This window comes from Neptunomonas sp. ABH4_499 (assembly GCF_056160565.1).
Genome location: NZ_JBSWXK010000010.1, coordinates 54,658 through 112,328, shown reverse-complemented (window position 1 = coordinate 112,328; position 57,671 = coordinate 54,658). Strand labels below are relative to the sequence as shown.

Below are 57,671 nucleotides of genomic sequence, written 5' to 3'. Positions count from 1 at the left end.
GTACACGTAATCGATCAACCCGATGCGTTGCTCACCCGGTTGATAGTCCAAGGTGACTTGCACCGGTTGCCCCGGTTTTATCCATTTGGCCTGACGCTCAAACACTTCGCCTTCGAGCCAAACCTGATCCAAACTGGCAATCGATAACAGCGTCATGCCGGGCTTGATGTAAAAGCCATCCTGAATCGATAAGTTATCCACAACGCCATCAAAGGGCGCGTAGAAACGAACAGTCTGCACCGATTTTCGGTTCTTCTTCACCGATGCGATAACCGAGCTTGGCACATTCAACGCGGTTAAACGCTGCTCGGCGGCGCGCACTAAACGCAGCTCCCCACGCGAGAGCGCAAACAGCAGCTCCTCTTGCGCGTTCACCAACGCAGGGGCATAGAGATCGTAGAGCGGCTCCCCTTTTTTAACCGGATCACCGTTACTTTTGACGTAGCTTTTCTCGATCCACCCCTCGACCCGAGGGTGAATATGTTCGATGCGGGTCTGATCGTATTGCAGATACCCCACGCTTCGAATCTCAGGTTTAAGTGCGCCCATCACCACATCGGCACGCTTCACACCCAAGTTATTGACCACCTCTGGCGCAATTGAAATTAGCCCCGGGCTATCGCCTGCAGCTTGATCCTTAGCATACACGGGGATCAGATCCATCCCCATCGGGCTTTTGCCCGGCGCATCGCGTCGGTAATTCGGGTCCATCGGGGCCACCCAGTAAAGAGGCGCATCGTCATCGCCCCCCGATGCCATCGAACCTGAGTTTTGGCCCATGAAGCCCAGCTGATAAGCACCCACCACGCCTAAGGCGCCCATACAGACACCGGCCACTAACGTGATTACGGTTTTCATAAAGTGCCCTCCTCGTTGGCGGTGTAGGTCGTCATCAGGTAGTTCAAAGCCGCATGCAACCGCGCTTGTTCAAACTCTAAGGAGAGCAAAGTCAATTGGGCGTTCAGCTCACGAATGCGGATCTGAACCACCTCGGCAAAGCGGCCATTATCGACACGGTATGCATTCGTCGCGGCGTCCGCTGTTTTTCGGATACCGGGCAGCAGTTGTTGGGTATACAGAGTGCGGCGCTCCGCGATGACCTCAACTTCAGCGACTAAGTTGTGGAACTGTGCGGTTAAATCCCGCAACAGCAACTGCCGCTCGGCCAATAACGACTGAACATCGCTGTGGGAGGCCTTAAGCTCGGCCGTTTGTTTCTGGGTGGAGAACAAAGGTAGATCCACACTCACGCCTACACTGAGCAGATCCGCCCGGTCCCGCCCCATCGCATCCGTCCCACGAAGGCCGTAGCCAGTGTTGATCGACCATTCTGGCTTAAACGCTTCTTTGGCGATCTTGGTATCGGTTTTGGCGACCTCGATCGCTTGGGTTTTCGCAACCAGCAACGGGTGCTCAGTGAAGGTGCTATCTAAGGATTGAAACTGATCAAACGCCTCATTGAGTGGAATGCTCGGCTCGCCCGCGACCGAATCATAGGCTCTAGGTGCCTCGCCAACAGGGGTGATCAACCCGCTTAATTTCGACAGTGCCAAGGCGTGCATGCGTTTGAGTTCGGTTAAACGATCATCCAACTCGATCAGCTCGACTTTGGCTTGGATCAGATCCTGTTGCTGCGTACCGCCCAAGGCGTAGCTGTAGTTACTGATCGCAATGTCATTGAGCTGCTCAAAGTAACGGCGATTTTGCTCGATCAAAGCGATGCTCTTTTGCGCTTTCAACGCTGAAAGCCAAACGCTTTCGACCTCTAACTGGGTTTTCGCGTTACGTTCGGCGCGTAAAGCCGGCTGCAACTGGGCGCTTTGTTCCCACTTTTGCTTCGACAACGCCAAGGTGTCGCCCCGAGGAAATCGCTGACTTAGCCCCACATTCAGCTGAGTCATCCCCTCTTGGTGGACATCAAAGGTATCGATGGGCAGGCTCAATAAGCCCACCGTCAGTTTGGCATTGGGCAGGGCATCGGCCCCTTGGGCCATCTCCCAACCGGCTTGCTCTTTGGCGCGGTTTGCCTCCAACCATGGATCGAAGGTTTTGGCCTGCTCTATGGCCGATTCAAGGGTCAGGCTGGACGCATAGGCGGTATTGGGCAGTAAAGCAGGTGCCATCATAACCCCTACACACACCACGCAACGTGCGGTAAACGCCGCTTGGAATAAGCGCTTCATAGTGCTCTCGTATCAATGTAAACAATAAACAGTGAGCACGTTTTGCAAAAACGTATTAAGGCAAGGACGCGCTCGCGAGTGATTTACACCAGAGAACGTCTAGGAGGGATAAAAAGCGCGCTCGCGCGAAGTGACGGCGAGGCGTCTGGGTCTTCAAACAGCGCGGGGGCTTTTAGCGCCACGAACAGATGATCAAAATCGAGCATATACCCAAGATGATTACAGTGCGTGGCCGAACAGTCCATATCGACTGTATTGGATGAGTCATCGACACCTGCATCCATCGCCTCGTGGCACGAGGGGGTCGATGCGTTGTCCATCATCGCAACATGATCCGACAGGGGGTTCATCTGTGCACTGTGCACCGACATGGAGACACCCGAACCCACCACACTCAGCACCATCAGACACACGAAAACCAGCACGTTGAATCGTGCAAGCCCAGTGCGTTTTAGGTAATGGAGTATCGAGAGCATAGTGACCTGTCATTTGTGAATCGTTGCAATGTAGCACTGTGGAAAGGTGGGCTCAAGTTTGGAGGTCAATGCGTTAACGCGTTTGTCATCTTTCCGTCATATTCTGGTTCTTTTTATTGATGAATCAGACGTACCCATGTCATCCATTAACGAGCATCCAGCCACGCCCTTATCCCAACTGTTTTTTATCTTCCTGAAACTGGGTTTCACCGCCTTTGGTGGGCCAGTGGCGCATTTGGCCTTTTTCCGCGAAGCCTTTGTTGAAAAACGTCAGTGGCTCACCGATGCGCAGTACGCCGAGTTGGTCGCGTTGTGTCAGTTTTTACCGGGCCCTGCCAGCAGTCAGGTGGGTTTAGCGATTGGTTTGATGCAAGGCGGCGTTCGCGGTGCCTTGCTTGCGTGGGCGGGGTTTACCTTGCCCTCGGCACTGTTTTTAATAGCGGCCGCCGTGCTCTTTAGTGCCAGCGACAGCGGTGCGTTTGCCGGTGTGCTGCATGGTTTGAAGCTGGCGGCCGTTGCGGTAGTGATACATGCACTCATCGGTATGGGACGAAGCCTTTGCCCAACACTCAAAACGCGTGCTTTAGCATTGGCGAGTGCCTTGGTACTTTTGATCACTCCGTCTGCTTACAGCCTTGGTATGCAGTTTGTGGTGATTTGGGCAGGCGCCCTGTTTGGGTTTTATGCGCTCAAAGGTGGGGTTAATACCGGTCAGCCGTTACCTGCTATGCTCTCACGCACGGTCGCTTTTATCGCGATTGGATTACTGCTATTAGGGTTAATCGGCCTGCCCATCGCAGCCCGTGTGTGGCCCAACGAGACACTAACGGTCATAGACAGCTTCTTTCGGGTTGGCAGTTTGGTGTTTGGGGGCGGACATGTGGTGTTGCCCATGCTTGAGACGGAGACAGTTGCCAAAGGGATGATCAGCGCCGATGCGTTTTTAGCCGGGTACGGATTGGTGCAAGCGGTACCTGGGCCCATCTTCACTTTTTCGGCGTTTTTAGGTGCCATATTACCGGGGTTTGCCTCGCCTTGGGTCGGTGCTTTGGTGTGCCTAATCGCGATGTTTCTCCCCTCTTTTTTGATGGTGTTTGCCCTGTTACCGTTTTGGGCCAACATTAGTCATCTAAGTGGCATACGTCGCATGTTGGCGGGGGTTAACGCCGTTGTGGTGGGGCTGTTGGCTTCGGTCTTAATCAACCCCATTGCGACCAACAGCCTCCATAGTATTGTTGATGTGATGCTAACCGCTATCATCACCATAGCGCTGTTCAAGCGCTGGCTGCCGGTATGGGCCTTGGTGGTGTTAGGCGCAGGGGCTGGCGCGCTGCTGTTTTAAGTCGCCGTCAGTGACCTTGGGTGTTGGAGAACAAATTGATCACCAGCACGCCTAATAGGATGAACGCCATGCCCAGAATGGCCGCAAGATCCAGCTTTTGACCAAACAGCCACCAACCGATGATCGCCGTTAACACGATGCCAAGCCCGGCCCAAATCGCATAAGCGATGCCGACCGACATCACTTTTAGATGTCAGCGATAAAAAATAGAAGGCCAACGCATAACCTGCGACCACCAAAATGCTGGGGCCAATTTTGGTAAAGCCTTCGCTGGCTTTTAACGCCGAGGTCGCGATCACTTCAGAGACAATGGCCGCAAGCAAAATAAGCCAGGTTTTCATAATGCAGGTCATCCTTATGCTGTGTTGCGCCTTAAGCGCTGGCGTCACCATACCACAGCCCAAATGGATATCGTCTTACAACGCTGTGTTTTAGAATAGCGCTCTTGTTACACGCATCGCTCACCAGTAAAGGACACAAAGATGACAAAGTGGACCAAACACCTTGTTGGTATATTGCCGCTCATCGCCATTATGTGGGGGGTGTTTTTTGTGAATCAGATTCTCCCTGGCATCGATCTTAATCACCTTGGGATCATCCCTAGACGTATTTCAGGCTTAATCGGGGTGATCTGCTCGCCTTTTTTGCACGCCAACTGGATGCACCTTGTCTCCAACACCATGCCGTTATTGACCTTGCCGGTGCTGCTTTCCATCTCGGAAGGCCGACGCAAAATGTGGAAGATCGTCTGGCTCGGGATTCTGATCTCTGGCCTGTTCACCTGGGTGGTCGGCACCAGCAATACCTTAGTAGTTGGCGCATCAGGACTGGTGTTTGTGTTGATCGGTTATCTTTTGGCTGACTGTTTATTCCACCCCTGCGCGCGCAGCGTTCCTATTGGGGTCATCACCCTGATCTTTTTTGGTGGGAGTGTCTTTTCCTTGTATCACTTTCAAGCCAACATCTCGCTGGCGGGACACGCAGGTGGATTACTAGCGGGGATCTTATTAGCAAAGCGTTACGGTAAATGACGCTGCGCCTTCGATGCCGCAAGGCCCGCCTGCAGTACTAAGCAAAGTAAGATGAGTCCCATCCCCACCCAACCGGGTAAGTTGATCACCTCACCCAGCAGCCATACCGCTAAACTGGCGGCAATAACGGGCTCCAACAATGTCATTAAGGTGGCTTGGCTGGCGGCGACCGATCTCAGTCCGTAGCCAAAGGCGAGATACCCGATAAACATGGGTAAAAAAGCGATGTAGAGGACCGAAAACGCATTGATCGATGTGGCAAAAAGGTTTTCCCCCGTAAACCAGAGAGACGGCAGTAAGATCACCGAAGCGCCTGCAAACAAGCTGGCCATGGCCGCGCGTGAGTCAATTTTGGCATCAATCATGGTTTTTGCCACAAAGGAATACACCCCGTAACTGAGGCCCGCTAATAACCCAAGCCCGACTCCCAAAAGATGAACAGCTTCCTCACTATGAACGGAGCTGGCCCCTTTGTTCATCGCCAACAAGGTAATGCCCACCACACCGATCAGTAAACTGATGACCCAAAGGCGAGATGGCACCCTTTTGCTGATCAGACACTCCAACAATACGGTAAAAAACGGCGCACTGGCCAACGAGACCACATTACCAACTGCAACACCCGAGTAACGCATGGCCGAATAAAACGCCAGTGGGTAGATCACAACACCCAAGACCCCCAAACACCACGCCAATGGTAAAGCACGAATCTTACCGATGTCCCGTTTGAGTAAGCGCAAGGACACCAGAGTTTGCAATAGCCCACCCACACCCATCGAGAAGGCACCTACTGCTAACGGGCTGACGTCTGGAGCAAAGCTTGATGCAATGCCCGTGGTGCCCCATAAAAAGCACGCCAGCAGAATGGCCAATTGCCCGTGAAGCGATGGTGTGTGTGTGGTCATAACGAACGCTCATCCTAAAAGATCAGCGTTAGTGTACGTGTGTTTGGATATAAAATTATGCAGAAAAGACGCTTTTATAGGTTAAGGGGACGTTTTTTCTTACTCTGTCTTCTAACCCACATCACACCACCCAGCAAAGCAGTACTCGCTACACCGAGAATGAACACAGCCATTACGGCATCTCGTCCGTTTTTGCCCAGTCCATCTAAAAAGCGCCATTTATGCAGATAACGAAACACCCACGTAAACCAACGATCCTCTTTGTGGGCGACAACCGAGATGACCGCATCGCGCACATCCACAAAGACGGTTCGGGTTCCATCTTCTAAAGCCATAACCGGCAAGCGCTTATCAATGAACCCATAATCTGGATGCTGATTAAACCGTGTGACCCACTGAGTTGTGATCTGCGCATCCACATTCAGTTTGGCCGCATTGGCCAACGACAGCGCAAAGTGACGGTCAAGGCCGGGGAGCACACGGCCATCCACCGCACTAACCCATTGATCGGGTGCACGCCCCATCATGATTTGCCAGACAGGCTCGCTCCCAAGCGTATGTATGACCGCGTTCGTAATGGCTGGGAATTGCGCTTGTAGTGCGGTAAAACCGATTTGAATATCAGCTCGTTGAACAGGCTGATCAACCCGAATACCGCGCTGTTCCGGCGTTTGTTTCTCCCACGTCTTGATCAATCCGCTTGAGGAAAACATCAGTAATGCCACACTGATAAACACCCCCGTGTACACGTGGGTTTTCGCAAGTTTGGCTTTCTTACGCTTTCGGATGGGCAGCACGCCGTACAGGTACAAACCACTTACCCCCATCACGCCACACAACCCACTTAACCCTAATAACAGGGGCGTTCGAAACGGGCTGTCAGGCTGTAAAAACGACCAGGTGTGCAGCGCCCTAAACCACCCCATTAGGTTACGGCGGGTCTGATTCTCAAGCGCCACCAGCCGATCGTGGCGGATGTCTACATAAGCCGTTAAGCCATCCTCCCGGTCAAAACGCACCTCAAAAACAGGCAGTATTCGATGAATCGGCTGATACTGATCTGAAAACTGAGTGATTAGCGTTACTGAGTTCACTTGGGCCTTGGGTTCACCGGCATACACCCTAGCTGATTGCACCGCATATTCGCGCGCCCCATCGGGGACTCTATGCCCTTGCACATCCCAAAACGACGAAGCTTCGGATGGCGAGTGCCATACTTGTAGAGTCGCTTGGCCATCAAGTTGCACAGGACGAATACCAGAGACGATGCTCGGTAGCGCGTCAGATTGCAGCGTGGCATCCAGAGCCCCCACCTGCTGCCAAGGTTCTTGCGGCAGCGCCCGTTGAGCAATGGGCGCGGCCGTCAGTCGCATCAAGGGGTGCAATAAACCGCTTAGCGAGAACATCAACAGCGGGATAAGGATGAACAACCCAACCCGCCGATGCCATTTAATCAATAAGCGTTTCATTGTTACCACTCGTATTTCATACCCAGGCGCACCGTGCGCTCAGCCCCCGGATAATACTTTTCGCGGCCGTAGCTGTAGTCAGTTTGATACGCGTATTGACGATCAAACAGATTCTCGACACGGCCAAACACAGTGAGCGATGGCGAGACGGCGTACTCCCCTTTAAGGTGCGCCAAGGTATAGCCTTTGCCTTTGTGTGTGTTGGCATCGTCCATCCAGTAATCACCAAAATGATCAAACGCCAGCTGGGTGGTTAAACCGTCCATCGCGCTCGGTGTCCACGTGATGGTAGCGGTCGCTTTGGTGTGCGGCGCTAGGCGCATCTCGTTGCCCGAGTAGTCGACATCGTTGTTAACGTAGCGATCAAACTCGTTGCGGGTATAGCTGTAGGCCAGCGCGGTTGTCCACTCGGGCGAGAGGCGATAAAAGAGTTCAAGCTCAACGCCTTGGTGGCTCGTTTCACCCGCATTGGTGCGATACGAGTCGTTGTTATCATCCTTAGCCGTCACGATCGCATCCTCAATGGACATATCGTACAAGGCTAGGGATAAGCGAAGATCATTCGCATGGTAGCGATAACCGACCTCGTACGTGGTGGAGGTCTCCTCCTCCAAACCGCCCACCAGTGACTTGCTGTCGCCGCTTTTTAGGTTATACAACGCGGAGCCGGTCGGCAGTGTGCTTGCTTGTGCCATGCGGGCATAAAGGGTGTGCTGATCATTGATCTGATAGACCGCACCCAACTTGCCGCTGGTGTTGTCAAAATCATCGCTACGATCCGCCAGCTGGCGATTGCCATAGCCATCGTCATCGGTTTCGGCTAAATGATTATCCAATGCAAATTGGCTGCGCTCGTATCGAAGGCCTGCTTCCAATGAAAGCTGATCCGTCACCACAAAAGTATGCTGCACATACGGAGACACGCTTTTGTAGGTGATCTCTAAATCGCGGTATTGGAAGCCCTTCACGTAATCGGTTGTGACACCTCGATAGTTAGTGATCGACACATCCAAAGGCTGGTAGCTTTCGCTGTCGTAGGTCGAGTGCTCATAATCGAGCCCAAACAGGGTCAAGCTGCCGTTGTCGTGCGTCCAGTTCAGCTTACTGAGCACACCATAGGTATCCACCGTAGTGTCACTTTGTGGTGTGTAAGACTGCCACGTCGCGATGTAATCATTGGTGTTGTGACGAAGATACGGGATCACGCTGAGCGACAGGTCGTCATTCACATAGTAGGTCCACTCCGCACTTAAACGGGCAAAATCACTTTCCCGAACCGGATCAACCGCCAGTACCGCGTCACTTAAACCTGAGCTCTCTGGACGAGTGCGGTATTGCTCCTTGGATAGTGAGCCTGCCATCTCATCGTTAGAGCGTGAAAGCTGCAACTGGGTTTTCAGCTCTTGGTTCTCGCTGATCTCCCACAGATGTTTGATCAACAGCTCTTTACGGTCACGTGCGGTGTGATCGCGCCAGCCGGAATCCTGAAGGGCCGACAGCGCCACCAAGTAGGCTTGGTTATCCCCCAAAGCATCGCTGTGTTGCAGGCGAATCTGCGCGTAGTCCTCTTCACCGGCCATCAGCGAGAACTGCCCTTCTGGGCTAAAGCTTGGATCTGGACTTAACACGTTGACCGTACCTGCCACCGCACCGGCACCGTACAAGGTGGTGCCTGCACCTTTGAGTACTTCGATGCGATCTGCGGATGTGTTGTAACTCGACCAACGAAGCCCGTTGTGGTTAAAAAATGCGTTGGATTGCAACGGAATGCTGTCTTGCAAGAAGGAGTAATACGCGCTGGTGGTGAGGGGCAGTCGAATCCCCGTATTGTGGGAGGAACTCCCCGACAGCTGGTTAATGGTAACACCCGCCATCCCGCGGGTGCTGTCCTGAATGTGCTGTCCTTGATCCAGCTCCAATTGATCTTGATGCGTGGATGAGATCGATACCGAGAGGTCATCTGCCGATTCTTCCAATCGGCTGGCGGTAACCACCAAGGTATCCATCTCTTGGTCTGCTGCGTGGGCAAGTTGCACGGCAAGGGTAAGCGCCGCAGGGGTAAACAGTCGGTAGAGCGTCCGATTCATCATGGCCTTATTATTCTCGTGGCGATTATTTAAACGCCGCGATTGTAGAGACCTAACCCGCCTATCAGCAGTGACATATTGTCGCAGGACTTTCGAAGAACGCCCTTAGTCGTATGCGATCTACAGCCTTATCTCCAATAATACCGAATCCTTTAAATACCCTTTCCGCTCTAATTTGGCTGATACCAACATGTAGACGTCCTTCTAACGGTGCCAACCTCAGTTTAATATTTCTAGCAAAGTTAAGCCTATCACCTCCTAAAGCTTGGGCCCAAGATTTAGGAGATTTAATATCGAGTATTTGAGATATATTGTGTGCAGCTACTTCTTTAGAGGTAGCGCCTAGTACAGCCCATGCTTCATTCTTGAAGTAAGGTGGGATATACACGGCGCTTAAGATGCTTAAACGCCGTGCCTAGGGCTGCGGCAAACTCAATGCGGTTGAGAGCCGCCATCTAACCCCGCTAAATACGCATCAATCTGTTGAAGGTACTTAGGGTCATCGACTTTCTTGTGCAAGAAGTATGGATACAAAGACAGCTCAAAAAACCAACGAAGGGGTTTGAGGTTATCATCCAGCGGCCTTATTTTATCTGCAGAATAATATTCATTATCCAACAATGCACACGTGATATTAAACTCTATTTGGTGACTCATGGAAGGAGACGGTGGATAAAAACCAAGATAGAACTTTTTCATCTTCCCCGTTGAAATAGACGTTAGCCAAATATTCGCGCAGCCGATCTCTTTGGGAGAAATAAGAAGCTCTCCATCATCTTGTCGGATCACCATTTCTTTTGGACCAGCATCACCCATCTTAAACAAGTAAACTTGCCCACGCCGGACCGTGTAGATGACTCTCCTTGATCGATCAACCACAAAAGGATGTGCTTTTGGATAAAAGAGAAAGAATAATATGCAATGGACAGGAAACAAGCTAACAAAAAATAGATTCCATATACTATCTGATAAATGTCTTGGTCGTACTTCATCTAGCATATAGCTACGAAATCCATTATAGTCACCATAAACTTTTTCATAGACTTTTTTATCGCGAATCCAATTCTTTTTCACAACTGATTCAAAATCAAAAATAAAAACATATTCTCTATAAGTTTTATCAAAGAAGTCTATTTTCGATTTTTCTTCACCATTTTTTGTACTTGTATAATCCGCAAACATTATCCCTGAAAAGAAAACAACCGCTACAATTATTGCTATTACCTTATTGGATCTTGAAAGGTACTCTGGTATTTTCATAAAAAACCTTTAAAAGAATTCGCTATTGGCCTCAAATTGGCCATTTGGTTCTCTAGATATTACAACACTTAACCTTTTATTCTTATGCCCTTTACCATATGTATCAAAATAATTTTTCTTTATTTTTACAACACCTTCAGAAATAAACTCCATCTGATATCGTTCGATGTTATGTTTCTTAATCAACTCACTGAATTGCGGCCCCATCAGGTGCACATCTAAAGTTGCTGTAATCTAGGTATCACCTCCTAAAGCTTAGGCCCAAGATTTAGGAGATTTAATATCGAGTATTTGAGATATGTTGTGTGCAGCTACTTCTTTAGAGGTAGCGCCTAGTACAGCCCATGCCTCATTCTTGAAGTAAGGCGGGATATACACGGCGCTTAAGATGCTTAAACGCCGTGCCTAGGGCGGCGACAAACTCAATGCGGTTGAGAGCCGCCATCTAACCCCGCTAAATACGCATCAATCTGCTGAAGGTACTTAGGGTCATCGACTTTCTTGTGCAAGAAGTATGGGTACAAGGACAGCTCAAAAAACCAACGAAGGGGTTTTAAATTATCATCCAGCGGCCTTATTTTATCTGCAGAATAATATTCATTATCCAACAATGCACACGTGATATTAAACTCTATTTGGTGACTCATGGAAGCAGACGGTGGATAAAAACCAAGATAGAACTTTTTCGTCTTACCCGTTGAAATAGACGTTAGCCAAATATTCGCGCAGCCGATCTCTTTGGGAGAAATAAGAAGCTCTCCATCATCTTGACGGATCACCATTTCTTTTGGACCAGAATCCCCCATCTTAAACAAGTAAACTTGCCCACGCCGGACCGTGTAGATGATTCTCCTTGATCGATCAACCACAAAAGGATGTGATTTTGGGTAAAAAAGGAAAAATAGGATGCAATGGACAGTAAAGAGATCAAAGAAAAAGAACTTTACGAGTTTATCTCCTAAACGGCTAGGACGATAATTAACTTTTAAGTGTTTATTAAAATTCTTATAACTTCCATATATGTCATGCTTAATTTTGGTATTTTCACTCCATATTTTTTTTGCTATCTTATCAAAATCAAAAATAAACAAATAGTCTTCATAGACCTCATTAAAAAAATCAACGCTATACTTTTTTTTCCCATTTTTAGTACTAGTGTAATCTCCATAAAGAACACCGCACGAAAAAACCATAGCTACTATAATAGCAATCACTTTATTTGATCTAGAAAGATACTCAGGTATTTTCATAAAAAGTCCTTTAGAAAAAATTACTATAAGCTTCGAACTTACCATTAGGTTCTCTAGAAATTACGACACTAAATTTTTTCTTTTTATGCCCTTTACTATATATATCAAAATAATTTTTCTTTATTTTTACTACACCCTCAGAAACAAACTCCATCTGATATCGTTCGATGTTATGTTTCTTAATCAACTCACTGAATTGCGGCCCCATCAAGTGTACATCTAAAGTTGCTGTTATTTTATCGATTTCTGATTCCTGAAAAATCATAGCGCAGTAGATGTATGCATCTCCTAATTCATCCACAAACACTTTAGGGCTAGAAATAAGGTCATAAAACCACCCTTGTTCTTTCTTTAAAAAATCATCGTAGTTTTCTGATTTCTTATCCACATAGTTAGTTCTATCTTTTACTCTATTTTCAACATAATCTCTATAAGTTTTATTCTGTTCAATTAAGGTATCTCTAGTTATACCCCAGTAATTATCACTAATCCCCCAATAACCAGCTTCAATCCACTTCTCAAAGTCATCAAAAGCAAATGTTTTTATAAAGGCACCACCAACAACAACAAGAAAACCGATAAACAAAAACAAAGGAACTGAAGACAACAGTAAAATTGAGCCAAGCAGGTTTAACCCATCCCCTACCTTTGCAATATTATCACGACTATTAAATGAATCATAAAGCTGCATACCAGCCATAAAAACACCAACAAGTCCGACACCTTTAAAAAACTGCTGGGCACGTATTTGGCTAATACCTATATGTAGACGCCCTTCTAGTGGACTTAAACGTAATTTTAAGTTTCTAGCAAACTCGTGGGCCTCTGGTCCAATAGCCACAGACCAATTTGCTAAAGCCTTTTTTGTAAATAGCTGTGCGATGTGATTTGCAGCTACTTCTGTTGCTAAAGCTGATCGTGCTCCTACAGCACGAGCACCACTGTAAACATCACTTGTTACATCGGCAAACATCTGTATAAGCTGTACACGCGGATCATTTACAAACCGTCCCGCATCTGTGTATGCACGATTTGGGTCATTCTTATGCTCTATAATGGAAAAAAGTGACACTAGTCCTAAAAACATACCAAAGCCGTTCTGGGCTATCTGGTAGTTTTGGTTGTACCGGAAGTGATTCATCCCCTCTTCATCTAGCTCAAACTGTACAATGGATTTGTACATGGTTTCGACTTGCCAAGACTTATTACCTTCATGCCTTGTAGTTGAGGACGTTTTCGGAGAATTATCTTCAAAACCAAACGTATCACCTGCGACAAAATTCAATTTATGTTGGTTTGTACCACCATGTTTCAATGTGTCTTCAAAATATGCTCTAAGATCAGTAATATGATCGATTTTTACTCTTTGAGGTACTATTATATTTCGGGCTAAATCTCCTGTTCTTACAACAGGTCCTCCAACATTAATAAATTTATAGTTCGTTTTTTTCCAACTTTTTTTATTTTTTTCATACACAAATTGCTGCGCAATTTCTTTTGGAAAAGAATTGATGGTCATGACGACAGCAACTTTAAAGTTTTTACCGATAGGCGTGTTTATATTGATTCCGCTAACCGAAGTATGAATCACACTAGACGCATGTTCTAGAACAACAACCAAGTTTTTTAAATGTTCTAATTTCTCACGTACTTTTTTAAAATCCTGATCATCAAGCCCCTCTAAAGACTTCTTGATCTCTTCATGCTCATCATAAAACTCTTCTTCCCCTTTATCATTTTTCCTTTTAAATATGTAGTATCCAAACAATTCGTTATGAACAATTTTTGTAAAAAGCGCGCCACTATGAGTCGTCGATAAAAGTCTATACGCTTTTGATACTGATTGAGCCAAGTACCGAACATAGTATGAGTTCTTTTCATCAAGACTCTTACCATCAATCTCTTGATTAATTCTATTTAATAAAGAAGAGAGGGAACTATCATCCTCAATTACCGTTAATTTCAACAGCGTTTTTATTAAATTGTTATCGATTCTTTTTTGCTCTTCTAAAGCCAATTCATATTTTGAAAACTCTTCTTCAAATTTAGGATGAAGTGGATCGTCCGCAAAGTAATCAAAAACTCGCCCTTCCCTTCGCGTTTGAGGTACATCCTTTGTTTCAAGAGTCCAATATTTACCACGATTATTAAAACCTTCTTTTCTTTTTCTAGTTAGGTATTTATATTTAACATCTTTATTCTGAAGGTTTCTAATCAACGTACCTATGGTTATCGCATATTCATTTTCTTCATAATATTGTGCAGCGATCGCTTGATATGCTTCAATGGTTCTTGCCACGTCTAAGTGGTACCCCATAGGATCATTAACAGCAGCAACAATTCCCATTTTTTCAGCGCTGTAGGTCGTCAAATACTTATCGGATTCAACACCTGTTGAGGTATACCTAAGTATATTTTCTAAAGCGTAAGGATCAGTGTCTACTTGGTTTAGGGGTTGATCAGCAAAGCAGTTCGTTCGCTGGCTAATTTCCTCAAGTGGGAAACAGTTTTGGCCAGACCTTTCAGATAGATTCATTTCTCGCATGAACAATCTACGAGCATCCATGTCTCGACTTATGACTTCAAAAAGATCCCCTGGCCAACGATCTTCACTATAGGCAACCCAACACGATTTTCGGTCTTTGTTAACAAAAGCAAAGGGATACCGACGACCTTCTAGATCAAGCGTCCATTCGCTTTTTGCACCATTCTTCCATGTATACTTTGTGAAACTGTAGATCGACTGTCCTTTATTAGGGTTCTTACCATCACTCGTAGAACCGTTCTCATCATCGACATTTGTTTCGTACCAAAACACCTGCCACGTGTCTTGATCATCTAAAACGTAAAGATACCCTCTTCGAATCCTGACCAATTCGTAGCCTTCATGTGAATTAACATCGGTAGGAATAGTGGGTATGGGATCACCTTCAGCAAAACCCATTAAGGTTTGTGCCGTAAACACGTACCTCATGGGGAAGATAGGAATCATATTTTTGTCTACGGACGAGTACTTAGCTTCGACTTTACGACCAAAAATAGTACCGCCTTGCCCTTTCGTATTTGGAGACTTGGCGGGGGTATTGACCACAGGCTTTAAGTTTCTAGCCCGTTGAATCGCTTCGCTTTCAAAAATGCTTTTATTTACGTCTTCAATACTGCTGACTGTCGACTTATCCTTATCCATGACTTCCCTTCCGAGCTTCCTGCCCAAGACAAAAACGCTATTGTAGTGGTCTGAACCTTCTCAAACCACCCACCCCCACCAAAATAGGAATTTTGCTTAGTCCTTCGTGAACAATGGCAACGATTAATTGCGCCCACCGTACGGTGTGCCGCTCTCGACATGCTGCTATGGTGGAGGGTAAACGCACGATCTTGACGGATTTGGGTCTACACCCTTACGAGGTCTTGAACGACACACAACGATAAGGCTTGAGCACGCGTGCAAAACCTGCGCGGCATCGAGCTAAAAAAATGACAAGGGCTGATGATCATGCAGCTGAACATCAATAATCAAAACTACGAGATAGCATGGCGTGTAAATACTTTTGGCTTTTTCCACGAATGTAAGAGAGACACGATCATGAGTTGGGTATATCTGTTGTTGGCAGGCATAACCGAAATCGGCTGGCCTGTGGGCTTAAAAATGGCGCAAACCGGCGCATCAAAATGGCAAGGTATTCTGTTTGCACTGGTGTGCATGGCGGTCAGCGGTACGTTTTTATGCGTTACGCTGGGGCCATGTTGATCCTATTGGGCGTTGTCGTCCTTAAATTGGCGCACGCTTAGATGCAAAAGTGCCCAGCTTGATTCATGAGCTGGGCTTATAAACCCATTCAGTTTTTATCCATAGTGGCGATAGCTTCGCTTCTGACCCGCTAAGGTTTAGCTAAGCACTCGCCACACAGGCGTTAAGGCTGTAAATTGTCCCAGTAAAGACGCGATGCGAAGTAAGCTGATTTTGACTTACTTTATGGAAGTGCTATTAAGGTCATGTGATGCGATTCAAATCTATAGTATTCCTATTATGTTTTTCAGTTATCAGCATTCTTTTAGCCAGTTGGCTCGTCCATAACCCGAGTATTTACCCAACACTACCGAAGGAATTCTGGGAATGGATGCTCAATTTGTACGACGCACAATCCCAAGAAGACATTGCTGATCTCGAGTTTTTAGTGCCTGCTGTAACTATCTTTCTTGTGCTTTCTATGGGTTACGCTTTGATTGCTAAACGTAAAACAAGAAAATCATAACAAAGTGATCTGTGTACCGGTACACAGCAATCCAAAAGGCAACTGTACCGGTCGCTCTGCCTGCCCTTGATATCTGTCACCCCTCACAAAACGCGCGGCTGTATCTGGTGAGCGGCTCTAAAGCTTCTTACTATGGTGCTTTCATTAATACCGGACTAGGAGCACACCATGCGCGTTGCCTTTCGACAAGTGGATGTCTTTACCGATACACCATTTAAGGGAAACCCCGTTGCGGTGATTATGGATGCACAAGGGCTCTCAACAGAGCAAATGCAGGCCATCGCCAACTGGACGAATCTTTCGGAAACCACTTTTGTACTGCCACCGACTCATCCAGAGGCCGACTACCGTGTGCGCATTTTCACCCCACTCAATGAGCTGCCCTTTGCCGGTCACCCAACATTAGGGACGGCCTGTGCTTTATTGGAAGCGGGGTTAATCAAGCCGACTCAGGGCCAACTGATTCAAGAGAGCGACATCGGCTTAGTCCCGCTGACGGTGATCGAGCAACCGAACACGCCTTACACCCTATCCTTCACCTTACCCAACACGCAGTTCACGCCGCTCAACGAGCACGAGATCAACGACCTTGAAGGGATGCTGGGCTGCGCTGTGGATCGGGACCTTACGCCGATCTTGGTGGATGTCGGTCCAAGATGGATCGTTGCAAAAGCCAAAAATGCCCAAACCGTGCTCGATTGCACGCCGGACTTTGCCACCATGGGGTGCTACCACAAAAGCCAAGATGAAACCGGCGTGTGCCTGTACGGGTATTGGGGGGATGAGTCGGAGCAACGCATCGAAGTCCGCTCCTTTGCGCCGTCGTGCGGAGTGGATGAAGACCCCGTCTGCGGTAGCGGGAATGGCAGTGTTGCCGCCTTTATTCGCCACTACAGCGATCAGCCTTCACTCCTGATCCAATCCACACAAGGCTCGGCCGTCGGACGCAATGGCAAGATCCGCATCGAGATAAGCCCAGAGGCGATCCTGATTGGCGGCCAAGCACTGACCTGTGTTGAAGGCGAGATCACCCTGCCGCGTTAAGCTCAGCCACCAAGGTGTTCATAAGCGCCTCGGCGGGCATGGCTCGTGCCAGTGGCGCACCTTCACCCGCCCAGTGCGCGGCGTAGTCGTGATCCCCCGCTTGTGCAGCCAGAGCGTTCAGCTGCTTTGCGGCATCGTAAGCGCATGGGTAGTCGGCCACAGGCACGCCAGAGGTCTCACCCAAGGTAACCAGACGGTTGACTAAACCACGTGCCGGGCGGCCCGAGATAGCCGTGGTAATCGCTGTAGAGCCTGCGCGGGCGTTTTGTAGGCGTGATCGGTACGCCTCGTTGGCCGAGGACTCGGGGCACAGCACAAACGCGGTGCCTAACTGCGCGGCAACGGCACCTGCGCTCAGCGCTTCGCGGATCGTCGCTCCATCCATGATGCCGCCCGCGGCAATGATCGGTAGGGAAGTTTCGGCCACCAGTTGGCGAATCAGCTCAAAGGTTGGGTGTGCGGGGTCGTTATCCGCTGGATTAAACACCCCGCGATGACCGCCCGCTTCAATGCCTTGAGCAACAATGCCGTCGATACCTGCGCGCTCTATCACATGAGCTTCGGTCAGTGAGGTCGCGGTCGCAAGCGTGATGATGCCTTTGGCTTTAAAGGCCTCGATAACGGAGGCATCGGGCAAGCCAAAATGGAAACTGACCACGGCAGGGGCTTGTTTTAGCAGCATCTCCTGCATTTGAGTGTCATGGATAAAGCTTGGATAGATCTCGTTTAATCGACTCGGCGCCTCGGCACCAAAACGAGCAAATTCCGGTGCCAGTACCGACAACCAAGCACGCTCGCGAAAATCATCCCGAACGGCAGGTTGATGGCAAAAGAGGTTCACATTAAAGGGGTTCGAGGTAAGTGCGCGGGTGGCCTCGATCGCTTGTTCCGCCGCCGACACCGAGCTTGCCCCAAGCCCTAACGAACCTAAACCACCCGCGTTCGAGACGGCTGCGGCTAATGCTGGGGTCGATACACCGGCCATCGGTGCCTGAATAATGGGGTGGGTGATGCGAAGCTGATCAAGAAAAGCGGAGGTGGCCACGGTAGATCTCCTTTAATGATGGATTTCAAATCCCTGTTTAAACACGTACGACAATAACACAGCGAGACGAGTTCCAGGGGTATCTGTTATGCCGTGGGGCTCGGTTTATCCTCCTTTGCGATCACCCCAGGCCAACATCAATGGCTGGAAATTTTAGTCGGCTTTGGGATCGCAGGTACGGGCTTTGGCGTGATCTTAGCGGTGGTGGGGCGTGCGGCGTCTGATAAAAACCGCTCGCTCACCCTAGGGATTGTAACCGCGGCAGGTTCGGCCGGTCAGATTGTTGGCCCACCGATTGTGGCCTTCCTACTGGCCGCGGTCAGCTGGCAAACCACTTTTATCTTTCTGGCGGGTGCAGTCTCGATCGCGTTAATCGGCCTCTTTAACATCGGCGGCACCTTGTTGGCTGGGTGGCTTGGCAATCAGTACTCACGTAAGTACTTGCTTGCCATCATCTACATGCTGCGCACCATTGTCGCGGCACTGTTTATCCTAAACCCAATTACGCCGGAATCGGTCATTCTGTTCTCGATCTCGATGGGCGCGCTGTGGCTTGCTACTGTGCCGCTGACCTCCGGCCTTGTGGCCGAAATCTATGGCCTTCGCTACATGGGCACTTTGTACGGCATCGTGTTCTTCTCGCACCAACTGGGCGGCTTCTTGGGGGTGTGGCTAGGCGGTGTCATGTACGACATCTACAACAACTACACCTTGGTGTGGTGGATTGGCGTAGGGTTTGGGGCGCTCTCGGCGTTTATTCATCTGCCGGTGAAAGAGATGCCATGGCAAAAACGCGCCGAACTCCAAGCGGCGTAATGGTTGTGCAGTGAGGTGCGCCTTGTTATAAGGGTAATACCTCACTGAATATTATGGACAGCCAACATGGACGAGTTAACACCCGAATTGGTCACCGCGCAGGAGAAGCAGATCGTCGCGCTCTCCCGCTCATTTACCCTTGATACACGTGATCAAATCCCTGCCCTTTGGCAAACCTGGTTTGAATCCGATTGGCATCTTAACGAGATTAACGATCAAGCCAGCTACGGTATCTCCTACGCCATGCAAGCCGATGGCACCTTTCACTACGGTGTCGGGTTAAGCGTTTCCACCACCCCTGAAGAGATGCCTGAAGACGCCTGCATCATAACCCTATCCGCTGGAAACTATCTGGTCATTCGCCAACAAGGCCCTGTCAGCGATATTCCACTGGTATTCGATACGCTGTTTGGAGAATGGCTACCAAACTCCGATTACATCATGCGAGATAGCCCCGTTTTCGAGCGTTATCCATTTACCGATTCAACGCCCGATAATATGGCGTATGAGATTTGGGTGCCGGTTGGGTGAATTTAAGTCCAAACATCCCTTTCAAATGAAATAACCAGATGTAACCCATATCAAAAATTAGCCATGACCAAATATGACGTAAATACTGATGAAGATCTGTTCCAACCAGGCTCCGATGGTAATGTCCTTTTAAACTTCCTGAACATCACTGATAAGGAAGAGATGGAAGAAACAGAGACAGGGTTGTTATACAAGCTTTATGAGAAAGTGTTTACTTCGGATGAACTCCCCTCTGGAGCGTTCACGTTCGCAGATATTGCTGAATGGCATAGATTGTGGCTTGGAAACGTCTATTCTTGGGCGGGCAAAATACGAAGCGTTTCAATGAGCAAAGCAGGCTTCCCATTTATGGCCCCTTTACAGATACAAAGGCATATCGACACGTTCGAAACATCGTATTTAGTGCCGTTCAATAAAATGACTGAAACGGAAACCGATAAAGAAGAGTTCATCAGCTTATTGGCTGAGAGCCATGTGGAATTTATCCTGATACACCCATTTAGGGAGGGAAACGGGCGGATAAGTCGCTTACTTTTAGATTACATGAGCCAAGAGGCTGGCTACGGATTGTTGGACTATAGCCTTTGGGATACACACAAAGACTATTATTTTCGTTCGATTCAGGCGGGCCTAAACGGCGATTACGAGCATATGAGGAGACTCGTACGAGATATCATTAAATAGCTAAGGTCACGGAAGCATGTTTCGAACTGTTAGACTTTAGCTGTTTTTCGATCGAATCAACTGACTTGTCCGTTTCAATAGCTGAAGAGCTAGCAACAGAGCGATAAATTTTAGCCTTTGTCACTTTTTTTTTCTGGGTCTTCATCATTGAAATCCTACTCTACAAACGAGGTTTATAAGGTTCATCTTAGTCCGCCTCAACGGCTTTTTCAATGGATGCGTAACGTTGGAGCATCAACGAGATTTTAACCAAATTAGATCAATGTTACTGGATACCGAAACAACATTAATACCTGATACTGATATCCAGTCATACGCAACTAAAATAGGATGGGTGCTCAATGCCAGATAGAGTACTCAGACTGGGCACCTTAGCGTTTTAAGGTGCCCTTTTAGGTTCTAAAGTCTAATCTCGGCGGCTTTTCCAGCGCTTATGGTTTGCACTCAGTGGATACCAAAGCTGTCCCCACACCGAACGTGGCAAACGCACTGTTGTGCCAAACTCGGCGGGCCAGTGTTCTTTTGGCATATGATAAGTACCAAATAAGCGGTCAAACAGCACCGTGTGCGCACCATAGTTGGTATCGATGGCGGGCTTTTCAGAGCTGTGATGCCAGTGGTGAAACTGAGGTGTCACCAGCACGTATTTGATCGGCCCAAACGGAATCGACAAGTTACAGTGGATTAGCACTGCTTGAAGCGCAGCAAACGCCACATAGATGTTAAGCGCCGCTTCGTCTGCTCCAAGGAGATAAAGCGGGATCATCACCATGGCCCGTTCTGAGAACACCTGAACAAAGTGCCCGCGTGAGCCTGCCAGCCAGTCCATGTCCTCGACCGAGTGATGCACGGCGTGAATCGGCCACAGCGTGTGCACCTCGTGATACATGCGATGCTCCCAGTACAGCACAAAATCCGCACATAGGATGATCAAGACCACCTGCAACCAGATCGGCATCGAGCGCACGGCCTCTTGAACCGTCGGGCTGATCGCCCAATCAAAGTGGCTGGCGTGATAGTTGGCAAAGATCAAAATCGCCGAGATTGCTAAGTGATTGAAACAGAAATAGAACAGATCCACCTGCCACTCTGGGCGCAAAATGATCTGATCTTTGTATTTGGGGAACAGCTTTTCCAGCGTCATAAAGATGATAGCAGAGCCTAAAAACGCAAGGATCAGCCAATCCACCCCCAACGACAGCTCGCGAGGCTCTACATCCCCCACGGGGATTTGATACCCGCCAAGTGCAAAAGCAACCAAGGTTAAACCGATCCCCACCAAGCCACAGCGCTTGTAGAAGGAGCGGTTCAGCACAAAGGTAAGAAAGCCAAACAACAGTGAGGCGTACATGCCGTACTTCAAGACACTTTGCAGCTGCACGCCATCGTACGCTTGACGAAGCTCGGTGGTGGTCAGGTAAGAGGGGTACAGATACGCCAGTACCGCCATAACGCTCATGACCCCAAGGGAAACCGACAGGTAGGCGCTGATTCGGCCTTCGCCCAACCGAAACTCTTTGGTGGGGTCTTTGACCACTTCGCGTGGTTTGTAAATATGCTCACTCATGGAAAATCCGTTAGTCCTTTAAACACTCATGATCGTAGGGTCTATTCTACTCAGCTTAGGCGCTACAGGCGAAACTTACCTTATAACGCCGCTACTTTTTCAAACCCCAATCGCATTGGCACAGCCGCTCGATAAACCAATCAAACGCGCGCCCTTGCTGGCCTTTGTGCCAAGCGATGTACAGCTCATGGTTTACCCGCGGCACTGAGCACGCTTTTTGGATGAGCGCCCCTTGCTCCAAGTAAGGCTGTGCCAGATGCGTTGGTAAAAAACCCACCCCTAAGCCTTGAAGCTGCGCGTTGATCTTGGACTCCATGTTATTCACACGGATCACCTGCTTACTGTGAAACAAGCCACTGTTGCGCGAGGGTAAGATTTGCGAGGTATCCGAGACCACGACCGATGGGTAGCGGCTTAGCAGCTCGCCGTCGATCTCCCCGCTAATGTTGGCTAAGGGATGACTCGGCGCAACGGCAAACACAAAGGTCAGCATGCCGATTCGGTGGGTGTTAAAAAGTCCTTTGGGCAACTCGCTGGTGACACCGATGGCGATGTCTGCTCGGCGGCTGTGCAACGCATCCCAACCGCCACCGAGCGCCTCCACGCCCAAGGAGACATCGACTGTGTGATCCAATGTGTGAAACGCTCGGATTAATTCAAAAATCGGCTGTTCAGAGATCACCGTATCGCGCGCGATGCGAATCTCGCTCTCCCACCCGGATTCAAGCTGCTTTACCGAATCCATCAAGCGATGAGCCGATAGGAGAATCTCCCGACCGTGCTCCAACACCAAGCGACCCGCTGGCGTTAAGACCGCCCGTTGTTTAGAGCGATCGAACAGCGCAACGCCCATCTCCTCCTCGAGTTTTTTGATCGTATAGGTCAACGCCGAAGGCACTTTGAACAAAGACTCCGCCGCGGCCGCAAAGCTGCCTTTTTTATCGATCGCATCGAGCGCGCGAAGCGCCTCCATATTGATGGATGAGTGCATGTTCATACCTGTTCAAATATTTTGAACTAATGTATCAAATTGTTCCGATTTTTTCTCGTTTTTTGGGGCAGTACACTGCTCTCATTCCCTGAAGGACACGCCTTCAGACACAGAACAACGAGGACACATCATGACCAAGCTACTTCGCACTTTGATCCAATCCAACGCCGGTTTCGCAACGCTGGCACTGCGCATCCCGGTGGGCATTATCTTTATGGCGCACGGCTCACAAAAGCTGTTCGGCTGGTTTGGCGGCTATGGATTAGAAGGCACAGGACAATGGATGGCCTCCATCGGTATTGAGCCTGGCTACCTAATGGCGCTGTTGGCCGGTAGCGGTGAGTTCTTTGGTGGTTTATTCCTGTTGCTGGGGCTTCTGACCCGCGGCGCGGCGTTGGTTACTGCATTCACTATGCTGGTTGCAATCTTAACCGTACACATCGGTAACGGCTTATTTATGGCCAACAACGGTTACGAATTCGGCTTAGCCCTACTGGCCGCGAGCGTTTCTCTGCTGATCAGCGGCTCGGGTAAAGCGGCTTTGGATAATGCTCTGGTGAAAAAGCTTTCATAATTGACATTTATAATTAGGCAGAGGGTTCCTGGCTCTGCCTACGAGATCTTTTATTTCCGCCAGAAATGATAGGCCATATCGATAAAACTTCTGAGCTTCGGCGTCATGAGTTCCATCAAGAGCAATACACTGGTCGTGCTGGCTGGCACCATGGATTGTCCCCAAAACACCACCCCGTAAAACAACACACCAATGCCCACCCCTGCAATCAGCGAGCTTTTCAGGGCAGACTTGCAAAGCAGCTCGCGCCATTCACCTCGGACCGTTAACAGAGCGGCAAAAAACAACGCGGTTACACAAGCACTGAACGCGGCACAGAACAAAATGGGGATAAAGAGATAGGCTTGTTTGGACACAATGGGCACTAACCCCCACAGGGTGGCCGCTCCAAACATGTACACCTCCCCCAATCGATCTTTTGCGATCATGCTAAACCTCACAGCTTACGATGCACCCAACAGCACTTGATGGATTACGACTCGACTAGCATGCCGTTTAAGCGAGAGAGGTTAAATCACAAAATACTTATGATGGGTTTAGTGATTCGGAAAGTGAGAAAAGAGATAGGCCCCACAAGAGTAATGAAGGGCCTTTTGGCGTGTTAGTAGAGGTAGATTACCCACTCGCCATTAACCGTGTTAAGGCTGTGGCCGTTCTTTCTGGTTGGGTAATTAGGGTCTTTAACGTATTCATACCTCGCCTGATACTCATCACCTTGACGAGAGAGGATCAAATCACCCTGATCAAAGTAAGAGAGTTCCTCAGCTATGGACGCCGTGTACGACTCATAACTGTATGGTTTTCTCTCCTCTGGAGTCTGTTTTTTACGAAGTTCATTTGATTCAGGAGATAACGTTACAGCGTATTTTGCCTCTTGATCATCACCGCTCAAGATGGCCTGGAACTTAGCCACTGACGCCTTAAGTTCCACCATAGGCTTAAAGTTACTCATGTTGTACTTGCTGCAGTCACCCGTAGCCTTAAGCGCTCGCTCGCGGCCCTCTAATGGGGTATTAAACTGCGGGGCTTTTGGCCAAGAGAACTCTCCGCGCTCCTTCATTTGGCACAACATAGCCATGCTTTCTTGAAGGCAGGATTGATCATTCAGGGTAAGACACGCTTCTGTTTGCACAACATAATAAGGCATCAGATGGACATACACTTGCGGATGTTTAGAACCATCACTGACCCGAGAGATTAAATCGTCAGCTTGATCACGCACCTCTTCTGGACTCATCGTCGGTACAGCCATCAGGAAGGCGCGCTCTAAAACGACACCCATTTGAGCCGGCATTCCAAAAGTTGGCTCTATCAGTTTCACCTCTTTTTCGGTCGTATTTAGAAATTCAATCAGGTTTTTGTAGGCACAGGCGTAATCTTCACCTTTATAGCAGCTTTTAAAACCATCAAGTAACTGCTTGTCATCTGCGACAGCCGAGGGTGCTGCGGTTGCTAATCCAACTAAGACCGCTGGTAGAAGGTATTTTTTGAAATCAATCATGATTCGTCCTTGTAACTGCGTTAACACTGATTTCAACTAAATGAAGAGACTGGCAGTGAATTTACACAACCTTTGATCGACCTTTCATCCATGAAATCAACCAGAGCGACTATTTTAATAGTTTGAGCATTAATCCCTCTATACATGTATTCCTTTAATTAGCTCATTAATCGTGAATCCCCCTCATCACAACCTGAAGAATTAGCTTATCTGTGTCCCCATTGATCACCATCTAGCGACCGTTCCGATCCCGATATTGACTTGGGGTAAGCCCGGTTTGTTTTTGGAACATGCGGCGAAACGCGCTGACATCTTCGTACCCGACCTGCCAAGCGATGCGATCGACCGTGGTTGTGGTGTTTTCGAGCCATTCGCGCGCTTTGTGCGCCCGCTGTTGGGCCACGTATTCGGTGGGGCTGATGCCGGTCGCTTTTTGGAAACGGCGTAAAAAGGTGCGCTCGGTCAGGGCCGCTTCGCTGGCCAGACGCTCGATACTTAAGGCGCTGGCAAACTCACGATGAATGTAGTGCTGTACCTGTAAAATCGCCTTATCGCTGTGGCTCATCACCGGTGCAAAACCGCGGTAGTAGCGCTGCTCGCGTGTGCCGGTGTCCACCAGCATAAATCGCCCTAACGCTTGTACAACCGACGGCGGCACGTAGCGCCCCATCAGATGCAGCCCCAGATCCACCCAAGACATCACGCCACCGGCTGTAACTAAGTCCGGGTCAGCCACCAAAAGCGCGTCGATATCGAGTTTGATGGATGGGTGATGCGCTCTAAAGAGGGCTTCTAACTGCCAATGTGTGGTCGCTGTGCGCCCCTTTAACATCCCCGCTTGGGCCAGCAAAAAAGCTCCTGCACATGCTGAGCTGATCACAGCCCCTTGTTGATACCACGCCCTCAGCGCATCGCACACCGCTGCCTGAGGCTCAAGATACGCTTGCCCCTCTAGCACAGGGGGCACGACCACTAACTGCGGCTTGGCATCCTCATCCAAACAACACAAACCCGACTGCTCCAACGACCAGCGTGCAACGTTAAAAGTGATACAAGCTTTGGGTTGCATCTCTTGGATGATGCGATTCGCACTTTGAAAGAGATCCATCAATCCGTACACGGCCGATTGAGCCGTGCCCGGAATGATCACTATGGCAATGGATACCGATTGGGTCATGTCAGTTTTTACCCGATGAATGTCATTTACGCCACCTCACACAGCGTAACAGGACTGATAGCATCATCCCACCATTTAAGAGGATACCAACATGAGCAAAACCGCCTTATTGATCATCGATATGCAAAACGACTACTTCCCAAACGGCGCATTCACGCTGAACGGCATTGAAGCGGCAGCCACAAACGCCCGTTATGTGCTGGATCGTTTTCGTGAGCAAGCCAACACCATCGTGCATGTTCGGCACGAGTTTGCCTCAAGCGAGGCGCCTTTCTTTGTGCCTGACAGCAAGGGTGCCAAGATCCATGAAACCCTATGGCCACAAGAGGGCGAGCACCAGGTGCTCAAACATGAAGTAAACAGCTTTAAAGGGACTGATCTGCACGCCCTTTTGCAGAAGGAAGGCATCACTCATCTTGTGATTGTGGGTGCGATGAGTCATATCTGCATCGACGCCGTTACCCGAGCGGCGGCCGACTTAGGTTACAGCAACACCGTGCTTCACGATGCGTGTGCAACGCTCGATGTCTCGTTTAACGGTGTTACCGTCCCTGCCGCACACGTGCACGCCACCATCATGGCGGCGCTTGAGTTCGCTTATGCCGATGTGATCAGCACAGACGCGTTTTTACAGGGGCAGTAACCCCAACAACATCGTGGCTTGAGCGTTACCAAGTCACGGTGACTTTGCCAAAATGTGCGCCACTTTGTTGATAGATAAAAGCTTCGGCCAGATCTTCAAAACGGAACGCCTTATCGATCACAGGGCGCACATTGTTCTGCTCCAACGCGGTGACATAATCGATCTGTTGTTGGCGACTGCCCACCAGCAAGCCTTGTAAACGCACCTGTTTAAACATAAGCGCTGCCGTCGGTAGCGCGCCTTCAAACCCAGTTAACACCCCGATCAACGAGATCTGACCACCCGCTGCCACAGCAACAGCGGATTGCTCCAACGTACCAGGTCCACCCACTTCAATGATGTGCTTTGCACCGATGTCATCGGTTAGTGCCAACACTTGCTCGGCCCAGTTAGGCGTTGTTTTGTAGTTGATCAGCTCATCGGCACCCAGTGCTTTCAGTTTGGCAAGCTTCTCATCAGATGAAGAGGTCGCGATCACACGCGCACCCATCATTTTGGCAATCTGAAGCGCCGCAATCGACACACCACCAGTGCCCATTGTCACGATGGTATCGCCCGCTTTGATCTGACCATCCCCGACCAACGCACGCCATGCGGTAAGGCCTGCGGTGGTGATGGTTGCGGCTTCTTCGGCACTCCACCCTTTAGGGGCACGGGTAAAAGCACAGACGGGTCGAGTCACGCGCTCAGCCGCCATGCCTTCGGCACCATCGCCAGGCGTGTGGCCAAAGTTACTCACGGCCGCGGTAACAGGGCCATCTTGCCACTGCGGGAAAAAGGCCGACACCACCGAATCCCCAACCTTGAACTCGCTAACGCCCTCGCCCACCGCTTCGACCACACCGGCACCGTCCGAGAGCAAGACTCGGTTATCTTCCGTGGGTAAAACACCTTGTGCGACTAACAAGTCATGATAGTTTAAGGAGCCTGCCAAAATGCGCACGGTGATTGCACCGGCCTTAGGTGCTGGCGCATCAGCGATGTCACTGACGTGGATGTTTTCAAGCCCAGCTGGGGCTTTGAGAGTCATAGCTTTCATAACGGGTCCCTTCGATGCTGTTTTTGTTCAGTGTAGGGCGATGGGAAACCAAAATATACAGTACGAAATGCGTTAGAGAGCTGATCGAAAGTAGTGTCCCCATGGCATCAGTGGAATCACAATCAACAGCACGCCCACGATCGTCAGCGCATCCGGCAACTCATCAAACCATAAAAAACCAAACAAGGTTACGAAGATCAGACCTGAGTTCTCCGCCACGGACACGCGGCCAGGCTCTGCGCTGTGCTGTGCTGTGATAGGCCTTAAACGCCAACCCGTTGTACAGCAAAATACACAGGGCGCTGGCGACAATAAAACTCAGATTCAAGGCGGATAACGGCTGCCAGTTGAAGATGGCTAAAGCACCCGATACCGGCAAACTGAGCACCGAGGTCCAAAACAAAGTCGCCACAACTGCCTGCCCCTGTTTAAAGAAACGCCCCGTCACATGAAACAGCGCTAAACAAAGCGCAGGTGCCCAATGCAAAAAAAGCCGCCCAGTGAAACGTAGAGGGCCGCAACACCACGAGCACCCCAGCAAAACCCAGCCCACTCATCAAGATGTGGCGCAGCGATAAACGCTCTTTCAAAAGAACAGCCGAGAGCGGCAACACCAATAAAGGCGCGATGTAGAACACCGCATTGGCGGTGGTCAGCGGTAAGTAGGTGATCGCCACAAGCATGCAACCACTGCCCATCAAAATCAGATGGGCTCTAAGCAGGTTCCACCCCAAAGGAGCCACCCCGCGCTCGACCCGAGGGAGTCGCCACCAAAAGGGCCATAATAGACACACGGACAAAAGCTGGCGAAGAAACACATATTGAAACGAGGAGATCTCGCCATTAAGCCCTTTGACCGCGACATCTGACAAGGAGGCCACCAAGTTGCCAACCACCAGCAGAAGGATCGCAGTTTGGGTGCTCATTTTACTTGGTCAGCTTCATATCGATATGAGCGATGTCATCTTCTAGGTACATATCGGAGGTTTGCACAAATCCGTGCTGCTGATAAAACGCCGATAGATGCTGCTGCGCGCCGATCTCGATCGACTCACCCGGCCATAACGCTTCGCACTGCCGAATCGCCTCCTGCATCAATTGATGCCCAAGCCCACCACCACGGGCGCTCTTTTTCGTGACAACCCGACCAATGCTGGCCGAAGGAAAACTCACACCTGCAGGCAGCAATCGAACGCTCGCCACCAGCGTGTCATCGTTGAACCCCAATAAGTGATATACCCCTGGTTGATGGTCTTTATCATCCAGTTCTGGGTATGGACAAGTTTGTTCGACAACGAACACATCCACACGAAGCTTAAGCAGATCGTACAGCTGACGAGTACTGAGCTGATCAAACGATAAACGCTGCCAACGGATCATCAAGGTTCCTTAGAGAAGAGATGAAATCGGCTTCATACAATCGCCTTAATAAATCAAAGCCAGATCCATCATTTATAAAGGTTCGGCAGCTTAATCTTAAACCGGATTGCTAACGCCCTTAACAAGAACCCCACACAGAAACCGCCGATCAAGCTGTAGCTCGATGGCAGATGCAAACTATCGAGTATCAAATACACACTGGAACCGGCCAGCGCCGTGGTGATGTAAAGCTCGTCGTTCATCAGTGTTAGGTTGCTTCGGCACAAGACATCCCGTGCTATCCCACCAAAGGTGGCGGTGATGACGCCCAAGCAGACAGCAATCAAAGGCGGCGCACCAAAATTGAGAGTCACCTCGGTTCCCACCACCGCAAACAGGGCGAGCCCCACCGCATCCATCCAAATCAAGGCCCGTGAAAGCGACTTCAACATTGGGGTCACAAAGTAAGTAATGGCTGAGGCTAACAAGCAGATGGTGAGCCAAATAGGCTCTCGAATCCAAAACACCGGCAAATTACCTAAGACCACATCCCGAAGCGTACCGCCACCGATGCCAGTCACTGTGCCGATGAGCATAAAACCCAGGATATCCATACGTTGCCGAGCGGCATCAAGCGCACCGGATATAGCAAAGACCGCCACAGCGGTCAGGCCCATGATGTTGATAACAGCAGTAATATCGAAGTTCATTTAGTCGGTAGGCCTTACAGCATATGAGGGTTTTGATATTGGCCTTTGAATGATAGTCGAATTTGTATTACTTGATCCGTGTCATTTCGAAAATACCAACCGTGACTGCCTTCAAAGGGAGCAATGAAGCTGCCTTTCATCTCAGCAACGGTAGTAATCGTGTAGCTTTTAAAGTAACCCGTGGTATCGCCTTTAGGTTCGCCGTGCATATCAACATACACAGCCGCTCCGTTGGTCGCCCATTCGTAATCAACTTGATCGCCCTCCGCCATGGTCACCAACAATACCAACCCAACCACCACAGCACCGGCCGTGGCTTTCCATAAACTTGAAGCTGAAATCTGTTCTGTTGTCATTGTGTTAACCCGCGAAATAACCTGTTAATTGAAAACCTGTAAGCATCACACCGCACGCCATCAAGCCCGCATTGGTAATGGTCGCAAAACGTTTAAACGATGAAGAGTGCCGCCATGCCGCAATTAAAATCAAAACAACCGCCAATGCTGCAAACTGCCCAAGCTCAACACCGATATTGAAGGCGATTAGATTGGTCAGAAGTCCCTCTTCGGGGATGTGAAACTCTTGTAATTTAGTAGCCAAGCCAAAACCGTGGAACAGACCAAAAATCAGCACCATCGCCTTTGTGTTCGGCTGAAAGCCCAGTAAGCGTTTGAAGCCGCCTAAGTTATCAAACCCTTTATAAAAGACCGAAAGACCGATGATTGCATCAATCAAATAGGCGTTTACTTGAATGTTCGCCAATACACCGGTCATCAAGGTGATGCTGTGGCCCAGCGTGAACAAACTGACGTACAGAAGTACATCCTTGCTTCTGAACAAAAAGAAAACGACCCCGACTAAGAAGAGTATATGGTCGTAGCCTGTAATCATGTGTTTTGCACCAATGTACAAAAATGGGACAAATTGCACGCCCGTATTCATCTGAAGAAAGCTACGGGTATTGTCATCTACGCCGTGGGCAAGTGCGGTACCGGTGAGACAGCACATCGCCACGACAAGCAAAAACCCTCTTAGATGATTGGGGCTTGGGGTATTTAAATAACGCATTAATCACCTGTTGATTATCGATCCATCAAACATGTCATCCGACTCGAATAAACTTGGCCGATGAATGGAAAAATCGCAATGCGTCATTAGGACAGATCAGGATGATCATCCGTCTAACGGGTGGGGCTCTAAAACACAAAAGGCCCGCAATGGGCCTTTGGAGGTTTCTATTGTGGGCCGACAATTAAGTTTGATATAAATCGAACCAATTTACAGGCCTGTAGAGCACCTCTAAAGAGTAAAGTTTGATATTTTTTGCCCTAATCTAGCCTCGAAGCACTCCCTTGCCCGACAATTAAGTTTGATATTTTTCATCTGAGGCGCGTTAAATGCTTAAAAGCGTTTAGGTTTTCTTCATGTGCTGAGTAAGAAATATAGTACCAACAAGCGGAGACGCAGAGAAAACGAATTATTAAGATATGTACGAGTATCTGTCGGGCTGGACGGAATACCTAAGAAATGGGCAGCCGCTTGGACATTAGGAGTGCAGATCACTTCAAGATGAATTCAACGCAATTGGGGGTACTGATAGAAGCCCCCCCTCAGTTAAACCTTAACTAATTGCCACTCTCCACATTGAGCCTCAGCTTGTGATAGTGAAACAACATCCCTAGTCTCAAAAGCACGAAGATCATGATTTGCTTTCTGGTTAAGCATTTTTCTTTCACCTGAAATGGTTAAGGTTTGCTTCACTTCACCATCAAGCACTACTTTGAATTTTTCCCCGACGTAACTGGCTCTTGGCTCATTTACTGTACATGCCAAAATTGTCGTACCATCAGACAATTCAAATTTTTCTAATATGTTCATTTTCATCTCTTTAGTGACCTCTCTTTACAAACCTTTATCTCTGAGAGTCTGTAATATTTGTACGTCCTCATCACCTAAACCAAGCATCTTTTGATGCCTGATCATAAAGTCTTTCACATGAGTTTCCGCACTTCCCAAACCGCTTGTGCCTAACCGGTCAACAATTCCGAGCTTCGACTGTGTTCCATGTAAAAACTCTTCCAAAAGAGCAGCTTTACTTGGATTTGACCTAAGTAAAATATGGGTATTGTTTGCACCACCGACTGATGCCTCCGCACCAAAGAAGTCTAACATCCGGAGTTCATCAGAGCCCTGTTGCGCAAAGACAACATCGCGCTTTTTAGATACTGCGGATATCAACTCCTCTGTTGCAGGCTCAACGCCCATCAATTCGCTGGGGCTACGCATATTAATAGTATTTTTGGATGATGCACCAACTTTTGGCAGCTTAGTGAGAACGCCGGCGCCCACCCCAGCAATCAAATTAGCTCCAACTTCCGCTTCATTTAACTCGAATAGCGGATCAATTTCATAAGGGTTTGAATTACGGAATCCTTCTGTATCCGTACCCAGCACAGAATCAGATAGCAAAGAATAACCATCAGCTACTGTCTTAACCCCTTTAGTAGCTGCGTTAAAGGCCTCTGGACCAAAGTTAGCAACTCCCTTTGCAAGACCACTCACTCCTTCCTCTGGGTTATGTATCAAAGCGTCTACACTTTGCCCAATGCCATGTCCGACATCAGCCAGCGCTCCCATGGTCTTGCTACCTAAATACTTAGGAAACCCTAACAAACCTCCTTCTTCTACGGCATCGTCTGCCATCCCTTCCCAATAGTCCTGAGCAGAGGCTTGGGCTTCTTTTAGGGCTGCAACATTAGGAGATTTATTAACAAACCCAACAAAGTCGGAAGTAACTTTTGGCTTTTCCGCCACCTTAGCCGTTTCAAGCGGTATTGGATACTGATCCTCTAATAGAGCTTTCACTTCTGCAAAGTAGTCTTGCTCTTGGCGAATATTCTCTTTTCTAGGTTGGCCCAGTAAATGTCAAACTTTAAACTCCAAAAGAGAGGGCAAGAAGTTAAGAACCGTTCCTTTGGAATCAACTGCGTAGTGTTGAGCTTCGCTAACCAATACAGTAATTCTACCCTCTTCTAGGTCGCTAGCGCGTACGTAAGGGAAATCAATAGAATGCGTTTTGAACTGTTCGTGTGAGTGAGAAGAGGCAAAATCGCGATGATCAGATACACCGTATCGTTGGCGCAGAGCCTGAATCGCCTTTCTTGGATGCATGATATAGGGCACATCACGCACCACAAGCTGTGTAGTACGTTTGATTTTTAGCATTACTCTATCCTTGAGTTAACGCATTAATACTATGTGTAAAAGAAAACCCTTACAAGAGGCCCATTAACCCAGCAGTGTCATCCATGAAATTTCACCTCCTGCTTCATTATAGTGAAACAGGAGGTGAAGAGATCAAATGATCATATCACCTTATAAATTAAGGCTTTACCATCACTCAACCGTAACAGACTTGGCTAAGTTACGAGGCTGATCCACATCTGTACCCTTCAAGACGGCCACATGATACGACAGCAACTGAAGCGGTACGGTATACACAATCGGCTCAAGGATCGCCGGAATCGGCGGCATACCCAGTACATGAACGGTGTCGGACGGCTTCACCTGCTCGATGCAGCCGGCAAACACGAACAACTCACCGCCACGCGCGCTGACTTCCTGCAGGTTGGCTTTTAGCTTATCCAGCATGTCATTGCGTGGTGCGACCGTGACCACCGGCATGTCTTTATCCACCAGCGCCAAAGGGCCGTGTTTGAGCTCACCCGCAGGGTAAGCTTCGGCGTGGATGTAGGAGATCTCTTTGAGTTTGAGCGCCCCTTCCATCGCAACTGGGTACAGAGTGCCGCGACCTAGGAACAGCGAGTGGTGCTTTTCGGCAAAGCGCTGTGCCAGTTGTTCCACCGCACCGTCCATGGCGATGCAACGCTCGATCAGGGATGGAAGCTCCGCTAACTGGCCTATAATCTCGCGCTCTTTCTCTTCGGTCATGGTAAAACGGCGACCAATCACTAAGGTGGTCAGCAACAAAGCGACCAACTGAGTCGTGAAGGCTTTGGTAGAGGCTACACCAATCTCTGGGCCTGCGTTGGTCAGCAGGTGAAGATCGGATTCGCGTACCAAGGAGCTGCTCATCACATTACAGATGGTCAGGCTTGCAAGGATCTGATCTTGTACATCGCGAAGCGCCGCTAAGGTGTCGGCGGTTTCACCCGATTGCGACACAGAGATAAACAAGGTTCCGTCTTGGATCACCACTGGGCGGTAGCGATACTCGCTGGCCACCTCGACCTGACACGGAATACCCGCAAGGCCTTCCATCCAGTATTTGGCGATCATACCGGCGTGGTAACTGGTACCGCAGGCGATGATCTGAACTTGTTTGACCTGATCAAAGATCGCCTTCGCCTGCTCACCAAAGGCGGATTCATCGACCAAACCGTTTTGGATACGACTTTCAAACGCCGCCAAGGTAACAGCCGGTTGCTCGTAGATCTCTTTGAGCATGTAGTGCTTAAAGCCGCCTTTGTCTGCTGCGGTAACGCTGTGCTCAAAACGGCTCACCGCGCGCTCGACGCTTTGACCGGCTTTATCCCAGATCTGAACCGCGTCACGCGTAAGATGCGCGATGTCACCCTCATCCAAAAAGATGAATCGATCGGTTACCGGCAAGAGCGCCAACTGGTCAGAGGCGATAAAGTGCTCACCAATGCCCACGCCGATCACCAACGGGCTGCCTTTACGCGCTGCGATCAGCTCGCCGGGGTAGTTCGCATGCATTACGCCCAATGCGAATGCACCATCGAGATCGCCCACAACCGCTTTCACCGCACCGGTCAAATCCTTACCTTGCTTCATGGCACGATCGATCAAATGCGCGATGACCTCGGTGTCCGTCTCAGACGTAAACACATAGCCATCGTTGATCAAGGCCTGCTTAAGGGACTCAAAGTTCTCGATGATGCCGTTGTGTACGACAGCGACCACACGTCCCGACATGTGCGGGTGTGCATTGTGTTCAGAGGGCTTACCGTGCGTTGCCCAGCGAGTGTGAGCAATACCGCAATTCCCGGGGAGGCCCTGCTCATCATACGCATCGGCAAGGGCTTGGACCTTACCGGCACGACGCAAACGGTCGATCTCATTCCCCGTCCAGACCGCCATGCCCGCCGAATCATACCCGCGGTACTCTAAACGGCGTAAGCCTTCCAATAGGATTCCGGCAACCGAGCGCTCAGCCGTTGCACCAACAATTCCACACATCCGTTAAACTCCTTAACTGTCCTTAGTCTGCTTAACCGGACGCTGCCAGCCATTAAGCGTAATTTGCTTGCCACGCGCGACGCTCAACACGTCCTCTGGCACGGATTTGGTGATGGTTGAACCGGCCCCCACGGTAGCGCCTTTTCCAATCGACACTGGGGCAACCAAGGCACTGTTCGAGCCGATAAAGGCATCATCACCAATCTCGGTCTTAAATTTGTTTACGCCATCGTAGTTGCAAGTGATGGTACCCGCGCCGATGTTGGCATTCTGACCAACGTGCGCATCGCCAATGTAGCTTAGGTGATTCACCTTGGAGCCTTCACCAATGATCGCTTTTTTCGTTTCGACAAAGTTACCGATCTTGGCTTTGTTGGATAGCTCAGTACCCGGGCGTAAACGCGCAAAGGGGCCGACATCGCAGTGTTCGCCCACCACGCACGACTCCAACACGCTGTTGGCTTTAATGCGGCTGTGATCGCCAATCACGGCATCTTTGATCACGCAATTCGGTTCAATAACCACATGACGACCGATCTTCACTGTGCCTTCCAACACCACGTTCACATCGATGATCACATCGCCTTCTAATTCAACCTGGCCGCGCACATCAACACGCGCCGGGTCAGCTAAGGTTGCGCCATTCACCATCAGCTGCTCGGCTTGCTGCGCCTGATACCAGCGCTCGAGTTGCGCTAACTGAACACGGTTGTTCACGCCCTGCACTTCCTGCTCGCAGGATGGGTGCTGTGCATCGATACGCACGCCCTGATCCGCCGCCATCGCAATGATGTCTGTGAGGTAGTATTCGCCTTGAGCATTGTTTGATGAAAGCTTAGGCAACCATTCACGCAACAACGCGGTCGGGACCGCCATGATCCCGGTGTTGACTTCGTTGATCGCCTTTTGCGCGTCACTCGCATCTTTTTGCTCGACAATCGCAACCACTTCGTCGTTTTCACGCACAATGCGGCCGTAGCCGGTTGGGTCGGTCAGGTGAACCGTTAATAGCCCCAAAAAGCCCTGCTTCGCCGATTCAATCAGCGCCGCTAACGTGGCTGGTTGGGTTAAAGGAACATCACCGTACAGAATCAAGGTCACGCCCGACTCCGCAAGGTTTGGTAGGGCTTGAGCCACCGCATGGCCTGTCCCTAATTGCTCAGTTTGATGAGCAAACTGAACCGATTGCCCCTCTAGGGCCGCTTGTAACTGATCTGCGCCGTGACCGATCACCACATGTATCTGGGTGGCATCCACTTGGCGGGCGTGATCAATTACATGTTTGATCATCGGCTTTCCTCCCACTGCGTGTAACACTTTAGGCAGTCGGGATTTCATACGGCTTCCTTGTCCAGCCGCGAGAATCACAATATCCGTTGTCATAAAGATCCTGTCGTACAAAAAAGAGTCAACACCCTTCTTGGGCGTTCTTATTACGCGATGCTAAAGCAAGCAGCCTGAGATACAATAGTTTTTGTCATTAATAAATTGACAAACTTATCGATCATTAAAGGCGACCTATGAAACTCGGTGCACTGCTTAACTTGGGCCTCGACCCAAAAGAGATCCAAATCTACCAAGCGTTACTGAGTTTAGGGCCAAGCCCCATTCGAACCATCGCCGAGCAAGCTAAGATCAACCGAGGCACCACTTACGAGTGTTTAAAGACGCTCTTGGGTAAAGGCTTGGTCACGTATCTCCCGAAAGGAAAACGGCGCTTATTCAGCCCAAGAGACCCATCTGCCTTGCTTCAACTGGCCGAGCAGAAACAACTTGAGCTGGATCAGACACTGCAGCAACTTAAGAGTCATATTATCCCTGAGTTAAACCATCTCAAGCCTGAACTGAGCACCGCCAATGTGCAATTTTATGAAGGGGATGATGGGATAGGCTTTGTCCTTCGCGATATTTTGAGCAGCGTGTCCGAACAATCCGAGAAAAGCTATTCGGTGTTCTCATCCCGCCCGGTGCGCTCACACCTGTATCGGCCATTCCCGAACTACACCGCACAGCGCATTGCCCGCGGGATTGCCGTAAAAGTGATCGCGATTGGTGAAGGGGGTGAAGATGCCGCACTGTCAGAACGTAAGTGGATTAAAACTCAGGACAAAGCCGATGCCGCTTACATTGCGATTTACCCACCTAAAGTTGCGATCATCTCGCTTGCCAATAACAACTATCCAACGGCGGTGGTGATCGAGTCCAACGAGGTGGCCAGCGCTCAGCAGATCATCTTTGATACGCTCTGGGGCGTGTTGTAGCCATTTGAACGCTAGAAACAGGCATAAAAAAAGCAGCCCGAAGGCTGCTTTTCTCGTGTTGTGTAACACATCACGACGTCAGGTATTAACGATTCAGTTTGCGACGGATTTCGTTGATAGTACGCAGTTGAGCAGCAGCTTCTGCCAACTGAGCAGTCGCGCGGCTGTAATCCAGCTCGCTCTGCTTATCTGCCATCGCTTCCTGAGCGTGCTTCTGTGCTTCCGATGCCGCAGCTTCATCCAGATCAGCACCGTGAAGTGCTGTGTCAGCCAAGATCGTAACCTTATGTGGCTGAACTTCTAGAAAACCGCCAGAAACATAGAAGATGTCCTGCTCGCCGCCCTGCTTACGCAATTCGACAGGGCCTGGTTTCAGTTCCGTTAGAAGCGGAGCGTGACCTGGGTATACACCCAAGTCACCCAGGCTACCTGTTGCGGATACGAACTCAATAAGACCTGAGAAGATCTCTTCTTCGGCACTTACGATGTCGCAATGAACAGTCATAGCCATGTTGTTTACCTCTTGGTTCTAAACCAGCCGATTACATCTTCTTGGCTTTTTCGATCGCTTCGTCGATACCGCCAACCATGTAGAACGCTTGTTCTGGCAGGTCGTCGTAGTCGCCGTTCAGGATACCTTGGAAACCACGGATGGTTTCTTTCAGTGGAACGTACTTACCAGGTGCACCGGTGAAGACTTCCGCTACGAAGAATGGCTGAGACAAGAAACGCTGGATCTTACGAGCACGTGTTACGACTTGCTTATCTTCATCAGACAGCTCGTCCATACCCAAGATTGCGATGATGTCTTTCAGCTCTTTGTAACGCTGCAGAACGCCTTGAACATTACGAGCGATTTCGTAGTGTTCTTGACCGATCACCAGTGGATCCAGCTGACGTGAAGTTGAATCCAGTGGGTCGATCGCAGGGTAGATACCCAGCTCAGCGATCTGACGAGACAGTACAACGGTCGCGTCCAAGTGAGAGAAGGTGGTTGCTGGCGATGGGTCAGTCAAGTCATCCGCAGGTACGTATACCGCTTGGATCGACGTGATCGAACCTGTTTTAGTCGAAGTGATACGCTCTTGAAGAACGCCCATCTCTTCCGCCAGTGTTGGCTGGTAACCTACCGCAGAAGGCATACGACCCAACAGTGCTGATACCTCTGTACCCGCCAGTGTGTAACGGTAGATGTTATCAACGAACAGCAGTACGTCACGGCCTTCATCACGGAATTTTTCCGCCATGGTCAGACCTGTCAGTGCTACACGCAGACGGTTACCTGGTGGCTCGTTCATCTGACCGTATACCAGAGATACTTTGTCCAATACGTTGGACTCTTTCATCTCGTAGTAGAAGTCGTTACCTTCACGAGTACGCTCACCAACACCTGCGAAAACCGAGAAACCAGAGTGCTCGATCGCGATGTTACGGATCAGCTCCATCATGTTTACGGTTTTACCTACACCCGCACCACCGAACAGACCTACTTTACCACCCTTAGCGAATGGGCAAACCAAGTCGATTACTTTGATACCGGTTTCCAGCAGTTCGTTAGACGCTGCTTGCTCGTCGTAGCTAGGCGCTTTACGGTGAATAGGCATACGCTCTTCTTCACCGATTGGGCCCGCTTCGTCGATTGGGTTACCCAACACGTCCATGATACGACCCAGTGTTGCTGTACCTACAGGTACAGAAACAGGCGCACCTGTGTTAGTTACTTCTAAACCACGGCTCAGACCTTCGGTCTGACCCATTGCGATCGCACGTACAACACCGTCACCCAGCTGTTGCTGAACTTCCAGCGTCAGACCGGCTTTATTAACGGTCAGCGCGTCGTAAATCTTCGGTACGGTGTCACGTGGGAATTCCACGTCGACGACTGCGCCGATAATCTGAACAATTTGTCCGCTACTCATGTTCGGATCCTCTTAATTTATCCCGTTCCGCTTAAACAGCCGCTGCACCTGCTACGATCTCAGAAATCTCCTGAGTGATCGCAGCCTGACGAGCTTTGTTGTAAACCATTTGAAGCTCATCAATAAGGTCACCCGCGTTGTCGGTCGCATTCTTCATCGCCAACATACGCGCGGCCTGTTCACAGGCGTTATTCTCAACCACTGCTTGATACACCTGAGACTCGACGTAACGCTTCAGGAGCGATTCTAAAAGATCTTTCGCTTCTGGCTCGTAGATGTAGTCCCAATGGTGATTCAGCAGCTCATCGTCGTCTTCTGCCTTCAGTGGAAGCACTTGTTCAACAAAGGGCTTCTGCGTCATTGTGTTCACAAACTCGTTACCCACAATGTACAGACGATCCAATTTACCTTCGCTATAAGCATCCAGCATGACCTTTACAGAACCGATCAGGTCAACGACTTCTGGAGTATCCCCCAGCTGGCCTTTTGCTGCTACAACGTTACCGCCGTAGTTTTTAAAGAAGGTAATCGCTTTCGCGCCGAGAGCACAAACATCAATCTCGACATCACGACTGTTGAACTCTTTCATGCTTTGAAGCGTGTGCTTGAACACGTTAACGTTCAAACCACCACACAGACCACGGTCACTGGTTACAACAATGTAACCAACTCGTTTGATCTCGCGTTCTTGCATGTAAAGATGCTTGTATTCAGGATTGGCTTTCGCCAAGTGCTGAATAACGCCACGGATACTGCGAGCGTACGGGCGGGAAGACTGCATGCGATCTTGCGCACGACGCATTTTACTAGCAGCAACCATTTCCATTGCGCTGGTAATTTTGCGTGTGCTGGTAATGCTCGCAATTTGCGTCTTAATCTCTTTTCCGACTGCCATAGTTCCGCCTATTTACCTTGACTCAGTTAAGGCCCGCGACTGCAGGCCTCACACCGAAGTGCTTACCAAGTCTGAGTTGACTTGAACTTCTCAATACCTGCTTTGAACTTAGCAGCGATGTCGTCGTTGTAGTTACCTGATTTGTTGATGTCACCCATCAGGTCGGCGTATTCGCTGTTGAAGTAAGCAATCAATGCTGCTTCAAAGTCTAGGATTTTGTTCAGTTCGATGTCGTTCAGGAAGCCTTCGTTCGCTGCGAACAGGGACAGACCCATTTCCGCAACAGACATTGGCGTGTACTGCTTCTGCTTCATCAGCTCAGTAACAGCTTGACCGTGTTGCAGCTGTGCACGCGTTGCATCATCAAGATCCGATGCGAACTGAGCAAATGCCGCCAACTCACGGTATTGAGCCAGAGCCAGACGAACACCACCACCCAACTTCTTGATGATCTTCGTTTGAGCAGCACCACCTACACGGGATACCGACAGACCTGCGTTGATCGCAGGACGTACACCTGAGTTAAACAGGCTAGTCTCAAGGAAGATCTGACCATCTGTGATGGAGATAACGTTGGTTGGTACGAATGCAGAAACGTCACCACCCTGAGTTTCGATAACAGGCAGAGCTGTCAAAGAACCGGTTTGACCTTTCACTTCACCGTCGGTGAATTTCTCTACGTAGTCAGCGTTAACGCGCGCAGCACGTTCCAGCAGACGAGAGTGCAAGTAGAATACGTCACCTGGGTACGCTTCACGACCTGGCGGACGGCGTAACAACAGGGAGATCTGACGGTAAGCCCATGCTTGTTTAGTCAGGTCATCGTATACGATCAGTGCGTCTTCACCGCGGTCACGGAAGTATTCACCCATTGTACAACCGGTGTATGGCGCCAAGAACTGCATTGCTGCAGGATCAGCTGCACCCGCCGCAACAACGATGGTGTGATCCATCGCGCCGTGCTCTTCGAGCTTACGTACAACGTTAGAAATCGTAGACTGCTTTTGACCAACCGCGACGTAGATACACGTTACGCCTGTATCTTTCTGGTTGATGATCGCATCGATTGCGATTGCTGACTTACCAATCTGACGGTCACCGATGATCAACTCACGCTGACCACGACCGATTGGAACCATCGAGTCGATCGCTTTCAGACCTGTTTGAACAGGCTGATCAACCGATTGACGAGCGATAACGCCAGGCGCTACTTTTTCTACTGCGTCAGTCAGTTTCGTTTCGATAGGACCTTTACCGTCGATCGGGTTACCCAAAGCGTCAACCACGCGACCTTTCAGTTCAGGACCTACAGGTACTTCAAGGATACGGCCAGTACAACGAGCCGTCATGCCTTCTACCAGATTCTGGTAATCACCCAGTACTACCGCACCTACCGCATCACGCTCAAGGTTAAGCGCCATACCGTAAACGCCGCCAGGGAATTCGATCATTTCCCCGTACATTACGTCAGCAAGACCGTGGATCAGGATGATACCATCGGATACGCTAACGATTGTGCCCTCGTTACGGGCTTCAGAAGACACATCCAGTTTCTCGATGCGCTTCTTGAGAATCTCGCTGATCTCAGATGGATTCAGTTGCTGCATGATTATTCCTCAATCTCAGGCTTTCAGTGCTTCGGCCAGTTTCGCCAAACGTGCGCGAACTGATGCATCGATCACCAAGTCATTTGCGCGAATCACAACACCACCTAGGATCTGTTGATCCACTGTGCTGGTCATTCGTACTTCGCGACCCAGTTTAGCGCTCAGCGCCTGAGTTAATTTCTGTTGCTGCTGCTCATCCAGCTCGTAAGCAGTGGTCACGTCGATGTCGACGGACTGCTCTTTAGCGGCTTTGAGCTGCTCGAACTGCTTGCTGATCTCAGGGAGCAAAGCCAAGCGATCGTTTTCGGCGAGCAGGCTGATCAGGTTTTTACCTGAGTCATCCAGATACTCTTCGCAAACGGAAATCAGTACTTGTGCTTTTTGCTCGCTGCCCAGCGACGGGGTGTTCAGGACACTGGCTACTGTGCTATCTGCGGCTGCGATTGCAGCCACATTCAGCATAGCTGACCACTGGTCCAAAACCCCTTGTTCGTTCGCAAACTCGAAAGCAGCTTTCGTGTAGGGACGAGCGACTGTATTGAGTTCAGCCATCGTAAACCTCGCTTAAAGCTCCGCTGCCAGTTTATCAACCAGCTGAGCGTGGGCTGCTTTGTCGACCGAGCTTTCCAGAATCTTCTCAGCACCCGCTACAACCAGAGTTGCAACTTGAGCACGGAGTTCTTCTTTAGCACGGTTAACTTCCTGTTCGATTTCAGCCTGTGCTGACGCTTTGATGCGGTCAGCTTCCGTACGAGCGGAATCTTTGGCTTCTTCGATCATCTGGTTAGCCCGCTTATTAGCCTGTTCGATGATGGCGGCTGCTTGCTCTTTGCTTTCACGCATATTCTCAACGGCTTGTTCTTGAGCCAGTTGCAGATCACGTTTAGCGCGTTCAGCAGCGTCAAGGCCTTCAGCGATCTTCTTTTTACGCTCTGCCAGGGCACCGGTAATCGGTGGCCACACGTACTTCATGCAGAACACAACGAAGATAGCGAATGCGATGGCCTGACCAATGATGGTTAGATTGATATTCACGCCATTACCTCTCGCGGTTGTTCTAAAAAGTAGTTATTCAAAAAGGACGTAGGATCCAAAAGACGACTACTTATTAGCCCGCAACAGCGAACATCAGGTACATGCCCAAACCAACACCGATCATAGGTACCGCGTCAACCAGACCCATTACGATGAAGAAGTTAGAACGCAGCAGAGGAACCAGCTCAGGCTGACGAGAAGCACCTTCAAGGAACTTACCACCCAGCATACCGATACCTACAGCAGCACCGATAGCAGCCAGACCCATCATCAGTGCAGCAGCCAAAAGAACTAGCGCAGTTGCCATTTCCATCAGATTTTCTCCAAGTTTTTCAAAAGTTAAGGTTAAAGTTTAAGTTAAGTTTTTTGGTTTACCGTTCGGTTAATTCCGCTTAGTGATCATCGTGTGCCATGGCCAGGTAGACAATCGTCAAGACCATGAAGATGAACGCTTGCAGCGTGATAACCAGAATGTGGAAGATCGCCCATGGTACAGACAGAACCCATTGCAACCAGAAAGGCAGCAGAGCAATCAAGATAAAGATCATTTCGCCGGCATACATGTTACCGAACAGTCGTAGTGCCAAAGAGATTGGCTTGGCCAGCAGGCCTACGATTTCCAGGAACAAGTTGAACGGCAGCAACCATTTACCCAGCGGGTTGAAGGCCAGTTCCGCGAAGAAACCACCAAAGCCTTTCTGCTTGATGCTGTAGTAAACGATTAGGAAGAACACGCTGAACGCCATACCCAAGGTTGCGTTTGCATCCGTGGTAGGTACCACTTTCATGAAGTGAATGCCCATTTGACCGGCGATGTAAGGAATCCAGTCAACTGGCACAAGGTCCATCAAGTTCATCAGGAAGATCCAGACGAAGATGGTCAGTGCCAAAGGTGCGATGACGGCATTTTTGTAGTGAAAAATACCTTTAACGTTGTCATCGACGAATTCGACAATCATCTCAATGAAGTTTTGTGTGCCGCCAGGTACGCCTTCTGTCACGCTTTTCGCTACTTTGCGGAAAAGCCACAAGAAGAGCATACCTAAACCGACAGACCACAACATGGTGTCCACGTTGATTGCCCAGAAACCCATCTCAGCCGCTTCTTGCGCAGAGTGCGCAAAACTCCAACCGTTCTCTGGGTGGTTACCAAAGGTCAGGTTGGTTAAGTGGTGCGATATGTATTCTGAGGATGTGATCGTTCCGCTAGCCATTCTCAGTTCTCTCGTTAAGGTTCAAAGTTTCAGGAAACGGTTATTCAACTTGATCTGAAGCACACTGTTAGAGATGTGCAGCAGGATCAGGGTTGAAAATATGGAAAATGGACTTATCTCTTTCACTAGGAAGAAGACCATCGCCAGTAACACGATGTAAATCATCATTTTCCATATTTCACCGATGTACATATCCGCCAGCGCCGCTTTGGCCGAGCCAAAGTTACGCAAGGATAGAGCGCGGTACGTAAAATAGGATTGCGGTAAAAGGTACACCAAGCCGCCCAGCCATGCTGAGATCGCGTGTACGCTGCCAAAGATCATCCCTATGGCGCCTGCCAGTAACGCGATGCCGGCCTGTATCCACAAGATTCTAAAAGCGCGTTGTCGGGTAACCCGTGTGTGTTTGCCCGGACGTTTAGTGTGCTCTTCGATCACGTGTCAGACTCTTTTTATGCCCTATTTTGGAACACTCTATCCAAATAGCGTGCCGATTATATGGGGTTCGCGGGCGTTTCTCAACCAGCTATCCCCTTGATTTGCACTAATGTCTTAGCACAGATCATACTTACGTTCTGCCTTCTTATACCGAAGGGTTTTAGCCGTGGGCCTTTCGACCCCCGTTTTTATTATTCGGCTTTCATTTTTGCCAGCAAAGATTCTAAGGATTCTGGCGAGTCATACGCGATGGTGATCTTGCCTTTGCCTTTGCTGTTTTGATTGATGGTGACCTTCGTCGACCACTCTTTCGAGAGGGATTCTGCGATGGATTCCAACTCGGGCACAACGATTTTCTCGGTCTTTTTTGGTTTGTGAGCGCTAACTTCAGCCCATTTACGCACCAACTCTTCGGTTTGACGCACCGATAAGCCTTGGCCGACCACTTCGTTTGCGGCGTTGATCTGATCTTCAGCTTCAAGCGCCAACAGTGCACGCGCATGCCCCATTTCAATATCGCCGTGTTCCAACAATTTGCGCACATCGGGCGTGAGTTTCATCAAGCGCAACAAATTTGCCACCGATGAACGAGATTTGCCCACGGCGTTGGCGACTTCTTGTTGGGTTAACTCAAACTCATCCTGCAAGCGTTGCAGAGCGATCGCCTCTTCCATCGGGTTCAGGTTTTCGCGCTGGATGTTCTCGATCAAGGCCATCGCAATCGCGGCATCGTCAGGGACGTCTTTGATCACCACAGGGATCTCAGTTAGACCCGCGATTTTAGACGCACGCCAGCGGCGTTCACCGGCGATGATCTCGTAACGCCCTTCGGTTTCGATGGGGCGGATGACAATCGGCTGCATCACGCCTTGCGCTTTGATGGAGTTGGCCAAGTCTTCTAGGGCTTCTGGTTCAAGATCCCGACGCGGTTGATAGCGCCCAGGTTCAATGGCCTCGAGCGGCAAAGAACGGTAGCCATCACCAGAGCCTGATTCGGCCGCGGTATCTGACTGGGTGGATTCATCTGACGGGGTTTCTGGTGTGTTTACACTGGCCAACAGCGCATCCAGACCTCGACCTAATCCTCGTTTCTTTGCCATGGGTAGTTCCTATTTCGATCACTGCTCCTGAACCTTAGCGGTTCAGGCTTCTGGGGTTTCGGCCGGCATCTCTGCTTTGGCCGCTTGTTGCTCTTTTGCGGTTTTACGGATCAGTTCACCGGCTAAGGCCAGATACGCAACCGATCCGCGGGAATTTTTATCGTACAAGAGGGCCGGTAAACCGTGCGACGGTGCCTCGGCTAAACGCACATTGCGAGGGATGACGGTGCGATACACCTTATCCCCAAAGTATTCGACCAAGTGGGTCGATACGTCTTTGGTCAGGCTCATGCGCGGGTCAAACATGGTGCGTAAGATCCCCTCGATCTTTAACGATGGGTTCAAACGCTTGTTGATCTTATCAATGGTGCCCACCAGCGCACTGATCCCCTCAAGGGCGTAGTATTCGCACTGCATCGGGATGATCACACCGCTGGATGCGGCCAAGGCGTTGACGGTCAGTAAGTTCAACGACGGCGGATTGTCCATCAGGATAAAATCGTACTCATCGGCAATCTCAAGCAGCGCCATTTTCATACGGAACTCACGGCGCGGCATCTGCAACAGCTCAACTTCGGCCGCGGTTAGATCACCATTGGCACCGATCACATCGTATTTCACCGGCAGATTTTTCAAGATCGCTTCGCGAATCTCGCACTGACCGGTCAACACCTCATAGGAGGAGTGATCCAACTCATGCTTGTCCACACCGCTGCCCATGGTGGCATTGCCTTGTGGGTCCAGATCCACCAACAACACCCGTTTTTTCGTAGCCGCCAACGAGGCTGCCAGATTCACACAGGTGGTGGTCTTACCGACACCGCCTTTCTGGTTGGTAATGGTCAGAATCTTTGCCACGCTTTCCTCACGCCGTCTCTGATTGGAGAACTTTACTTCCGAGCGCGGCTCGTGCCGCCCCTGCATCGGTTATTGAGCTGTCAGGACCATCAGATGGCGCTCGCCATCGGTTCCGGGAACCTGCAATTTGTGATGCGTCTTACAGACAATGTCTTTGGGTAATTGATCCAGCTCTTCGCTAGGATACAGACCTTTCATGGCCAAAAAAACACCCTCGCTCGCACACAGTTGTCGAGTCCAAGTGATCATATCAGACAAGGAGGCAAACGCACGCGAGATCACCTCATCAAACGGTGGCGCATCGCACTCTTCGGCACGCCCGTTGATGATGGTCAGATTCGATAATCCCAACTCCAATTTCACCTGGTTTTGAAAGCGGGTTTTCTTACCGTTGCTGTCGAGCGTGGTCACCGAAAGATCGGGACGGCAGATGGCGATCACAACCCCTGGCAATCCTGGGCCACTGCCCACATCAATGAGGCGCGGGCCATGGACGTGTTTTAAGACACTCAAGGAGTCGACCAGATGACGATCGACCATCTCCAGAGGGTCACGAATCGCGGTGAGGTTGTACGCTTTGTTCCACTTCACCAACAAGGAGAGGTAGTGCACCAGTTGATCGATCTGAGCATCGCTGATCAGATCGGCCAAATCCATCGCTTGAACACGCAGACATAGACGGGCACGTTCGGCGGAGTAGTCGCTGATGTTAAAGCCCGCCATTAACCTGCCACCTTCTGATTTTGAACCATCTGGTGCTTTTTCAGATACACGCTCAAAAGTGAGATCGCCGCAGGCGTCATCCCCTGAATACGCGATGCTTGCGCTAAGGTTTCAGGCAACTGAGTTTTCAGCTTACTTTTGAGCTCATTCGAAAGGCCACCCACCGCATCGTAATCAAAATCACTTGGCAGCGGCATGTCCTCTTGCTGGCGCATCCGCTCAATGTCCTCAAGCTGACGTTGGATATAGCCATCGTATTTGAGTTGGATCTCGACCTGCTCGGCCACTTGTGGGTCTTCGACCGCTTCGCCCTTGAGATTAGCCACATCGGCGTAGGTTAACTCTGGGCGCTTGATCAGATCGGCCAAGTTGTATTCGCGCGCCATCGGGGAGGAGAGCTTATCCGCGATGTGATCAGCCGCTTCGGTTTTAGGTTGTACCCAAGTGCTCTTAAGGCGCTGCTGTTCAAGCTCGATCGATTCGCGTTTCTTGCAGAACGCCGCCCAACGCTCATCACCTACGATGCCAAGTTTGCGACCGATTTCGGTCAGGCGCAGATCAGCGTTGTCTTCACGCAGGATCAAACGGTACTCGGCACGGCTCGTGAACATGCGGTAGGGCTCGGAGGTACCCAAGGTGATCAGATCGTCCACCAAGACACCAATGTAGGCTTCATCACGGCGCGGATACCACTGCTCTTTGCCCAAAGCGCGAGCGGCGGCGTTTAAGCCGGCCAACAAACCTTGCGCACCGGCTTCTTCGTAACCGGTGGTGCCGTTAATTTGCCCAGCAAAGTAGAGCCCGTGCATGTGCTTGGTCTCGAGCGTGTGTTTAAGATCCTGCGGGTTAAAGTAATCGTATTCGATCGCATAACCTGGACGCAGAATGTGTGCGTTTTCAAAGCCCTTGATCGAGCGTACCGCTTCTAACTGAACATCGAAGGGTAAACTCGTTGAGATACCATTTGGGTAAAGCTCGTGTGTGGTTAAGCCCTCTGGCTCAACGAAGATCTGGTGCTGATCTTTATCGGCAAAGCGCATGATCTTATCTTCGATTGATGGGCAATAGCGTGGGCCCACCCCTTCAATCACACCGGTGTACATCGGTGAGCGATCTAAGCCTTTGCGCAAAATCTCGTGGGTCCGCTCGTTGGTGTGAGTGATGTAGCAGCTGATCTGACGTGGCTGATCCGAAGCTTTGCCCATAAACGACATCAATGGCGTTGGGAAATCCCCGGGTTGCTCCTGCATCACAGAGAAATCAACGGTACGAGCATCGATTCTGGGTGGGGTACCCGTTTTTAAGCGATCCACACGAAACGGCAGTTCACGTAAGCGTTTGGCCAGCGCGATGGACGGTGGGTCACCAGCACGGCCTCCAGAGTGATTCTCCAAGCCGATGTGGATTACACCGCCCAAGAAGGTACCGGCGGTGAGTACAACAGAGTCAGCAGAAAAACGAATTCCGGTTTGGGTCACAACGCCTTTGACCTGACCGTTCTCGACAATCAGATCATCCGCCGCTTGTTGGAACAGCATCAGGTTAGGCTGATTTTCCAAGATCTCACGCACAGCCGCTTTGTACAGGATGCGATCCGCTTGTGCACGGGTGGCTCGAACCGCTGGCCCTTTACGTGAGTTGAGAATACGAAACTGGATACCGCCTTTATCAGCTGCTTTGGCCATGGCGCCATCTAAAGCATCGATCTCTTTTACCAGATGGCTTTTACCAATCCCGCCAATCGCTGGGTTACAAGACATCTGACCCAAAGTTTCAATATTGTGGGTCAGTAACAAGGTTTTGGCGCCCATGCGTGCAGACGCCAATGCGGCTTCTGTACCGGCATGACCTCCACCGATAACAATGACATCAAAACGATCTGGATAATCCAAAGCTGAAACCCTCACCTGATTTAACTGATAACCCGTTGATTGAACGGCGATTGAGCGGCGCTGTAAGACAGAGGCTTACGCGGTCATTCGATCTCTTCCCGTTTTGGAGAAGAACTCAATTCGAAACGGTCGAGCATTATACAGTGCTGTTGATCAGGAAGAAATGTATAAAATTTGATCAGATGTGATTTTTCTCTTTTTGATTAACCCTTTTTTAAGAACGTAGGTCTTTAAGAGCTCTTAATACATATAAAGAGAATATGAAAAGTATAGATAGATAGTAGTTATGGTTATTATTAGTCAGGCACTTTTCTGTGATCAATCGCTTAAAAAATAGTTATTTCAATAGGTTACAACAATCATAACTACGGGAGAAAGCGGTGATTCTTGTGCGTATTCCCTTTGGATAACGTGAGGATAAATAGGCGTGTTTTCCACAGCCGATTTTGTTCACAGGGTTAATCCAAACTTATCCGACCTTACACACACCGGTTATTCACACCCCCTGGTTAAAGGCCCTTCTTGTTCACAACTGTGCGAGTAACCCACCGATATCCTGTGAATAATTCTGTGTAAAGTGTGAATAATTAATTATTCCCCCTTTTCCACTTTATCCACACCTCTCGATCATCCACAAAGGATAACCCATCGAAAAAGAAGGGTAAAACTTGGTAATACAATCAGTTAGCGCATTGGATAACTTCGGATGTGGAAAACTTATGTGAATGAAATTGTGCAAAAAAACTCGTTCTCGCGTGTTGATCAGGCGTTAGCGCATCGGTTATGCACATCCCATTAAAGCGATCTATGCGCCTTTTTTAGGCACGCTCACAGCATACGAGCAGATTCAGTGCAGCCTAGCTATCGCTCTGAACTGATATGCCTTAAGCGGAATCCGATTTTTAGCACAACGAAATCAATGGATTAGGTTTTAGATAAAGGAAATAAACGCCATTTCTGATCATTTGGTCAGGTTTTTGCAAAGTGATGACCATCCACTGTGGTTCTTTATAGAACACGGTCTTACCCACATAAAAACCGACCTCTTTGGTCTAGGAGCTTGTATGAAATCGCAAGGATCGGAGAATCCAGATCTACTCTACCCGCTGGATTCTAAGCCCCCAGTGATGGAATCCACCTTCGCAGCGCTGCAGCATGTGTTGGCCAGTTTTGTTGGCATCATCACCCCAACATTGATCATTGGTGGGGTGTTGGGTTTAGGTGAACACATCCCGTATTTGATCAGTATGGCCTTGATTGTCTCTGGTGTGGGTACCTTTATTCAGGCACGCCGACCACTGGGTGTGGGCGCAGGCATGGTCTGTGTACAAGGCACAAGCTTTGCGTTTTTAAGCTCCGTATTAGCGGCTGGGTTCATTGCCAAAGGCAAAGGCGGTGGCCCAGAAGAGATCCTTGCCTTAATCATGGGGGTCTGTTTTTTAGGGGCGTTTGTTGAGATTGTGCTTAGCCAATTCATCGACAAGCTGCGCCGTATCGTCACACCTTTGGTCACCGGCATTGTCATTACCATCATAGGGGCCAGCTTAATTAAAGTCGGTGTGACGGATCTGGCCGGTGGCTTTAAAGCGCCGGATTTTGGCAGCGCGGCCAATCTGGCCTTGGGTGGCTTTGTGCTTTTGACCATCATCGTCCTAAACCGCTCGTCCAATCAATGGATCCGCTTATCCTCCATCATTATGGGTCTTGTGGCCGGTTTCATTGTGGCGGCGATGATGGGCAAAGTGAGCTTTGCCAATCTGTCCACATTGCCACTGGTCAGTGTGCCGATGCCGTTCAAATATGGGGTGGATTTTGATTGGTCCGCCTTTTTACCGATTGCGCTCATCTATCTGATTACGGCGATTGAATCGACCGGCGATTTGACGGCCAACTGCCTTATCTCCAAACAGTCGATTAAGGGGGAGTCTTACCTTAAACGGATCAAAGGGGGCGTTCTGGGTGATGGGATTAACTCCATGCTGGCGGCGGTGTTTAACACCTTCCCGAACACCACGTTCAGTCAAAATAACGGTGTGATTCAGCTCACTGGGGTGGCCAGTCGTCATGTGGGCTATTACATCGGTGCGATCTTAGTGGTGCTGGGGCTTTTCCCGATCATCGGTGGTGTATTGCAAAGCATTCCAAAACCGGTATTGGGCGGCGCCACTTTGGTGATGTTCGGTACGGTCGCCGCAGCGGGCATCAAAATCTTGGCCGAAGAAACTCTGGATCGCCGTAAAATGCTGATCATGGCGGTGTCCTTTGGAACCGGTTTGGGCGTGGCACTGAACCCAGAAGTGTTAGGGCAGATGCCAAAACTGGTGCAGAACATCTTTGGTTCGGCGATCACCACAGGTGGGCTTAGCGCGATCATTTTAAGCTTAGTACTGCCAGAGGAGAGCGCAGAAAAACCGGCCACTCATGCAAAGCCCAGCGTGGGTGATGCTAAACTGACTGAAAGTGTGTAATTCACGTCCTATCGGTTTTTGAGGAGAGAAGCGTGATCCTAACCTTAGCCTCGCACGGCTCGGATCGCCCTTGTGGTGGACGCATCCGACAAAAAAACGAAGAGTTGATCATTCGTGCCGCCGAAGAGGAGTTTGCACTGCATGGTTTTAAAGGCGCCAGCATGCAAAAGATTGCGGATCGCGCTGCCCTGCCCAAAGCCAATTTGCACTACTATTTTAAGAACAAGTTGGGGTTGTATGCGGCGGTGTTATCGCAAGTGATCGATCTTTGGGATCACTCACTCAATGAGTTAACCGCCGACTTACACCCTCGTGATGTATTGCCTAACTACATTGCCGAGAAGATCCGCTTCTCTCGTGAATACCCATTGGCCTCGCGGTTATTCGCCAAAGAGATCATCAGCGGTTCGCCGCTGTTAAAAGCCTACTTTGAAGATGATTACGCCAAGTGGTTTTCGAGCCGTATTGCGGTGTTTCAAGCTTGGATTGATCAAGGCAAGATGGACCCCATTGACCCTGAGCATCTGATCTTTTTGCTTTGGTCTTCCACCCAGCATTACGCCGATTTTGGTGTACAGATCGAATCGGCCTTGGGGCGATCCCCGCTGGCCGATCACGATTTTGATAAAGCCACTCGCACGTTAACCCATATCCTGCTTAAGGGGTGCGGTGTGGATAGCTCAACTCCCCTTTGATTAGGCTTCAAGCGATTGGTGCGGGCCAAACAACTCGTAATGGATCTGGCTATCGTCCACCCCGTGCGCTTTAAGTTGCTGATAGACCGCCTTCATGAACCCGATGGGGCCGCAAAGGTAGATCTCAGCCTGCTGAAGGGGCAGGTTCGGTGCATCCGAAAGCGTCATTTGCCCTTCGAATTGATATTCGGATGTTTCATTTTGTGCCCTTTGGTACCAGGTGTAAGTGGTTAACGCCAAGTTACCTTTAAGAGCTTCGGTGCGCGCTTTAAAGGCGTGCGTGTCTTGGCTATCGGTGGCGTGCAGATAAAAGATCGGAGCACTGTTGGCTGAGTCCGTTTCTGCAGTCGTTTTCTGGGCCAAAGATTCGAGGATCGATTGCATCGGCGTTAATCCAACCCCAGCACTGATCAACACGAGCGGTTTGGGAGAGGCTTTGAACACAAAATCCCCCGCGGGCGCGTAGGCTTCGATCACATCCCCCTCTTTGATTTCATCGTGAAGGTAGCAGGATACGACACCCGCAGGTGCGCCATGGCCCCGATCTTCTCGGCGAACTGAGATGCGATACGAGCGAGCGTTAGGCGCATCCGAAAGCGAATATTGACGGATTTCCGTGTACGGCGAATGGTTCGGCTGCACAGAGATACTTAAATACTGCCCGGCTTGATAGTCTAAGACCGCTTGTCCATCTTCTGGCACCAGCACAAAGCTAGTGATAAGGGAGGATTCGACGCGCTTTTCTTGGACGATGAAGCGGCGCAGTCCTTCCCAGCCACCTTTATGACTTGCATGCTCTTGATAGATCGCTGCCTCTCGTTGGATAAAGACATCCGCTAATACGCCGTAGGCTTCACTCCATGCCTCTTCCACCTCGGGGGTAAAGGCCTCGCCAGCTAATTCGCGCAGGGTTTCGATCAGATGATGGCCGACCACTTGGTAATGCTCTGGCTGAACATTAAACCCGGTGTGTTTTTGCGCGATGCGCTCGATGGCGCTTTTTAACGCCGCCGGGTTTTCGATATGGTGAGCGTAGGCGGCAATGGCATCAAACAGAGCGACCTTTTGTGCGCCCGAGTGCTGGTGGCTTAGGTTAAAGATGTTTTTAAGCTCTGGGTGATGTGTAAACAGGCGGCGATAAAAGTGATCGGTAATGGCTACGCCTGCGCTTGCTAAAAGTGGAATGGTCGCTTTTACGGTATCAATATGGTGTTGGGTTAACATGTTCGCTCCTGATCGTAAGATGAATATCCTTCCTAGAGCGAGCTTTATGCCGTGTTTTAAAAATACAATAAAATCAATTGTTTATTATTTTCTCGAATAATAAATAGGTCAAAAAGACCTAATATAAAAAAGGTCTAATTGACACATAAGTGTTTTTGAAACACATTGGCTTGAGGGTAAAAATCAAGGAGTGGCACACAATGAAAGACGTAAGCCCAACGGCGTTGGTGGATCTGTCGATGGACCTTGCAAGGTCCCTGCATAACGATGATCGTTTCGAGCGCCTTTTGGATGCGGTGCGAAAATGCATCGCCTGTGATGCGATCGTGCTTTTGGTGTGTGATCACGATACCTTGCGACCACTGGCTCAACAAGGCTTACATTCGGACGTTTTGGGTCGACGCTTTCTCATAGATGATCATCCTCGTTTTCAGGCCATGATGGAGCAAGGCGCGCCCATCAGCTTCCCCGCCGACTCCGCTCTGCCAGACCCATACGATGGCTTGGTATTGGGCCACAATGGCGAGCTTCCGATCCATGCTTGCTTAGGCATTCCGCTGATCCGAAACCAGCGCATTTTAGGGGTATTAACCCTAGATAGCTTAACCGCCGGGGCCTTTGATGCCTTAAGTCGTTACACCTTGGATGTGATTGGCACGTGCGCAGGAGCAACGCTCGACACCGCGCTGACCATGGCGCAACTTGAGCGACAATCACTGCAGCAACAGCAGATGGTCTCGGAGCTAAATCAGCACACCTTACAACGTACCGGTTCCGAGTTGATTGGCCAAAGTGCGGTGATGCAGTCTTTAAAACGGGAGATATCGCTGGTGGCGATCTCCCCTTATACCGTGCTCATCGAAGGTGAGACCGGCGTTGGTAAAGAGCGCGTAGCCGCGCAGTTACATCAAGAATCACCGCGTGCCGACACCCCGCTGGTCTATGTGAATTGCGCCGCCCTGCCCGAGAATTTGATAGAAAGTGAGCTTTTTGGCCATAAAAAAGGCGCGTTTACCGGTGCAGATCAGGATCGGACGGGCAAATTCCGCTTAGCCGATGGCGGCACTTTGTTTTTGGACGAGATAGGCGAAATCCCACTGGCGGCACAAAGTAAGTTGTTGCGTGCGCTGCAAGAGCAAGAGATTCAACCGGTCGGCCAAGATACCACCGACATGGTGGATGTACGTGTCATCGCTGCAACTAACCGAGATTTGGCCAAAGAAGTCGAGGCAGGCCGTTTTCGAGCAGACTTGTATCATCGGTTATCCGTTTACCCCATCCATATCCCTCCACTGCGCGAACGTGAAGGTGATGTCGCCTTACTGGCCGGTTTTTTTGCTGAACAACTGCGCCACCGTTTAGGCCTTGAGCAGATCATCTTAAGTCCAGACGTGTCGCTTACGCTTGCCCAATATGACTGGCCGGGAAATGTGCGGGAGCTTGAACATGTGATCAGCCGAGCGGCCTTAAGAGCTCGCGCGCGTGAGGCCTCATTAAAGATAAAGATCACCCCTGCTGACCTTGAGCACCTAACGCTGCGGGTCAGTGAAGCGCCCACCCAAACGCCCCAAGAACCCGATGGCCATCTGGCGATACAAGGCGGACTTCGCCAAGCGACGGAAGTGTTTCAGCGGCTTTATATCTATCAAACCTTGCAAGAAGCCGGCGGCAATTGGTCCGGAGCCGCCCGCAGGCTCGAGGTCGATCGCGCCAACCTAACGCGCTTGGCTAAGCGCCTGGGGATTCAAGTTAAGCGGAGGGTGGTTAAAGCGCCTTCTGCATCCAAAGAAGATCTAAAAACCGATCAAACTTGAAGCCAACGCCTTTCATCAGACCTGTGGATTCAAATCCGAGTTTCTCATGCAACGCGATGGACCCTGTATTGTTGGCTTCGATGCCGGCTACCATGACTTTTTTGCCAAGGGCCTTGGCTTCATCCAATAAAGCGGCCAACAAGGCGCGTCCTGCGCCTTGGCCTTGAGCGGACTCGGCCACATACACAGAATGCTCAACGGTAAATCGATAGCCCTCAAACGGTCGCCAATCCCCGAAAGAGGCGTAACCGAGCACTCTGTCTTGATCATCGACGGCCACAAGAATGGGGTAGCCTTGTGCACGTCGCGCCTGAAACCAAGCGACTCGGTTTTCTAACGAAACCGTAGTTTCGTTCCAGATGGCGGTGGTGTTCTGCACCGCATGGTTATAGATCTCGGTGATGGCGGGTAAGTCAGCTTCGGTGCAAGATCGTACAAATACAGTAGGCATGTGTAACCTTGATTTTAGGGTAGGTGATATAGTAAAAATACTAACCGATATTGTAATTAGCTCAAGGATGGAGCAATGCAAAATGTCAGTCACCTCCTTCTGTATTACTCGTTCAAGAGTTTCGTTTGCCTACATGGGCACCACACGCATTTATCGAAAATAAAGGATAACTATGTATAGCTTAGCCAAAGCATGTTTATGGGTATGTTTATCTCTATTTAGCCCTCTCTCTTTTTCGAGCGATGAGGTCGTATTTCTAAATCAATTCGTTATAGATGATACACATGTTAATGATTTTAATGAGTTTTATAGTAGCTTCTCTGAAGCAGTAGAAAATAAAGATTATGAGCGTGTGAGTGAACGAGTCTCTTTTCCTCTTGAAGTAAGGGGCGAACTAGATGATGACTATGAATTTGAAATCCAACCAAAAGATTTTTCTAATTTCTTCAAGTTGATGATGCGGTCAACATATCATGTAATTATTGAAGATAAAGAAATTACTATGAGCTACGAAGAGGCTATCTTAGCTCGTATGATGACGGTGTCTTATGGCACTGATGAGGTTGATGTGGATGGTATCCGATTTTCACATTTCGAAAATCAATGGACGATCCAGGAAATCTACTTGCCGTCAGAGGCTTTGGATAAATTGAAACAAGGAGGTTTTTAATGAGTGTCTTAAAGGTAGTAAAGGAGCAGAAGTAATACGTTTGCAGATACTTCTTAACGGTGCTTTGAATCCGAATACTAAGATTGTTAATGATGGCGACTTTGGTAAAGCAACAGAAGCGGCCGTTATAGCATTCCAAAAAAGTAAAGGTTTGACCGCAGATGGTGTTGTAGGCCCTGTGACATGGAAATCGTTAGGCGTTGATACTCAAAAGAGTACTTCAGTTGATGCTAAAGAAGTTAATGGCCCGCTGTGGTATCAAATAGCCGTTGCTGAAAAAGGCGTATCTGAAATTGCTGGAACGAAACATAATCAACGTATTATTGAATATCATGCGACGACAACATTAGGCGCTAAAACGGATGAAATTCCATGGTGCTCGTCATTTGTAAACTGGGTAATGAACCAAGCTGGAATAAAGGGTACTAATAACGCTCTTGCGAAGAGTTGGGCTACATGGGGCTTTGAAAGTAGTTTTCCGCGAGTCGGTGATGTTGTTGTGATCAAACGTAAGAATAAAAGCAGTGACGCAAGCACCGGCAGCTCAACTGGATACCATGTTGGATTTTACGTCTTTTCTAATGCGAGTATTATTTCAGTTTTTGGTGGGAATCAGGGTAACAAAGTTAAACAATCAAACTTTTCACGTAATCGGTATGATGTGATTGCTTATAGAAGGCCCGCTGCCTATATAGGCTTACCATTACAGCAAAAAGCCTCGCCAATGCTATACGCTTAAAAAGCACTCCAAGCAGGACTTTAAGTCCTGCTCTCTTTCCCCAATCACAACTTTTCTGCCAACCAGCGGCCCAATTCTGCGCGCTGTTCGTCGGTCATTTCGGTTTTATTCATAAACGGCATGTCTTTCGAGACGATGACGCGTGCTTGAATGCGCGGTAGCCAGTTTAGGATTTCGGCTTCGGTATCGTACATCACGCCGGCTGGGGCGACTGTGAAGATGTCATCGGTTGGGGCTTTGCTGTGGCATGTGCTGCATTTGTCTTGAATTAAGGCGATCGCTTGGGCATCGGTTAAGCCGATTGCCGCGCTGTCTGAAGAGGCATCTGCATCTGGGGATGCGGGTTTTAGTACCCACGCCAGCGCGATAAAGGCGAGTAACGCCGTGATTAAAATGTAGGGTTTGACGATGCCACGATGACGCAGGTTAAAGAAGTGTCGTGCCCATGCGGCGATCAGCATGATCGCACCCAATACGAGCCATCCATATTCGTGGCCGAAGGTCA

59 protein-coding genes and 1 pseudogene (2 of these 60 only partly in view) are annotated in these 57,671 nt (G+C 49.6%); 15 read left to right on the top strand and 45 right to left on the bottom strand.

Going from position 1 to position 57,671, the window contains the following annotated elements:
• The 3 genes from ACXAF9_RS11970 to ACXAF9_RS11960 all read right to left on the bottom strand — a co-directional run.
• A protein-coding gene (locus tag ACXAF9_RS11970) for an efflux RND transporter periplasmic adaptor subunit (protein ID WP_475074413.1) crosses the window boundary here: on the bottom strand, window positions 1-858 show its beginning. Its footprint begins 984 nt before the window's first position; the window shows 858 of its 1,842 coding nt (coding positions 1-858); its start codon is at window positions 856-858; the stop codon falls past the left edge of the window.
• Window positions 855-2,183, bottom strand: coding sequence for a TolC family protein (locus tag ACXAF9_RS11965; RefSeq protein WP_475074411.1), 1,329 nt, complete (start codon window positions 2,181-2,183; stop codon window positions 855-857). Before ACXAF9_RS11965 ends, ACXAF9_RS11970 begins: the two co-directional genes overlap by 4 nt.
• Before the next feature lie 83 nt (window positions 2,184-2,266).
• Entirely contained in the window at window positions 2,267-2,659 is a 393-nt protein-coding gene (locus tag ACXAF9_RS11960; protein ID WP_475074409.1) for a hypothetical protein, read from the bottom strand.
• A 46-nt stretch (window positions 2,660-2,705) separates the two neighbouring features.
• Between ACXAF9_RS11960 and chrA the strand changes: the two genes are divergently transcribed.
• Window positions 2,706-4,001: a chromate efflux transporter gene (gene chrA, locus ACXAF9_RS11955; RefSeq protein ID WP_475074407.1), complete on the top strand. Its 1,296-nt coding sequence runs from the start codon at window positions 2,706-2,708 to the stop codon at window positions 3,999-4,001.
• Window positions 4,002-4,008: 7 nt separating this feature from the next.
• Here the strand turns inward: chrA and ACXAF9_RS11950 are convergent.
• A pseudogene (locus ACXAF9_RS11950) lies at window positions 4,009-4,342 on the bottom strand (DMT family transporter).
• A 141-nt stretch (window positions 4,343-4,483) separates the two neighbouring features.
• On the opposite strand from ACXAF9_RS11950, the gene ACXAF9_RS11945 reads away from it, so the two are divergent.
• Window positions 4,484-5,032, top strand: a complete 549-nt coding sequence (locus tag ACXAF9_RS11945) for a rhomboid family intramembrane serine protease (RefSeq protein ID WP_475074405.1) — start codon at window positions 4,484-4,486, stop codon at window positions 5,030-5,032.
• Here ACXAF9_RS11945 and ACXAF9_RS11940 read toward each other — a convergent pair.
• The 7 genes from ACXAF9_RS11940 to ACXAF9_RS11910 all read right to left on the bottom strand — a co-directional run bounded on the left by ACXAF9_RS11940 (window position 5,020) and on the right by ACXAF9_RS11910 (window position 15,190).
• A complete protein-coding gene (locus ACXAF9_RS11940) occupies window positions 5,020-5,937 on the bottom strand; it encodes a DMT family transporter (protein WP_475074402.1) in 918 nt (305 codons plus the stop codon). The two genes, ACXAF9_RS11945 and ACXAF9_RS11940, sit on opposite strands and share 13 nt — an antisense overlap.
• Before the next feature lie 74 nt (window positions 5,938-6,011).
• Window positions 6,012-7,406, bottom strand: coding sequence for a PepSY domain-containing protein (locus ACXAF9_RS11935; protein ID WP_475074400.1), 1,395 nt, complete (start codon window positions 7,404-7,406; stop codon window positions 6,012-6,014).
• Window positions 7,407-7,408: 2 nt separating this feature from the next.
• Complete coding sequence (locus ACXAF9_RS11930; protein ID WP_475074398.1) at window positions 7,409-9,496, bottom strand: TonB-dependent receptor; 2,088 nt, start codon at window positions 9,494-9,496, stop codon at window positions 7,409-7,411.
• A 429-nt stretch (window positions 9,497-9,925) separates the two neighbouring features.
• Complete coding sequence (locus tag ACXAF9_RS11925) at window positions 9,926-10,753, bottom strand: hypothetical protein (RefSeq protein WP_475074396.1); 828 nt, start codon at window positions 10,751-10,753, stop codon at window positions 9,926-9,928.
• Between the two features lie 9 nt (window positions 10,754-10,762).
• Entirely contained in the window at window positions 10,763-10,906 is a 144-nt protein-coding gene (locus ACXAF9_RS11920; RefSeq protein WP_475074393.1) for a hypothetical protein, read from the bottom strand.
• A gap of 269 nt (window positions 10,907-11,175) precedes the next feature.
• On the bottom strand, window positions 11,176-12,003 hold the full coding sequence (locus tag ACXAF9_RS11915) for a hypothetical protein (protein WP_475074391.1): 828 nt from the start codon (window positions 12,001-12,003) through the stop codon (window positions 11,176-11,178).
• A 10-nt stretch (window positions 12,004-12,013) separates the two neighbouring features.
• Window positions 12,014-15,190 carry a toxin VasX gene (locus ACXAF9_RS11910; RefSeq protein WP_475074389.1) on the bottom strand — a complete coding sequence of 1,059 codons (3,177 nt, stop codon included), beginning with the start codon at window positions 15,188-15,190 and terminating at the stop codon, window positions 12,014-12,016.
• Window positions 15,191-15,589: 399 nt separating this feature from the next.
• Here ACXAF9_RS11910 and ACXAF9_RS11905 point away from each other — a divergent pair, with 399 nt between their 5' ends.
• Together ACXAF9_RS11905 and ACXAF9_RS11900 are read left to right on the top strand one after the other, a co-directional pair.
• Entirely contained in the window at window positions 15,590-15,754 is a 165-nt protein-coding gene (locus ACXAF9_RS11905; RefSeq protein WP_475074387.1) for an SMR family transporter, read from the top strand.
• Between the two features lie 673 nt (window positions 15,755-16,427).
• Window positions 16,428-17,303, top strand: a complete 876-nt coding sequence (locus ACXAF9_RS11900; protein WP_475074385.1) for a PhzF family phenazine biosynthesis protein — start codon at window positions 16,428-16,430, stop codon at window positions 17,301-17,303.
• Here the strand turns inward: ACXAF9_RS11900 and ACXAF9_RS11895 are convergent.
• Window positions 17,287-18,348, bottom strand: coding sequence for an NAD(P)H-dependent flavin oxidoreductase (locus ACXAF9_RS11895; protein WP_475074383.1), 1,062 nt, complete (start codon window positions 18,346-18,348; stop codon window positions 17,287-17,289). The two genes, ACXAF9_RS11900 and ACXAF9_RS11895, sit on opposite strands and share 17 nt — an antisense overlap.
• Window positions 18,349-18,441: 93 nt before the next feature.
• Here ACXAF9_RS11895 and ACXAF9_RS11890 point away from each other — a divergent pair, with 93 nt between their 5' ends.
• The 3 genes from ACXAF9_RS11890 (at window position 18,442) to ACXAF9_RS11880 (ending at window position 20,379) form a co-directional block, all read left to right on the top strand.
• Window positions 18,442-19,164: an MFS transporter gene (locus ACXAF9_RS11890; protein ID WP_475074381.1), complete on the top strand. Its 723-nt coding sequence runs from the start codon at window positions 18,442-18,444 to the stop codon at window positions 19,162-19,164.
• A 66-nt stretch (window positions 19,165-19,230) separates the two neighbouring features.
• Complete coding sequence (locus tag ACXAF9_RS11885; protein WP_475074379.1) at window positions 19,231-19,695, top strand: GyrI-like domain-containing protein; 465 nt, start codon at window positions 19,231-19,233, stop codon at window positions 19,693-19,695.
• A 63-nt stretch (window positions 19,696-19,758) separates the two neighbouring features.
• Window positions 19,759-20,379: a Fic/DOC family protein gene (locus tag ACXAF9_RS11880; protein ID WP_475074376.1), complete on the top strand. Its 621-nt coding sequence runs from the start codon at window positions 19,759-19,761 to the stop codon at window positions 20,377-20,379.
• A 406-nt stretch (window positions 20,380-20,785) separates the two neighbouring features.
• On the opposite strand, the gene ACXAF9_RS11875 is transcribed toward ACXAF9_RS11880, so the two are convergent.
• Entirely contained in the window at window positions 20,786-21,946 is a 1,161-nt protein-coding gene (locus tag ACXAF9_RS11875; RefSeq protein WP_475074374.1) for a sterol desaturase family protein, read from the bottom strand.
• Between the two features lie 91 nt (window positions 21,947-22,037).
• Window positions 22,038-22,937: a LysR family transcriptional regulator gene (locus ACXAF9_RS11870; RefSeq protein ID WP_475074372.1), complete on the bottom strand. Its 900-nt coding sequence runs from the start codon at window positions 22,935-22,937 to the stop codon at window positions 22,038-22,040.
• Between the two features lie 130 nt (window positions 22,938-23,067).
• Here ACXAF9_RS11870 and ACXAF9_RS11865 point away from each other — a divergent pair, with 130 nt between their 5' ends.
• A complete protein-coding gene (locus ACXAF9_RS11865; protein ID WP_475074370.1) occupies window positions 23,068-23,511 on the top strand; it encodes a DoxX family protein in 444 nt (147 codons plus the stop codon).
• A gap of 50 nt (window positions 23,512-23,561) precedes the next feature.
• On the opposite strand, the gene ACXAF9_RS11860 is transcribed toward ACXAF9_RS11865, so the two are convergent.
• The 3 genes from ACXAF9_RS11860 to ACXAF9_RS11850 all read right to left on the bottom strand — a co-directional run bounded on the left by ACXAF9_RS11860 (window position 23,562) and on the right by ACXAF9_RS11850 (window position 26,189).
• Complete coding sequence (locus tag ACXAF9_RS11860; RefSeq protein WP_475074368.1) at window positions 23,562-23,939, bottom strand: EamA family transporter; 378 nt, start codon at window positions 23,937-23,939, stop codon at window positions 23,562-23,564.
• Window positions 23,940-24,112: 173 nt separating this feature from the next.
• Window positions 24,113-25,012 carry a hypothetical protein gene (locus tag ACXAF9_RS11855; protein ID WP_475074366.1) on the bottom strand — a complete coding sequence of 300 codons (900 nt, stop codon included), beginning with the start codon at window positions 25,010-25,012 and terminating at the stop codon, window positions 24,113-24,115.
• A 232-nt stretch (window positions 25,013-25,244) separates the two neighbouring features.
• Window positions 25,245-26,189: a GlxA family transcriptional regulator gene (locus ACXAF9_RS11850; RefSeq protein ID WP_475074364.1), complete on the bottom strand. Its 945-nt coding sequence runs from the start codon at window positions 26,187-26,189 to the stop codon at window positions 25,245-25,247.
• A gap of 91 nt (window positions 26,190-26,280) precedes the next feature.
• On the opposite strand from ACXAF9_RS11850, the gene ACXAF9_RS11845 reads away from it, so the two are divergent.
• A complete protein-coding gene (locus tag ACXAF9_RS11845; protein WP_475074362.1) occupies window positions 26,281-26,832 on the top strand; it encodes a cysteine hydrolase family protein in 552 nt (183 codons plus the stop codon).
• Between the two features lie 25 nt (window positions 26,833-26,857).
• On the opposite strand, the gene ACXAF9_RS11840 is transcribed toward ACXAF9_RS11845, so the two are convergent.
• The 12 genes from ACXAF9_RS11840 to glmU all read right to left on the bottom strand — a co-directional run bounded on the left by ACXAF9_RS11840 (window position 26,858) and on the right by glmU (window position 36,546).
• Window positions 26,858-27,871, bottom strand: coding sequence for a zinc-dependent alcohol dehydrogenase family protein (locus ACXAF9_RS11840; protein WP_475074359.1), 1,014 nt, complete (start codon window positions 27,869-27,871; stop codon window positions 26,858-26,860).
• A gap of 72 nt (window positions 27,872-27,943) precedes the next feature.
• Window positions 27,944-28,096, bottom strand: a complete 153-nt coding sequence (locus ACXAF9_RS11835; RefSeq protein WP_475074357.1) for a hypothetical protein — start codon at window positions 28,094-28,096, stop codon at window positions 27,944-27,946.
• Window positions 28,097-28,299: 203 nt separating this feature from the next.
• Window positions 28,300-28,797 (bottom strand): DMT family transporter, encoded by a 498-nt coding sequence (locus tag ACXAF9_RS11830; protein ID WP_475074354.1) that lies wholly within the window; start codon window positions 28,795-28,797, stop codon window positions 28,300-28,302.
• A gap of 1 nt (window position 28,798) precedes the next feature.
• Window positions 28,799-29,251: a GNAT family N-acetyltransferase gene (locus ACXAF9_RS11825; RefSeq protein WP_475074352.1), complete on the bottom strand. Its 453-nt coding sequence runs from the start codon at window positions 29,249-29,251 to the stop codon at window positions 28,799-28,801.
• A 68-nt stretch (window positions 29,252-29,319) separates the two neighbouring features.
• Complete coding sequence (locus ACXAF9_RS11820) at window positions 29,320-29,940, bottom strand: trimeric intracellular cation channel family protein (RefSeq protein WP_475074350.1); 621 nt, start codon at window positions 29,938-29,940, stop codon at window positions 29,320-29,322.
• Window positions 29,941-29,954: 14 nt separating this feature from the next.
• Entirely contained in the window at window positions 29,955-30,296 is a 342-nt protein-coding gene (locus ACXAF9_RS11815; protein ID WP_475074348.1) for a hypothetical protein, read from the bottom strand.
• Between the two features lie 4 nt (window positions 30,297-30,300).
• On the bottom strand, window positions 30,301-31,008 hold the full coding sequence (locus ACXAF9_RS11810; RefSeq protein ID WP_475074346.1) for a HupE/UreJ family protein: 708 nt from the start codon (window positions 31,006-31,008) through the stop codon (window positions 30,301-30,303).
• 546 nt (window positions 31,009-31,554) lie between these two features.
• Complete coding sequence (locus tag ACXAF9_RS11805; RefSeq protein WP_475074344.1) at window positions 31,555-31,818, bottom strand: hypothetical protein; 264 nt, start codon at window positions 31,816-31,818, stop codon at window positions 31,555-31,557.
• A gap of 24 nt (window positions 31,819-31,842) precedes the next feature.
• Window positions 31,843-32,805, bottom strand: a complete 963-nt coding sequence (locus ACXAF9_RS11800; protein ID WP_475074342.1) for a hypothetical protein — start codon at window positions 32,803-32,805, stop codon at window positions 31,843-31,845.
• 60 nt (window positions 32,806-32,865) lie between these two features.
• A complete protein-coding gene (locus ACXAF9_RS11795; RefSeq protein WP_475074341.1) occupies window positions 32,866-33,165 on the bottom strand; it encodes a hypothetical protein in 300 nt (99 codons plus the stop codon).
• A 171-nt stretch (window positions 33,166-33,336) separates the two neighbouring features.
• The gene (gene glmS, locus ACXAF9_RS11790) at window positions 33,337-35,163 is read right to left on the bottom strand and encodes a glutamine--fructose-6-phosphate transaminase (isomerizing) (protein WP_475074339.1); all 1,827 of its coding nucleotides are present in this window, start codon (window positions 35,161-35,163) and stop codon (window positions 33,337-33,339) included.
• Between the two features lie 12 nt (window positions 35,164-35,175).
• Window positions 35,176-36,546 (bottom strand): bifunctional UDP-N-acetylglucosamine diphosphorylase/glucosamine-1-phosphate N-acetyltransferase GlmU, encoded by a 1,371-nt coding sequence (glmU, locus tag ACXAF9_RS11785; protein ID WP_475074337.1) that lies wholly within the window; start codon window positions 36,544-36,546, stop codon window positions 35,176-35,178.
• A gap of 137 nt (window positions 36,547-36,683) precedes the next feature.
• Here glmU and ACXAF9_RS11780 point away from each other — a divergent pair, with 137 nt between their 5' ends.
• Window positions 36,684-37,424 (top strand): TrmB family transcriptional regulator, encoded by a 741-nt coding sequence (locus ACXAF9_RS11780; RefSeq protein WP_475074335.1) that lies wholly within the window; start codon window positions 36,684-36,686, stop codon window positions 37,422-37,424.
• 85 nt (window positions 37,425-37,509) lie between these two features.
• Here the strand turns inward: ACXAF9_RS11780 and ACXAF9_RS11775 are convergent, their stop codons facing one another.
• The 13 genes from ACXAF9_RS11775 to mnmG all read right to left on the bottom strand — a co-directional run bounded on the left by ACXAF9_RS11775 (window position 37,510) and on the right by mnmG (window position 49,105).
• Window positions 37,510-37,935, bottom strand: coding sequence for a F0F1 ATP synthase subunit epsilon (locus ACXAF9_RS11775; RefSeq protein WP_475074333.1), 426 nt, complete (start codon window positions 37,933-37,935; stop codon window positions 37,510-37,512).
• Window positions 37,936-37,966: 31 nt separating this feature from the next.
• Window positions 37,967-39,343 carry a F0F1 ATP synthase subunit beta gene (gene atpD / locus ACXAF9_RS11770; RefSeq protein WP_475074330.1) on the bottom strand — a complete coding sequence of 459 codons (1,377 nt, stop codon included), beginning with the start codon at window positions 39,341-39,343 and terminating at the stop codon, window positions 37,967-37,969.
• Window positions 39,344-39,374: 31 nt separating this feature from the next.
• The gene (atpG, locus tag ACXAF9_RS11765) at window positions 39,375-40,238 is read right to left on the bottom strand and encodes a F0F1 ATP synthase subunit gamma (protein WP_475074328.1); all 864 of its coding nucleotides are present in this window, start codon (window positions 40,236-40,238) and stop codon (window positions 39,375-39,377) included.
• Between the two features lie 62 nt (window positions 40,239-40,300).
• Window positions 40,301-41,845, bottom strand: coding sequence for a F0F1 ATP synthase subunit alpha (gene atpA, locus ACXAF9_RS11760; protein WP_475074326.1), 1,545 nt, complete (start codon window positions 41,843-41,845; stop codon window positions 40,301-40,303).
• A gap of 15 nt (window positions 41,846-41,860) precedes the next feature.
• Entirely contained in the window at window positions 41,861-42,397 is a 537-nt protein-coding gene (locus ACXAF9_RS11755; RefSeq protein WP_475074324.1) for a F0F1 ATP synthase subunit delta, read from the bottom strand.
• Between the two features lie 12 nt (window positions 42,398-42,409).
• The gene (locus ACXAF9_RS11750) at window positions 42,410-42,880 is read right to left on the bottom strand and encodes a F0F1 ATP synthase subunit B (RefSeq protein WP_475074322.1); all 471 of its coding nucleotides are present in this window, start codon (window positions 42,878-42,880) and stop codon (window positions 42,410-42,412) included.
• A 73-nt stretch (window positions 42,881-42,953) separates the two neighbouring features.
• Window positions 42,954-43,193 (bottom strand): F0F1 ATP synthase subunit C, encoded by a 240-nt coding sequence (gene atpE, locus ACXAF9_RS11745; RefSeq protein ID WP_475074320.1) that lies wholly within the window; start codon window positions 43,191-43,193, stop codon window positions 42,954-42,956.
• Window positions 43,194-43,272: 79 nt separating this feature from the next.
• The gene (atpB, locus tag ACXAF9_RS11740) at window positions 43,273-44,094 is read right to left on the bottom strand and encodes a F0F1 ATP synthase subunit A (protein ID WP_475074318.1); all 822 of its coding nucleotides are present in this window, start codon (window positions 44,092-44,094) and stop codon (window positions 43,273-43,275) included.
• A 21-nt stretch (window positions 44,095-44,115) separates the two neighbouring features.
• Entirely contained in the window at window positions 44,116-44,532 is a 417-nt protein-coding gene (locus tag ACXAF9_RS11735; protein WP_475074316.1) for an ATP synthase subunit I, read from the bottom strand.
• 191 nt (window positions 44,533-44,723) lie between these two features.
• Window positions 44,724-45,632, bottom strand: a complete 909-nt coding sequence (locus ACXAF9_RS11730) for a ParB/RepB/Spo0J family partition protein (RefSeq protein WP_475074314.1) — start codon at window positions 45,630-45,632, stop codon at window positions 44,724-44,726.
• Window positions 45,633-45,674: 42 nt separating this feature from the next.
• On the bottom strand, window positions 45,675-46,490 hold the full coding sequence (locus ACXAF9_RS11725) for a ParA family protein (protein ID WP_475074312.1): 816 nt from the start codon (window positions 46,488-46,490) through the stop codon (window positions 45,675-45,677).
• Between the two features lie 69 nt (window positions 46,491-46,559).
• Complete coding sequence (gene rsmG / locus ACXAF9_RS11720; protein WP_475074516.1) at window positions 46,560-47,147, bottom strand: 16S rRNA (guanine(527)-N(7))-methyltransferase RsmG; 588 nt, start codon at window positions 47,145-47,147, stop codon at window positions 46,560-46,562.
• 65 nt (window positions 47,148-47,212) lie between these two features.
• On the bottom strand, window positions 47,213-49,105 hold the full coding sequence (gene mnmG / locus ACXAF9_RS11715; RefSeq protein ID WP_475074310.1) for a tRNA uridine-5-carboxymethylaminomethyl(34) synthesis enzyme MnmG: 1,893 nt from the start codon (window positions 49,103-49,105) through the stop codon (window positions 47,213-47,215).
• Between the two features lie 1,064 nt (window positions 49,106-50,169).
• Between mnmG and ACXAF9_RS11710 the strand changes: the two genes are divergently transcribed.
• Entirely contained in the window at window positions 50,170-51,573 is a 1,404-nt protein-coding gene (locus tag ACXAF9_RS11710; RefSeq protein WP_475074308.1) for a uracil-xanthine permease family protein, read from the top strand.
• Window positions 51,574-51,605: 32 nt separating this feature from the next.
• Window positions 51,606-52,268, top strand: a complete 663-nt coding sequence (locus ACXAF9_RS11705) for a TetR family transcriptional regulator C-terminal domain-containing protein (RefSeq protein ID WP_475074306.1) — start codon at window positions 51,606-51,608, stop codon at window positions 52,266-52,268.
• Here the strand turns inward: ACXAF9_RS11705 and hmpA are convergent, their stop codons facing one another.
• Complete coding sequence (hmpA, locus tag ACXAF9_RS11700; RefSeq protein ID WP_475074305.1) at window positions 52,269-53,492, bottom strand: NO-inducible flavohemoprotein; 1,224 nt, start codon at window positions 53,490-53,492, stop codon at window positions 52,269-52,271. It lies immediately after the preceding gene.
• 200 nt (window positions 53,493-53,692) lie between these two features.
• Here hmpA and norR point away from each other — a divergent pair, with 200 nt between their 5' ends.
• Entirely contained in the window at window positions 53,693-55,306 is a 1,614-nt protein-coding gene (norR, locus tag ACXAF9_RS11695) for a nitric oxide reductase transcriptional regulator NorR (protein WP_475074303.1), read from the top strand.
• On the opposite strand, the gene ACXAF9_RS11690 is transcribed toward norR, so the two are convergent.
• Window positions 55,257-55,757 (bottom strand): N-acetyltransferase family protein, encoded by a 501-nt coding sequence (locus tag ACXAF9_RS11690; protein ID WP_475074301.1) that lies wholly within the window; start codon window positions 55,755-55,757, stop codon window positions 55,257-55,259. The genes norR and ACXAF9_RS11690 overlap by 50 nt on opposite strands.
• Window positions 55,758-55,929: 172 nt before the next feature.
• Between ACXAF9_RS11690 and ACXAF9_RS11685 the strand changes: the two genes are divergently transcribed.
• Entirely contained in the window at window positions 55,930-56,427 is a 498-nt protein-coding gene (locus ACXAF9_RS11685; protein WP_475074299.1) for a hypothetical protein, read from the top strand.
• A gap of 34 nt (window positions 56,428-56,461) precedes the next feature.
• The gene (locus ACXAF9_RS11680; protein ID WP_475074513.1) at window positions 56,462-57,166 is read left to right on the top strand and encodes an NlpC/P60 family protein; all 705 of its coding nucleotides are present in this window, start codon (window positions 56,462-56,464) and stop codon (window positions 57,164-57,166) included.
• Window positions 57,167-57,210: 44 nt separating this feature from the next.
• Here ACXAF9_RS11680 and ACXAF9_RS11675 read toward each other — a convergent pair whose 3' ends face one another.
• Window positions 57,211-57,671, bottom strand: the 3' end of a protein-coding gene (locus ACXAF9_RS11675; protein WP_475074297.1) for a urate hydroxylase PuuD. The gene runs 736 nt beyond the window's last position; the window shows 461 of its 1,197 coding nt (coding positions 737-1,197); the start codon falls outside the window, past its right edge; its stop codon occupies window positions 57,211-57,213.

Coding starts and splice junctions, on each gene's coding strand:
- ACXAF9_RS11965 (WP_475074411.1), bottom strand. CDS start 2,183: ATGAAGCGCTTATTCCAAGCGGCGTTTACCGCACGTTGCGTGGTGTGT.
- ACXAF9_RS11960 (WP_475074409.1), bottom strand. CDS start 2,659: ATGCTCTCGATACTCCATTACCTAAAACGCACTGGGCTTGCACGATTC.
- ACXAF9_RS11945 (WP_475074405.1), top strand. CDS start 4,484: ATGACAAAGTGGACCAAACACCTTGTTGGTATATTGCCGCTCATCGCC.
- ACXAF9_RS11940 (WP_475074402.1), bottom strand. CDS start 5,937: ATGACCACACACACACCATCGCTTCACGGGCAATTGGCCATTCTGCTG.
- ACXAF9_RS11935 (WP_475074400.1), bottom strand. CDS start 7,406: ATGAAACGCTTATTGATTAAATGGCATCGGCGGGTTGGGTTGTTCATC.
- ACXAF9_RS11930 (WP_475074398.1), bottom strand. CDS start 9,496: ATGATGAATCGGACGCTCTACCGACTGTTTACCCCTGCGGCGCTTACC.
- ACXAF9_RS11925 (WP_475074396.1), bottom strand. CDS start 10,753: ATGAAAATACCAGAGTACCTTTCAAGATCCAATAAGGTAATAGCAATA.
- ACXAF9_RS11920 (WP_475074393.1), bottom strand. CDS start 10,906: ATGGAGTTTATTTCTGAAGGTGTTGTAAAAATAAAGAAAAATTATTTT.
- ACXAF9_RS11915 (WP_475074391.1), bottom strand. CDS start 12,003: ATGAAAATACCTGAGTATCTTTCTAGATCAAATAAAGTGATTGCTATT.
- ACXAF9_RS11910 (WP_475074389.1), bottom strand. CDS start 15,190: ATGGATAAGGATAAGTCGACAGTCAGCAGTATTGAAGACGTAAATAAA.
- ACXAF9_RS11905 (WP_475074387.1), top strand. CDS start 15,590: ATGAGTTGGGTATATCTGTTGTTGGCAGGCATAACCGAAATCGGCTGG.
- ACXAF9_RS11900 (WP_475074385.1), top strand. CDS start 16,428: ATGCGCGTTGCCTTTCGACAAGTGGATGTCTTTACCGATACACCATTT.
- ACXAF9_RS11885 (WP_475074379.1), top strand. CDS start 19,231: ATGGACGAGTTAACACCCGAATTGGTCACCGCGCAGGAGAAGCAGATC.
- ACXAF9_RS11880 (WP_475074376.1), top strand. CDS start 19,759: ATGACCAAATATGACGTAAATACTGATGAAGATCTGTTCCAACCAGGC.
- ACXAF9_RS11875 (WP_475074374.1), bottom strand. CDS start 21,946: ATGAGTGAGCATATTTACAAACCACGCGAAGTGGTCAAAGACCCCACC.
- ACXAF9_RS11870 (WP_475074372.1), bottom strand. CDS start 22,937: ATGCACTCATCCATCAATATGGAGGCGCTTCGCGCGCTCGATGCGATC.
- ACXAF9_RS11865 (WP_475074370.1), top strand. CDS start 23,068: ATGACCAAGCTACTTCGCACTTTGATCCAATCCAACGCCGGTTTCGCA.
- ACXAF9_RS11860 (WP_475074368.1), bottom strand. CDS start 23,939: ATGATCGCAAAAGATCGATTGGGGGAGGTGTACATGTTTGGAGCGGCC.
- ACXAF9_RS11855 (WP_475074366.1), bottom strand. CDS start 25,012: ATGATTGATTTCAAAAAATACCTTCTACCAGCGGTCTTAGTTGGATTA.
- ACXAF9_RS11850 (WP_475074364.1), bottom strand. CDS start 26,189: ATGACCCAATCGGTATCCATTGCCATAGTGATCATTCCGGGCACGGCT.
- ACXAF9_RS11845 (WP_475074362.1), top strand. CDS start 26,281: ATGAGCAAAACCGCCTTATTGATCATCGATATGCAAAACGACTACTTC.
- ACXAF9_RS11840 (WP_475074359.1), bottom strand. CDS start 27,871: ATGAAAGCTATGACTCTCAAAGCCCCAGCTGGGCTTGAAAACATCCAC.
- ACXAF9_RS11830 (WP_475074354.1), bottom strand. CDS start 28,797: ATGAGCACCCAAACTGCGATCCTTCTGCTGGTGGTTGGCAACTTGGTG.
- ACXAF9_RS11825 (WP_475074352.1), bottom strand. CDS start 29,251: ATGATCCGTTGGCAGCGTTTATCGTTTGATCAGCTCAGTACTCGTCAG.
- ACXAF9_RS11820 (WP_475074350.1), bottom strand. CDS start 29,940: ATGAACTTCGATATTACTGCTGTTATCAACATCATGGGCCTGACCGCT.
- ACXAF9_RS11815 (WP_475074348.1), bottom strand. CDS start 30,296: ATGACAACAGAACAGATTTCAGCTTCAAGTTTATGGAAAGCCACGGCC.
- ACXAF9_RS11810 (WP_475074346.1), bottom strand. CDS start 31,008: ATGCGTTATTTAAATACCCCAAGCCCCAATCATCTAAGAGGGTTTTTG.
- ACXAF9_RS11805 (WP_475074344.1), bottom strand. CDS start 31,818: ATGAACATATTAGAAAAATTTGAATTGTCTGATGGTACGACAATTTTG.
- ACXAF9_RS11795 (WP_475074341.1), bottom strand. CDS start 33,165: ATGCTAAAAATCAAACGTACTACACAGCTTGTGGTGCGTGATGTGCCC.
- glmS (WP_475074339.1), bottom strand. CDS start 35,163: ATGTGTGGAATTGTTGGTGCAACGGCTGAGCGCTCGGTTGCCGGAATC.
- glmU (WP_475074337.1), bottom strand. CDS start 36,546: ATGACAACGGATATTGTGATTCTCGCGGCTGGACAAGGAAGCCGTATG.
- ACXAF9_RS11780 (WP_475074335.1), top strand. CDS start 36,684: ATGAAACTCGGTGCACTGCTTAACTTGGGCCTCGACCCAAAAGAGATC.
- ACXAF9_RS11775 (WP_475074333.1), bottom strand. CDS start 37,935: ATGGCTATGACTGTTCATTGCGACATCGTAAGTGCCGAAGAAGAGATC.
- atpD (WP_475074330.1), bottom strand. CDS start 39,343: ATGAGTAGCGGACAAATTGTTCAGATTATCGGCGCAGTCGTCGACGTG.
- atpG (WP_475074328.1), bottom strand. CDS start 40,238: ATGGCAGTCGGAAAAGAGATTAAGACGCAAATTGCGAGCATTACCAGC.
- atpA (WP_475074326.1), bottom strand. CDS start 41,845: ATGCAGCAACTGAATCCATCTGAGATCAGCGAGATTCTCAAGAAGCGC.
- ACXAF9_RS11755 (WP_475074324.1), bottom strand. CDS start 42,397: ATGGCTGAACTCAATACAGTCGCTCGTCCCTACACGAAAGCTGCTTTC.
- atpE (WP_475074320.1), bottom strand. CDS start 43,193: ATGGAAATGGCAACTGCGCTAGTTCTTTTGGCTGCTGCACTGATGATG.
- atpB (WP_475074318.1), bottom strand. CDS start 44,094: ATGGCTAGCGGAACGATCACATCCTCAGAATACATATCGCACCACTTA.
- ACXAF9_RS11730 (WP_475074314.1), bottom strand. CDS start 45,632: ATGGCAAAGAAACGAGGATTAGGTCGAGGTCTGGATGCGCTGTTGGCC.
- rsmG (WP_475074516.1), bottom strand. CDS start 47,147: ATGGATTTGGCCGATCTGATCAGCGATGCTCAGATCGATCAACTGGTG.
- ACXAF9_RS11710 (WP_475074308.1), top strand. CDS start 50,170: ATGAAATCGCAAGGATCGGAGAATCCAGATCTACTCTACCCGCTGGAT.
- hmpA (WP_475074305.1), bottom strand. CDS start 53,492: ATGTTAACCCAACACCATATTGATACCGTAAAAGCGACCATTCCACTT.
- norR (WP_475074303.1), top strand. CDS start 53,693: ATGAAAGACGTAAGCCCAACGGCGTTGGTGGATCTGTCGATGGACCTT.
- ACXAF9_RS11690 (WP_475074301.1), bottom strand. CDS start 55,757: ATGCCTACTGTATTTGTACGATCTTGCACCGAAGCTGACTTACCCGCC.
- ACXAF9_RS11685 (WP_475074299.1), top strand. CDS start 55,930: ATGTATAGCTTAGCCAAAGCATGTTTATGGGTATGTTTATCTCTATTT.